The organism is Polyangium sp. 6x1 (assembly GCF_029946515.1).
GTDB lineage: Bacteria > Myxococcota_A > Polyangia > Polyangiales > Polyangiaceae > Polyangium.
The window spans coordinates 56,583-112,142 of sequence record NZ_JARZHH010000029.1 but is presented as its reverse complement, the minus strand read 5'-3'; the positions used below and the strand labels follow the sequence as shown (position 1 = coordinate 112,142).

Annotated in this window: 52 protein-coding genes (2 of these 52 running past the window's edge); 19 read left to right on the top strand and 33 right to left on the bottom strand. The window is 69.2% G+C overall.

The genetic code is table 11. From position 1 onward, the window contains the following. A protein-coding gene (locus QHF85_RS25940) for a hypothetical protein (protein ID WP_281330000.1) crosses the window boundary here: on the top strand, positions 1-167 show its final stretch. It extends 763 nt beyond the left edge of the window; 167 of the gene's 930 nt are visible here — the last part of the coding sequence; its start codon lies off the left edge, out of view; the stop codon is at positions 165-167. 6 nt (positions 168-173) lie between these two features. Here the strand turns inward: QHF85_RS25940 and QHF85_RS25935 are convergent, their stop codons facing one another. Next, positions 174-1,433 (bottom strand): tetratricopeptide repeat protein, encoded by a 1,260-nt coding sequence (locus QHF85_RS25935; RefSeq protein ID WP_281329999.1) that lies wholly within the window; start codon positions 1,431-1,433, stop codon positions 174-176. Between the two features lie 123 nt (positions 1,434-1,556). Here QHF85_RS25935 and QHF85_RS25930 point away from each other — a divergent pair, with 123 nt between their 5' ends. After that, positions 1,557-3,083, top strand: a complete 1,527-nt coding sequence (locus QHF85_RS25930) for a S8 family serine peptidase (protein WP_281329998.1) — start codon at positions 1,557-1,559, stop codon at positions 3,081-3,083. Here the strand turns inward: QHF85_RS25930 and QHF85_RS25925 are convergent. Then, complete coding sequence (locus QHF85_RS25925; protein ID WP_281329997.1) at positions 3,032-4,621, bottom strand: MXAN_6640 family putative metalloprotease; 1,590 nt, start codon at positions 4,619-4,621, stop codon at positions 3,032-3,034. The two genes, QHF85_RS25930 and QHF85_RS25925, sit on opposite strands and share 52 nt — an antisense overlap. Further along, positions 4,618-5,445 (bottom strand): HmuY family protein, encoded by an 828-nt coding sequence (locus tag QHF85_RS25920; RefSeq protein WP_281329996.1) that lies wholly within the window; start codon positions 5,443-5,445, stop codon positions 4,618-4,620. The genes QHF85_RS25925 and QHF85_RS25920 overlap by 4 nt, the downstream gene beginning before the upstream one ends. 60 nt (positions 5,446-5,505) lie before the next feature. On the opposite strand from QHF85_RS25920, the gene QHF85_RS25915 reads away from it, so the two are divergent. Next, positions 5,506-6,360 (top strand): AraC family transcriptional regulator, encoded by an 855-nt coding sequence (locus QHF85_RS25915; RefSeq protein ID WP_281329995.1) that lies wholly within the window; start codon positions 5,506-5,508, stop codon positions 6,358-6,360. Between the two features lie 8 nt (positions 6,361-6,368). Here the strand turns inward: QHF85_RS25915 and QHF85_RS25910 are convergent, their stop codons facing one another. From QHF85_RS25910 to QHF85_RS25895, 4 genes are all read right to left on the bottom strand, one after another. Beyond that, on the bottom strand, positions 6,369-7,340 hold the full coding sequence (locus QHF85_RS25910) for a TIR domain-containing protein (protein WP_281329994.1): 972 nt from the start codon (positions 7,338-7,340) through the stop codon (positions 6,369-6,371). Between the two features lie 81 nt (positions 7,341-7,421). Further along, positions 7,422-8,597, bottom strand: a complete 1,176-nt coding sequence (locus tag QHF85_RS25905) for a PAS domain S-box protein (RefSeq protein ID WP_281329993.1) — start codon at positions 8,595-8,597, stop codon at positions 7,422-7,424. A gap of 76 nt (positions 8,598-8,673) precedes the next feature. Continuing rightward, on the bottom strand, positions 8,674-9,252 hold the full coding sequence (locus QHF85_RS25900; protein WP_281329992.1) for a nuclear transport factor 2 family protein: 579 nt from the start codon (positions 9,250-9,252) through the stop codon (positions 8,674-8,676). Positions 9,253-9,716: 464 nt separating this feature from the next. Continuing rightward, positions 9,717-10,562: a DUF3025 domain-containing protein gene (locus QHF85_RS25895; protein ID WP_281329991.1), complete on the bottom strand. Its 846-nt coding sequence runs from the start codon at positions 10,560-10,562 to the stop codon at positions 9,717-9,719. Between the two features lie 48 nt (positions 10,563-10,610). On the opposite strand from QHF85_RS25895, the gene QHF85_RS25890 reads away from it, so the two are divergent. Beyond that, positions 10,611-11,453 carry an SAM-dependent methyltransferase gene (locus tag QHF85_RS25890; protein ID WP_281329990.1) on the top strand — a complete coding sequence of 281 codons (843 nt, stop codon included), beginning with the start codon at positions 10,611-10,613 and terminating at the stop codon, positions 11,451-11,453. A gap of 310 nt (positions 11,454-11,763) precedes the next feature. Here the strand turns inward: QHF85_RS25890 and QHF85_RS25885 are convergent, their stop codons facing one another. Both QHF85_RS25885 and QHF85_RS25880 read right to left on the bottom strand, forming a co-directional pair. Next, positions 11,764-14,091 carry a glutamine--tRNA ligase/YqeY domain fusion protein gene (locus QHF85_RS25885; protein WP_281329989.1) on the bottom strand — a complete coding sequence of 776 codons (2,328 nt, stop codon included), beginning with the start codon at positions 14,089-14,091 and terminating at the stop codon, positions 11,764-11,766. A gap of 77 nt (positions 14,092-14,168) precedes the next feature. Next, the gene (locus QHF85_RS25880; RefSeq protein WP_281329988.1) at positions 14,169-15,086 is read right to left on the bottom strand and encodes an alpha/beta fold hydrolase; all 918 of its coding nucleotides are present in this window, start codon (positions 15,084-15,086) and stop codon (positions 14,169-14,171) included. Between the two features lie 176 nt (positions 15,087-15,262). Between QHF85_RS25880 and QHF85_RS25875 the strand changes: the two genes are divergently transcribed. Together QHF85_RS25875 and QHF85_RS25870 are read left to right on the top strand one after the other, a co-directional pair. Beyond that, positions 15,263-16,090, top strand: a complete 828-nt coding sequence (locus QHF85_RS25875) for an N-acetylmuramoyl-L-alanine amidase (RefSeq protein WP_281329987.1) — start codon at positions 15,263-15,265, stop codon at positions 16,088-16,090. Positions 16,091-16,199: 109 nt separating this feature from the next. Further along, a complete protein-coding gene (locus QHF85_RS25870) occupies positions 16,200-16,733 on the top strand; it encodes a hypothetical protein (RefSeq protein WP_281329986.1) in 534 nt (177 codons plus the stop codon). 9 nt (positions 16,734-16,742) lie between these two features. On the opposite strand, the gene fabG is transcribed toward QHF85_RS25870, so the two are convergent. Continuing rightward, positions 16,743-17,480, bottom strand: a complete 738-nt coding sequence (gene fabG, locus QHF85_RS25865) for a 3-oxoacyl-ACP reductase FabG (protein WP_281329985.1) — start codon at positions 17,478-17,480, stop codon at positions 16,743-16,745. Between the two features lie 281 nt (positions 17,481-17,761). On the opposite strand from fabG, the gene QHF85_RS25860 reads away from it, so the two are divergent. After that, a complete protein-coding gene (locus tag QHF85_RS25860) occupies positions 17,762-18,736 on the top strand; it encodes a hypothetical protein (RefSeq protein WP_281329984.1) in 975 nt (324 codons plus the stop codon). Between the two features lie 22 nt (positions 18,737-18,758). Here the strand turns inward: QHF85_RS25860 and QHF85_RS25855 are convergent, their stop codons facing one another. Next, a complete protein-coding gene (locus QHF85_RS25855; RefSeq protein WP_281329983.1) occupies positions 18,759-20,699 on the bottom strand; it encodes a long-chain fatty acid--CoA ligase in 1,941 nt (646 codons plus the stop codon). Positions 20,700-20,703: 4 nt separating this feature from the next. After that, the gene (locus QHF85_RS25850) at positions 20,704-21,489 is read right to left on the bottom strand and encodes an alpha/beta fold hydrolase (RefSeq protein ID WP_281329982.1); all 786 of its coding nucleotides are present in this window, start codon (positions 21,487-21,489) and stop codon (positions 20,704-20,706) included. Positions 21,490-21,716: 227 nt separating this feature from the next. On the opposite strand from QHF85_RS25850, the gene QHF85_RS25845 reads away from it, so the two are divergent. Then, positions 21,717-22,193, top strand: coding sequence for a glutathione peroxidase (locus QHF85_RS25845; RefSeq protein WP_348652764.1), 477 nt, complete (start codon positions 21,717-21,719; stop codon positions 22,191-22,193). A 53-nt stretch (positions 22,194-22,246) separates the two neighbouring features. Beyond that, a complete protein-coding gene (locus QHF85_RS25840; RefSeq protein ID WP_281329980.1) occupies positions 22,247-23,122 on the top strand; it encodes an ankyrin repeat domain-containing protein in 876 nt (291 codons plus the stop codon). Here QHF85_RS25840 and QHF85_RS25835 read toward each other — a convergent pair. The 4 genes from QHF85_RS25835 to QHF85_RS25820 all read right to left on the bottom strand — a co-directional run bounded on the left by QHF85_RS25835 (position 23,112) and on the right by QHF85_RS25820 (position 26,654). Next, on the bottom strand, positions 23,112-24,194 hold the full coding sequence (locus tag QHF85_RS25835; protein ID WP_281329979.1) for a medium chain dehydrogenase/reductase family protein: 1,083 nt from the start codon (positions 24,192-24,194) through the stop codon (positions 23,112-23,114). The genes QHF85_RS25840 and QHF85_RS25835 overlap by 11 nt on opposite strands. Positions 24,195-24,273: 79 nt before the next feature. Then, on the bottom strand, positions 24,274-24,762 hold the full coding sequence (locus tag QHF85_RS25830; RefSeq protein WP_281329978.1) for a hypothetical protein: 489 nt from the start codon (positions 24,760-24,762) through the stop codon (positions 24,274-24,276). 18 nt (positions 24,763-24,780) lie between these two features. After that, a complete protein-coding gene (locus QHF85_RS25825) occupies positions 24,781-25,419 on the bottom strand; it encodes a peptide chain release factor-like protein (RefSeq protein ID WP_281329977.1) in 639 nt (212 codons plus the stop codon). Next, positions 25,416-26,654 carry an RtcB family protein gene (locus tag QHF85_RS25820; RefSeq protein ID WP_281329976.1) on the bottom strand — a complete coding sequence of 413 codons (1,239 nt, stop codon included), beginning with the start codon at positions 26,652-26,654 and terminating at the stop codon, positions 25,416-25,418. Before QHF85_RS25820 ends, QHF85_RS25825 begins: the two co-directional genes overlap by 4 nt. Before the next feature lie 164 nt (positions 26,655-26,818). Between QHF85_RS25820 and QHF85_RS25815 the strand changes: the two genes are divergently transcribed. Further along, positions 26,819-28,360 carry a sigma-54 dependent transcriptional regulator gene (locus tag QHF85_RS25815; RefSeq protein WP_281329975.1) on the top strand — a complete coding sequence of 514 codons (1,542 nt, stop codon included), beginning with the start codon at positions 26,819-26,821 and terminating at the stop codon, positions 28,358-28,360. Between the two features lie 7 nt (positions 28,361-28,367). Here the strand turns inward: QHF85_RS25815 and QHF85_RS25810 are convergent, their stop codons facing one another. From QHF85_RS25810 to QHF85_RS25795, 4 genes are all read right to left on the bottom strand, one after another. Continuing rightward, positions 28,368-28,724, bottom strand: coding sequence for a hypothetical protein (locus QHF85_RS25810; RefSeq protein ID WP_281329974.1), 357 nt, complete (start codon positions 28,722-28,724; stop codon positions 28,368-28,370). A gap of 13 nt (positions 28,725-28,737) precedes the next feature. Next, positions 28,738-29,136 (bottom strand): hypothetical protein, encoded by a 399-nt coding sequence (locus tag QHF85_RS25805; RefSeq protein WP_281329973.1) that lies wholly within the window; start codon positions 29,134-29,136, stop codon positions 28,738-28,740. 372 nt (positions 29,137-29,508) lie between these two features. Next, positions 29,509-29,907, bottom strand: coding sequence for a DUF3037 domain-containing protein (locus tag QHF85_RS25800; protein WP_281329972.1), 399 nt, complete (start codon positions 29,905-29,907; stop codon positions 29,509-29,511). Then, on the bottom strand, positions 29,885-30,673 hold the full coding sequence (locus QHF85_RS25795) for a HipA family kinase (RefSeq protein ID WP_281329971.1): 789 nt from the start codon (positions 30,671-30,673) through the stop codon (positions 29,885-29,887). The genes QHF85_RS25800 and QHF85_RS25795 overlap by 23 nt, the downstream gene beginning before the upstream one ends. A gap of 484 nt (positions 30,674-31,157) precedes the next feature. On the opposite strand from QHF85_RS25795, the gene QHF85_RS25790 reads away from it, so the two are divergent. The 4 genes from QHF85_RS25790 (at position 31,158) to QHF85_RS25775 (ending at position 36,163) form a co-directional block, all read left to right on the top strand. Further along, a complete protein-coding gene (locus tag QHF85_RS25790) occupies positions 31,158-31,733 on the top strand; it encodes a hypothetical protein (protein ID WP_281329970.1) in 576 nt (191 codons plus the stop codon). A 77-nt stretch (positions 31,734-31,810) separates the two neighbouring features. Further along, entirely contained in the window at positions 31,811-33,211 is a 1,401-nt protein-coding gene (locus tag QHF85_RS25785) for an RCC1 domain-containing protein (protein WP_281329969.1), read from the top strand. A 48-nt stretch (positions 33,212-33,259) separates the two neighbouring features. Continuing rightward, entirely contained in the window at positions 33,260-34,195 is a 936-nt protein-coding gene (locus QHF85_RS25780) for an Ig-like domain-containing protein (protein WP_281329968.1), read from the top strand. A gap of 42 nt (positions 34,196-34,237) precedes the next feature. Beyond that, complete coding sequence (locus tag QHF85_RS25775) at positions 34,238-36,163, top strand: putative metal-binding motif-containing protein (RefSeq protein WP_281329967.1); 1,926 nt, start codon at positions 34,238-34,240, stop codon at positions 36,161-36,163. A gap of 39 nt (positions 36,164-36,202) precedes the next feature. On the opposite strand, the gene QHF85_RS25770 is transcribed toward QHF85_RS25775, so the two are convergent. The 4 genes from QHF85_RS25770 to QHF85_RS25755 form a co-directional block, all read right to left on the bottom strand. Further along, on the bottom strand, positions 36,203-37,966 hold the full coding sequence (locus QHF85_RS25770; RefSeq protein ID WP_281329966.1) for a monovalent cation:proton antiporter-2 (CPA2) family protein: 1,764 nt from the start codon (positions 37,964-37,966) through the stop codon (positions 36,203-36,205). A 66-nt stretch (positions 37,967-38,032) separates the two neighbouring features. Then, positions 38,033-38,941 carry an alpha/beta hydrolase gene (locus tag QHF85_RS25765; protein ID WP_281329965.1) on the bottom strand — a complete coding sequence of 303 codons (909 nt, stop codon included), beginning with the start codon at positions 38,939-38,941 and terminating at the stop codon, positions 38,033-38,035. Between the two features lie 38 nt (positions 38,942-38,979). Further along, positions 38,980-39,753 carry a hypothetical protein gene (locus tag QHF85_RS25760; RefSeq protein ID WP_281329964.1) on the bottom strand — a complete coding sequence of 258 codons (774 nt, stop codon included), beginning with the start codon at positions 39,751-39,753 and terminating at the stop codon, positions 38,980-38,982. Beyond that, complete coding sequence (locus tag QHF85_RS25755) at positions 39,750-40,262, bottom strand: endonuclease V (protein ID WP_281329963.1); 513 nt, start codon at positions 40,260-40,262, stop codon at positions 39,750-39,752. The genes QHF85_RS25760 and QHF85_RS25755 overlap by 4 nt, the downstream gene beginning before the upstream one ends. A 926-nt stretch (positions 40,263-41,188) precedes the next feature. Here QHF85_RS25755 and QHF85_RS25750 point away from each other — a divergent pair. Continuing rightward, entirely contained in the window at positions 41,189-42,508 is a 1,320-nt protein-coding gene (locus QHF85_RS25750; protein WP_281329962.1) for a cytochrome P450, read from the top strand. 13 nt (positions 42,509-42,521) lie between these two features. Here the strand turns inward: QHF85_RS25750 and QHF85_RS25745 are convergent, their stop codons facing one another. From QHF85_RS25745 to QHF85_RS25735, 3 genes are read right to left on the bottom strand one after another with little or no spacing between them, the layout of a single operon-like run. Next, positions 42,522-42,926, bottom strand: a complete 405-nt coding sequence (locus QHF85_RS25745; protein WP_281329961.1) for a nuclear transport factor 2 family protein — start codon at positions 42,924-42,926, stop codon at positions 42,522-42,524. A 55-nt stretch (positions 42,927-42,981) separates the two neighbouring features. Beyond that, positions 42,982-43,656, bottom strand: coding sequence for a tRNA-uridine aminocarboxypropyltransferase (locus tag QHF85_RS25740; RefSeq protein ID WP_281329960.1), 675 nt, complete (start codon positions 43,654-43,656; stop codon positions 42,982-42,984). 38 nt (positions 43,657-43,694) lie between these two features. After that, positions 43,695-44,891, bottom strand: coding sequence for a hypothetical protein (locus QHF85_RS25735; RefSeq protein WP_281329959.1), 1,197 nt, complete (start codon positions 44,889-44,891; stop codon positions 43,695-43,697). Positions 44,892-45,064: 173 nt separating this feature from the next. Between QHF85_RS25735 and QHF85_RS25730 the strand changes: the two genes are divergently transcribed. After that, on the top strand, positions 45,065-46,099 hold the full coding sequence (locus QHF85_RS25730) for a hypothetical protein (RefSeq protein ID WP_281329958.1): 1,035 nt from the start codon (positions 45,065-45,067) through the stop codon (positions 46,097-46,099). A 32-nt stretch (positions 46,100-46,131) separates the two neighbouring features. Here the strand turns inward: QHF85_RS25730 and QHF85_RS25725 are convergent, their stop codons facing one another. Beyond that, complete coding sequence (locus QHF85_RS25725) at positions 46,132-46,785, bottom strand: TetR/AcrR family transcriptional regulator (protein ID WP_281329957.1); 654 nt, start codon at positions 46,783-46,785, stop codon at positions 46,132-46,134. Positions 46,786-46,899: 114 nt separating this feature from the next. On the opposite strand from QHF85_RS25725, the gene QHF85_RS25720 reads away from it, so the two are divergent. Further along, positions 46,900-48,549 carry a CocE/NonD family hydrolase gene (locus tag QHF85_RS25720; protein WP_281329956.1) on the top strand — a complete coding sequence of 550 codons (1,650 nt, stop codon included), beginning with the start codon at positions 46,900-46,902 and terminating at the stop codon, positions 48,547-48,549. A 12-nt stretch (positions 48,550-48,561) separates the two neighbouring features. Here QHF85_RS25720 and QHF85_RS25715 read toward each other — a convergent pair whose 3' ends face one another. From QHF85_RS25715 to QHF85_RS25705, 3 genes are all read right to left on the bottom strand, one after another. Next, positions 48,562-49,614: a Rieske 2Fe-2S domain-containing protein gene (locus tag QHF85_RS25715; protein ID WP_281329955.1), complete on the bottom strand. Its 1,053-nt coding sequence runs from the start codon at positions 49,612-49,614 to the stop codon at positions 48,562-48,564. 536 nt (positions 49,615-50,150) lie between these two features. Next, the gene (locus QHF85_RS25710; protein WP_281329954.1) at positions 50,151-51,443 is read right to left on the bottom strand and encodes a PAS domain-containing protein; all 1,293 of its coding nucleotides are present in this window, start codon (positions 51,441-51,443) and stop codon (positions 50,151-50,153) included. Positions 51,444-51,628: 185 nt separating this feature from the next. Beyond that, positions 51,629-53,233, bottom strand: a complete 1,605-nt coding sequence (locus QHF85_RS25705; RefSeq protein WP_281329953.1) for a DUF4215 domain-containing protein — start codon at positions 53,231-53,233, stop codon at positions 51,629-51,631. Between the two features lie 143 nt (positions 53,234-53,376). On the opposite strand from QHF85_RS25705, the gene QHF85_RS25700 reads away from it, so the two are divergent. Beyond that, positions 53,377-54,018, top strand: coding sequence for a DUF1801 domain-containing protein (locus tag QHF85_RS25700; RefSeq protein WP_281329952.1), 642 nt, complete (start codon positions 53,377-53,379; stop codon positions 54,016-54,018). Here QHF85_RS25700 and QHF85_RS25695 read toward each other — a convergent pair. Continuing rightward, positions 53,945-54,622, bottom strand: coding sequence for a Coq4 family protein (locus QHF85_RS25695; protein WP_281329951.1), 678 nt, complete (start codon positions 54,620-54,622; stop codon positions 53,945-53,947). The two genes, QHF85_RS25700 and QHF85_RS25695, sit on opposite strands and share 74 nt — an antisense overlap. Positions 54,623-54,725: 103 nt before the next feature. Between QHF85_RS25695 and QHF85_RS25690 the strand changes: the two genes are divergently transcribed. Then, positions 54,726-55,328: a TetR/AcrR family transcriptional regulator gene (locus QHF85_RS25690; RefSeq protein ID WP_281329950.1), complete on the top strand. Its 603-nt coding sequence runs from the start codon at positions 54,726-54,728 to the stop codon at positions 55,326-55,328. Here QHF85_RS25690 and QHF85_RS25685 read toward each other — a convergent pair. Then, positions 55,312-55,560, bottom strand: partial view of a hypothetical protein gene (locus QHF85_RS25685; protein ID WP_281329949.1) — the end only. The gene runs 1,614 nt beyond the window's last position; 249 of the gene's 1,863 nt are visible here — the last part of the coding sequence; the start codon falls outside the window, past its right edge — the gene reads right to left on this strand; it ends in the stop codon at positions 55,312-55,314. The genes QHF85_RS25690 and QHF85_RS25685 overlap by 17 nt on opposite strands.

Genomic DNA, 55,560 nt, shown 5'->3' with positions numbered 1-55,560 from the left:
ACGTCCTCGTGCTCGTGTATCCGGGCCCCTTCGACGAGCTCGGCGCCGAGCGCGCCGTCACGCGGGTGCTGCCGGCCATCGAGCGGCTCGTCGTGGCCTTGCCGCCGGACGACGCGCCGACGCACGGCAGAGGCGCCGTCGTGGCGCTGCGCCGACGCCGCAAATAGGACCGATCACAGCGGGTGTGAGCCAACGAGCGCGGCCACCTGGGCCGGCGGTTTGCCCCCGGTGATGCTCACCTCGGCCTTGCCGTCGCCGAGCTTCACGTCGAGCGCCCAGCCTTCCTTGATCGGCAATCCCTTCGTCATGAGCTTGCGCGTCTCGGCGTCGGGCGTGAACCCTTCGAGCTGCATGCGGTCGCGGATGTACGTGCGCTCCACGGGCACCGTGAGCGGGCATTTCCATTCCGTCGTTTTTCCCTGCGGCGGCACGCACAGGGTCACGGTCCGGATCGTCTCCTCCTCGTATTCGTCGATCCCCATGTCCGAGTCGTGCCGGTCGCGCCGCGCCTCGAACCAGAGCACCGTCGTCTTGCCGGCCGTCTTCTCGGTGACCGTCGGGATCGTGAGCTCCTCGTAGATGCCGAACGCGCCCGGGTTGTGCGTCCACCCGATCCTCCCGACGGGCAAAAAACCCTTTTCGCCCTTGGCGACGAGGATCCAGTCCGTCCGGAAGACGCCCGTCTGCGCTTCGAGCAACGTGAGCTCGGGCCGGGGGAGCTTGGGCTCTTTCACGGGCTCGCACGTCCGCGGCAACGCCGGATCGCCCGGCTCGGGCTTCGTGAGGCAGGCGCAGACGTCGGCGATCTTGACCGCCGCGGTCTGGCAGGGCAGGGGCTCGGCTGCCGGCGCCGCGGGCGCCTTCTCTTTTTTCGAGAGCTCTGCGATGCGCTTGTCCACCGTCTCGTTCGGGCGGAGCGCGACCGATTTTTGGTAATGGTCGAGCGCGGTCTTCGGATCCTTGCGCTCCTCGGCGATGCGGCCGAGGTTGTAATGCGCCATCGCCTGGAGCTTCGGGCTCGTCGTGCGGCGGAGGGCCTCCTCGGTCGATTTCTGGGCGCGCTCGAGCTCGCCGGCCTTGAACGCCGCCCAGCCGAGCTCCGTCAGCGCGGGCGCGTCGCCCGGCACCACGGCGAGCGCCTGTTCGAATTCCTTGATCGCCTCCGGCCATTGCGACTTCGAGCCGAAGAGCCGCCCCTCCGCGAGGTGCTTTCTGTACTCGCGCATCTTCTCGGGGCTCGGCGCCTCGCGGGTCTTCGGGCGCTTCGGCCGCGGGAGGCCCGCGCCGAGGGCCGAGCCCGTCGGGGGCGCCGACGTTGACGGCGTGGGCGCCGCAGCCTGGGGCGCGGCCGAAGCCGCGGGCTGCGGGGAGACGCCACCGTCCTGGCAAGCCACGAGGGAGGCGAGGGCGGCGAGGGGAATCGAAGCGCGCATCGAGAGCATCGACGGCTCAAAAAACACGAGGCCGCGCGTCCCGTCAAGGCTCGGCGTACACTGCGCGGAAGACCCCTCGCCCCGGAGGCCCGCATGTCTCCCCGAATCCCGTACGCTTTTCCGATGCTTTCGCTCCTCGCGACGCTCTTGTCCGCGCCCCTCGCGCACGCCGCGCCTCCGCCCGAGGCGACGACCTTCCTCGACGGAGACCAAGCCGTCACGGCCGAGCGCCTCGGCGCGGCGGCCCGCCATCCCCGCGGCAGGAGCCTCACGCCCGTCCGCCTCCGCTACGGGTCGCGGTCGTTCCTGGCCTCGATCGATCACACGGCCGTCGTCCGCCTCGATCCGGGCGGGGAAGAGGCCCTCGCGCGGCGCGGGTATCGCCTCGTCGAGCCGCTCATGCCCTCGATCGGCCTCTGGCTCGTGGAGGACACGGCCGGCGCGGACGGCCTCTCGATCGCCGCAGCGCTCGCGAGCCCCGACGCGCGAACCGAGGGCGTGCGCGACGCCGTGCCGAACCTCTACGTCCGGATGGAGCGCCGGGGCGCGCCTTTCATCCCCGACGATCCGCGTTTCTCCGGACAATGGTATTTCGACGACGACCGCATGCACATGTCCGAGGCCTGGGGCATCACGCAGGGCGATCCGGGCACCACGGTCGTCGTCATCGACAGCGGCTGCGATTTCACGCACCCCGATCTCCAGGGCAAGTTCGATCCGGGCCTCGACGTCGTCGACAACGACGACGACGCGAGCTACGACCCCACGTTTTCGGGCGCCGAGCATGGCACCGCGTGCGCCGGGATCATCGGCGCGGCCACGAACAACGGCGTCGGCATCGCGGGCGCATGCCCCGCATGCCGCCTGCGGTGCGTCCGCATGCTCGCCGACGAGGCCACGCCGCTCGCCGCGCCCATCAAGGCGTTCGATTTCGCGCTGCAGACGGGCGCCGCCGTCGTCTCGAATAGCTGGGGGTACGTCGAGGCCATGCCCGTCCCGGCGACGCTGCGCGACGCGATCGACAACGTCTTCGACAACGGCCGCGGCGGCAAGGGCGCGGTCGTGGTCTTCGCGGCCGGCAACGACAACCGCGAGCTCGGCGCGGACGAGCTCAACGCCGTGCGCGGTGTGCTCTCGATCGGGGCGATCAACCAGTTCGACGACAAGACGTTCTTCACGAACTTCGGCGCCTCGCTCGATCTCGTCGCGCCCATCGGCACGCTCACGACCGACATCGTGGGGCCGGGCGGGCTCGATCCGAGCGATTACACGCTCAACTTCGGCGGCACGTCCTCCGCGTGCCCCGTGGCCGCGGGCGTGGCCGCGCTGGTCGCGAGCGCCGCGCCGGAGCTGACGTCCGCCGAGATCGTGAAAGGGCTCGTCGAGACGGCGAGGCCCGCGCCGTACGCGACGCCGGACGCGGCGGGACACGACGTGATCTTCGGGTATGGGATCGTGGACCCGGTCGCGGCGCTGACAGCCGCGGTCGGGGAGGTGAAACCGCCGGCAAACACGCCGGATCCGTCCGCTGAAGAGGACGCGGGCTGCGCGTGCCGGGCAGGTCGGGCGGGCGGGGAGGCGTGGATGGCGGGAGCGTTTTACGGGGTGATGCTCGCGGGCCTTGCTTTGCGTCGGCGCGCGCGGCGGTGACCGAGGAGCACGAGGGCCCCGAGCGCGGCGAGGCCGGGGCCCGCGGGGGCGGGGGAGAAGGCGCATCCGCAGTCGCCGCCGGGGTCACCGGGTTCGCCGCCTCCGCTTCCGCTTCCGCTGCCGCCGCCGCTGCCGCCCCCGCCGCCGCTCCCGCTTCCGGGGTTCTGGACGGCGGTCTTGCAGGCGTCGACCTCGTCGGGGGTTCCAACGCAAAGGGTCGGCTTGCGCGAGGTGCCCGAGGGGGCGGTGTTCACGACGACGACGACGAGGTCGTCGGCGCTCGACGTATCGATCGGATCGACGCCCGCGCGCACATCGAGCGCGCGAACGACCGGGCCGATCGTCGTGCCCGCGCGGGTCGTGACGAGCAACGCGAGACCGTCGACCTGATCCGCGGCGTCATCCGGCGTGGCGAGCGCGGCCGTCATTTGCCCCCGCGCGCCGGTCGCGACCCGGTAATATTGTGTGGACGCGTAAAACACCCGCAGCACGTCCGTGTACGGCGCGGCCACGCCCTCCATCTTGACGGGCGCATACTTCGCTCCATTCGCATATCCGCGCGTCGGGTCGGCGCTCTGGGCCGTGAAGAGGTTCCACGTGGCGAAATCGGCGAACGCCTCGGGGAAGGACGCGCCGGCCGCCGCCGTGAGCGTCGGATCGAGCACGTCGAACCAGACCGGATCGGCCACGCCGTCCACGCCGTCCTCGGTCTTTTCGACGAGGGCGCGGACCGTGCCGTCGCCGTATCGCTCCTCCAGGAACTGGAAGAAGATCGCGCTGCCGTAGCTGAAGGGATCCACGGGTCCGGGCAGGGGCACGTCGAGCGAGCGGTCGGTGTTGTCGAGGTAGCCGTCGATGAACGCCTCGAAGTCGGGGAGCGTGGGATCAAACGCCTCCGTAGCCCAGACCGCCGTCCCCTCGTTGAAAATGCTCCCCTGGTCGCGATCGTAGGCGGCCTGGACGGCGTGGAAGAATTCGTGGCTGCCGAGGATGCGGTTCGCGACGAGCGTCGACGGGTAGCCGTAGCCCTTGTAATCGTTCTCCTGCACCATGTAGCCGGTGCATTGACCCGGCTTGTCCAGCCCACACGTGTCGGTCTGGTAGACGCCGTCGCCGATGCCCGCGAAATCGACGAGGTAGACGTCGAACCGGCCGTCTCCCCCGTTGTCGGGCTGCCCCTCGTCACTCTGCGGCGGCCGGAACCCCATCGCCTCGTAATGGCCGAGGACCTCGTCGTAGACCGACGCCACCTGCTCCACGAAATCAGGCGCGCCCGAGCCGTCCGCGTCCGCCGTCGGCACCGCGTTCGTGCCCGCGAGCGTGTAATGGATGAGGAACTTCCCCCCGGGCGAGCCGAACGTCTCCACGACGTCGCCCGGCTCGAAGTTGAACTGCAATCCATTGCCCGGCGTATCCGGCCGGTCGAGGGGCGCAAACGAAGGCGCGTCCCCTCCGAGCGGCCCCGGCGCCGCGCCCTCCGGCCCGCACGCGGCGAGCGCGGAGAGCGCAGCCATCGCGACGAGGCGAGCCGCCCTCACGGCAGGAAGGCCCACCGAATGCGGTAGTTCCCGGAGCCGGTGTTCGACATCGGGATCATGTTCGTCGTGTTGCACTGCTCCTGCACGTCGGGCGCGTAATACGAATCGAAGACGAGCTTCACGTGACGACCGTCGGCGAGGCGCAGGGCGTAGACGAAGCCGTTCATCTTCACGCATCCCTCGTAATCCCAGAAATGGAGCGCGACCGCAGGCGAGCCCGGCAAACCCGAGCCGTCCGGGATCATCTCGCAGCTCTCGGAGAAATACTCGTCGACGCGGTACGGGACGCCGTCGGGCGCGGCCGTGACGTCCTCGTATTTCACGTCGGCGCCGGGCACGCGCGTGGCCGCGACGCAGGAGGGCCCGGAGTTGCCGCTGTTGATACGCACGACCGAGCGCCGGAAGGCGATGTCCCAGTCCATGGAGGTGAGCGACGCCTCGTCGGAAATCTCGACCTTCGTGAGGCCGGTCTCCGTGAATTTGCCATACACGTACGAGTCCGGCTGGGGAGCGCCGAACCCGCCCGCGGTCGCGTCGATTCCGGAGGCAAACCCGGCGCCGTCCGGATCGCTCGTGATGAGCCCGGGGGCCGCCTCGGGCTGGAGGTTCATCTCCTGGAAGACCTGATCTTCACAAGGAATCGCGGTCGGCTCGGTGCACCCGAGCATCGCGCCGCCGCCATCGCCGCCCGCGCCGCCCGCGCCGCCCGCGCCGCCCGCGCCGCCGTTGGCGCCGGCGCCCGAGGTGTCCGCAGGATCCGAGCTGCAGGCGGGAAAGAGCACGAGAAGAGAGCCCAGAAGGGAAAGAGAGAGAAGAGAACGCATCGGGGCGATGCTACCACGAGATCCGTCCGTGCGGCGCGCGGTCTGGTAGGATGCCCTCGCATGAACCGCACGAGCACCGGGATCCCCGGCCACGGCGCCGCGTTCGTCGCCCACCGCGCGGTGGCCTGCTCCAAGCAGGCGCCGTCGCAGCCCGTCACGCACGAGTATGCGGCCCTCTGCTTTTACACGGGCGGCTCGGCGATCGTCGAGCAACGCGGGCGCCACACGCTCGGCGCGGGGGACGTGCTCGTCGTGCCCGCGGGCGAGCCGCATCGCGTGCACACCGCGGAAAACGCGGAGCTCTGGGGCCTCGGCCTCTGCGTGCCCTGCCTCCCTTCGCGGGAGCTCGGTCCGCTGCTCGCGCCGTTCGAGCGCGTGCGGAGCGGCGCGTCCGCCGTCATCACCGTCCCCGCGGACCGGCACGAACACCTCCTCAGCCTCTTCCGCGAGCTCGGGCGCGAGACGAGCGCCCCGCAGAGCCCGGCGGGCAGCCTCGTCGTCCAGAGCCTCGTCGCCCTGGTCCTGGCCGAGGTGGTCCGCGCGCAGCCTTTCCCCGCGGCGGATGCCGCCGCGTCGGGCTCGCCGCTCGTCGCGGAGGCGCTCGATTACATCGAGAAGCATTGCATGCAGCCGATCTCGCTCGCCGACGTCGCGGCGGCCGTGCGGCGCTCGCCGGCTCACGTGACGACGGCGCTCCGGCGCGCGACCGGCAAGACGGCGGTCGAGTGGATCACCGCGGGGCGCGTCGCGGAGGCGGAGCGGCTGCTCGTCACGTCGGACGAGCGGATCGACATCATCGCCGAGCGGGTCGGTTATGCAGACCCGACCCATTTCATCCGCGTCTTCCGCCGCGCGCGCGGCACGACGCCCGCGGCGTTCCGGACAGCACACCGCCGCGGCGCGCCGCGCGGGTGAACGACGCTTCAATGTTTCGCGTTGCTCAAGACCTCGGCGGCGCGGAAGAACTCCTCCGACCAGGCAGGCAGCTCACGCGGGGCGCGCTTTCGGACGAGGTGAATGGGCTGCGCCGCGCGCGCCAGGATCTCCGGCGGAATCTCGCGCTCGACCCAGCCGAGAAACCACACGCCCTCCAGCCGATCCGATCCGACCATCCGGAGCACGATCCGCCCCTCGATGCCCTGCTGGACCCAGCGGAAATGGGCGGAGAACACGCCCGCGTGGAGCTTCCACCCGAAGAACTCGCCGGTGAGCCGGGTCGCGCCGCGAAACGCGTACGGCGCGCGCAGCTCGCCGCCGATCATCCGCATGACGATGGACGTGTCGTCCGTCTCGTCCCGCCAGAGGCCTTCGACGAGGTCGGCGTCGATCGGGTCGCCCGGTTTGTCCTCGACCTCGTTTGCCCGCTCGATCAGCGCCCGCGCGTCGAGGGGCGCCGCCGCGTCGGCCTTCTTCGGGCTCGCGTCGCCCGCGCCCTTCGGACGGGAGAGCCGCGCGAGGCGCGCCGTGCGCCCTTCGAGCCCGCCGCGCAGGAGCGACAGGATCTCGGCCAGCGGTGATTCCAGCTTGCCGGCCCCGAACGTCGCCGTCCGGAGGTGCGCGAGGTCCGGCGGGAGGTCGAGCGGCACGTCGCGGGAATGAACGAGGAGCACGCGACTGCGGCCGAGGAGCCCCGCGAACAGGCCGATCTGGAAGAGGGTGCTGTCGCGCGGACGATTTCGCCCCGCGGCCGCCTCGCTCGAGAGATCAGCGGGGCCGAGGACGAGGACGGCGTATTCGAACTGGGACGCGGCCTGAACGAGCTTCTCCAGGGCGAAGGCGCCCTGCGTCCAGAGGGTGCAATCCGCGTCGTCGGCGAGGCCGAGCTTGAGCTCTCGGGCCACGGGCAGCCCGTCGAGGGAGGCGCCGATGAAGATACGCGAGCGGCGGGTCGGCATGGGATTCCTCGTTCCCGGCCTGGGAGGGAGGCGCGGACGGGTTTGGGGGACCCGCCCATGATGCCCGGCCGCATCCGGCTGTCAACGTGCGGATGACCTGGCGCGCGCCCGAGGGCCGTCCACGCGCCGCATGCATACCTGGATGGCTTCGCGCAGGTTCCGGAGCGTCGTCACGCCGTCGAACCCGCCCCCGAGGCACTGGATGAACGTCTGCGCGAGACCCGGGCGGATCCCCGTGACGAAGCCCTCGGCGCCGAGGAGCCGGATGGCGCGCAGGATGCGCGTGAGCCGCTCCGCCGTGCCCTCGTCCACGGACTCCACGCCGGTCAGGTCCAGGATCACGAACCGCGCCCCGTTCGCGACAACCGCGTCGAGCAGCCGCGCCGTCATGTCGTCCGCGCGCGCCTGCTCGACCTCGCCCATGACCGGGAGCGCGAGCACGTCGTCCCATACCTGGATGATCGGCACCGAGAGCGCGTGGATCTCCGACCGCTGCTTCTCGATGATTTCGAGCTTCTCCTCGAGCTCGATCTCGCGGCGTTTGTAGTCGTCGATGTCCTGGAAGGCCCCGATGACCCGCGTCACCTTGCCGTTCTCCAGGATGGCCGTGCCCGACGTGCGCACCCAGATCCGGTTGCCCTTCGCCGTGATGATCTGCAATTGGAGATCGTAAGGTTTGCCCTCGCGGGCGCATGCCTCGAAGGCCGCCCCGATGATCGGCTGATGCTCGGGCGTGTAAAACGACACGTCGACGTTCGGATCGAACCCGACGGGCAGCTCGTGGATGCGGTACGTCTCCTCGGTCCAGTACTGGGTCGACGTCGCGAGATCGACGTCCCAGCCTCCGACGCGACCCGTCACTTGCATCTTCTGGAGCAGGTCCCGCCGCCGTTGCCATTCGTCCACGGGCCCCTGCGCCTCGACCTCGATCCCGGTGCCGTACACCTTCCCGCCGAGGCGGCGCAGCAAGAACAAGAGCGCCCGGTGGCTCAGGTCCCGGTTCAAGAACCGCGCATTGAGCTTGAGCTCGTCCGCGCTCGAGCGCAGGAACGCGTGCAGCGGCGCGACGTCCTCGGGGACCACGAGCCGCCCGAAGTCCTCGTCCACGAGCGACGCCTCGGAATACCCGAGCGTGGTCCGGAAGGCCTCGTTGGTGCGGAGCAGGCGCCCGTCTTCACGGAACACGCAAAGGAGGTCCCGGGACGTCTGAAAGAAGAATTCGTACTGGCAGCCGTGCTCGTCGTTGGAAAGTGGCATGAAAGGAAAACCTCGTCGATGCGCGCCGTGATCCGGGGTCGCGCAGCGACCCCCCCCAGGTCCTTCTTACACTACGTCAGGGCGACTCGACACGCATGAAGCTCTGGAGATGCAGCGTGCGCTTGGCGATCTTCCAGCCGTGCGGCGTGCGAACGACGATGTCGTCGTACCAGCCGTGCGCGACCTCGGCGGAGCTGTTCGGCACGAGGAAGTGTGTCGCCTGGAGGTAGGTCTTCATCGTCCCCGTGTTGCCTTGCACGTTGATGACGACGTTGCCGTTCAAGTGCTGCGTCGAGACGTAGCCGGAGTTGAGGAACTCGCCCTGCGCGACGTCCGCCCACTCGGACGGGCCGGAGATCAGGCTGGGGGGGCCATTGGGATCATCGCCGGGGTAATACGCCGCGATGACGGCGTTCGGCGTGAAGCATTGTTGGTACAGGCTGCGCCCGCCTTCGAGGTCGCCTCGCCCGATGGTGTCGGTCGCCTCGGCATAACAGTAGGTCAGCTTCTCGATGTCCGCCTGGTCGACGAGGCGCTGGAGTGCAGCAGGGACCCCGCCCGCGGGAAGCCCACCTCCAGGAGGCCCGCCCTCGGCGGGCCTCGCCGCACCGAACGCCGTCGCCGCAATCGCCCCCGCGCACACCGCAGCTCCCATACGCCCCCAAGAAGCCCGCGAACCCGAACGGCTATTTTGCTCCACAGGACACCTCCTCAACACCTACGCTAAAGGTCGTCCGTCCGTACGGTCAAGCTTCAGCAACAGGTCGCGAGCGGATGCAGTGGCACTGCGAAAAGCACAACGGGAACGGCAAGGCGACCACCCCGAGGTCCTGTCGACAGCACGTCGGGGTGATGGCGATGCCTCCGAGGTCCGGTCGACAGCGCGTTGGGGTGATGCCGATGTCTCCGAGGTCCGGTCGACAGCACGTTGGGGTGATGCCGATGCCTCCGAGGCCCGGTCGACGGCACGCGAGGGATGATCCCGATGCCTCTCACGCCCCGTCGACAGCACACGAGGGAGCAAGGCGACCCCGCCCAAACCCCGTCGACAGCGCGTCGGGGTGATGGCGATGCCTCCGATGCCCCGTCGACCACGCGCAGGGGTGATCCCGATGCCTCTCACGCCCCGAAGGCCACGCGCAGGGGTGATCCCGATGCCTCCGAGCTCTCGCCGCCAGGCTGTCCTCGAAGAAGGGGCCCTCCGCAAAGCACGCGCTCGTCGAGCGGCAGGCTCCGGAACGTCTCGGGCCGCGCGAACGTCCCCGGGCTCGTGAGGAGCTCCGTCAGGCGCGCATCCGCGAGCCGAACGCAGCCGCGGCGATCGGTCGGCAAGGGCCCACGGCAGGGAAGCAAGGCGACCATCGCCCATATCGACCGGCGCTCGTCCGGCAAGAGGCTCTCGTAGAGCGCATGGCCGAAGACAAGGGCGACGGCGTCGCCTTCGGCCATCACATCTTGCACGGCCGATACGTCCCGCGCCTCGAGCGCCGCCGCGATCGCGGAGGCGCGCGCCTCGGTGACGAGCAGGAGCAAGCTGCCCTCGTCGAGGATCGCGAGCCCATCCTGCTCACGCGTGCGTCGATCCGGGAGCGCCTTCGGCGCATCGCCGAGCCGCTCCAAGGATATCCGGTGCAGCCGGGCATGCAGCGCGCGCTTGCTCGTCGGAAACGAGGCCCAGACGAGCGCATTCAGAAAGTCGTGCCAGTTCAAAGAACGCGTCGGGACCCACCCCTCGACGCTGATGCGGGTGTCGTAGAGCGAAGACGGGTCGACCGGCCCACGGCGGCGCCCACGGCGAGGGCGCGGCGGCTGCAAGCGAAAGTGGACACCCGCCGTCTCGGAGAGCGTCGCATCCACAGCCTCGACGGACGGCCATTCGAGAACGCGTTCGAAGCACGTCGCAGCGTCCGAGACGGGCCAATAGAGGGGGCTCTTCCGGAAGAACCGCGGATCCCAGGCGATCACGCGCCGCAGGGTAGACCGGCCCGCGCCCTCCGCGCTAGCGTGCGCCGCATGCGTTTGCTCCCTGGATACCTGCTCGTGCCCCTCGCCGCCCTCGTCGTCGCCTGCGGCAGCTCGCAGCCGCCCGCAGAGACGGCCAAGACCGAGGAGACCCCCCCGCAAACCACCACCACGACGCCCACAGCCGAGAAGCCAGCCGCAAGCGGAAACATCCCCGCAGCGATCGCCGCCATCGTCGCCGCGCCCGACCGAGCCGAAGCAGATCGCGCCCTCGACGCAGGTCGAAAGCCAGCAGAGCTGCTCGCCTTCCTGGACATCCGCCCCGGCATGAAGGTCGCCGAGATCGCAGCCGGCGGAGGCTACACAGCCGAGCTTCTCGCCCGGACCGTCGGAGAAGCAGGCAAGGTCTACGGGCAGAACTCGAAGTTCATCCTGGAGCGGTTCGCAGAAAAACCCTGGGCCGAGCGGCTCCAAAAACCCGTGATGAAGAACGTGGTCCGCGTAGACCGCGAGTTCGACGAGCCACTACCGCCCGAAGCAAAGGAGCTCGACGCCGTGGTGATGGTCCTCTTCTATCACGACACGATCTGGATGAAGACCGACCGCGACAAGATGAACAAGACGATCTTCCAAGCCCTACGCCCGGGCGGCGTGTACGGAATCGTCGACCACAGCGCAAAGGCAGGCAGCGGCACCTCCGAAGCGCAAACGACGCACCGAATCGAAGAAAAGACGCTGCGCGAAGAGGTGGAGCGCGCAGGCTTCAAGCTCGCCGGCGAAGCAAGCTTCCTGCGAAACGAGAAGGACACACGCGACTGGAACGCGTCGCCGATGAAGGCAGGCGAGCTGCGCGGGACGAGCGATCGCTTCGTGCTGAAGTTCGTGAAGCCGTAGGGGCGGCGTCTCGCTGGGGCTTTGCCCCAGGCCCCACCAGGAGCTGTCCGCTCCTGGACCTGGACCAGCGCAAGCGCTGGACTCGGGGTCGATGAACTGCGCGATGCGCAGTTCATCGAACGGGCCAGGTCAAGACTAGCGGGCGATCCTGCCAAGCAAGGTACCAGCGGCGGCCTGTGGGACGAACTGCGCATCGCGCAGTTCGTCCCCAAAAGGTCCAGGGCTGGCCCTGGTTCGGGTCGAGGGGCGAATAGCCCCCGCGGGGCCCGGGGCAGCGCCCCGGCGTGGCGCCTCCCCGAGGAGGGGAACGTCAACCGAGCTTCTTCAGCAACAGCTCGTTCACGCGCTCGGCGTTGGCCTTGCCGTTGGATGCTTTCATCACTTTGCCGACGAAGAAGCCGAGGAGCTTGGTGTTGCCCTCCTTGTAGCGCTTCACTTCGTTTGGGCTCTCGGCGAGGACTTTGTCCACGATCGGCTCGAGTGTGGAGGTGTCCGCGACTTGGCGCATGCCTTTGCGCTCGACGATGGCGCGTGGGGCTTCGCCGTTCGTGAGCATCTCGGTGAGGACTTCCTTTGCGATGGTGGGCGTGATGGTGCGGTCGTCGATGAGCGAGGCGAGCTCGCCGAGGGCTGCTCCGCTGAAGGGGAGTGCGCTTGGCTTCTTGCCGTCGAGCTTGCGGGCGAGCTCGTTCACGACGAGACTTGCGACGGTCTTTGGGCCGGGGTGCGCTGCGATGGCTTGCTCGTAGAAGGCGCGGAGGTCTGCGTCTTCGGCGAGGACGATGGCGTCTTCGCGGCTGAGGCCTCGGGACTCGAGCCCCTCGGCGATCGCTCGTGCTTCCGGGGAGAGCTTTCCGAGGCGCTCCTCTGGGCTCGTTTTCACGGCGGGCTTTGCTTCGTCGGCCTTCTTTGCCTTTGGCGCCTCTTGCTTCGGCTCGGCGATCTTTGCCCAGGAATCCTTGAGTGAGACCGTGCGGTTGAAGACGGGGGCGCCGGGCTTCGTGTCGATCGGGTCGACGAAGAAGAAACCTTGGCGCTCGAACTGGAAATGTTTTCCGCCTTCGGCTGAGGCGAGGCTCGGCTCGACGGCGGCGTTTGGGATCGTCACGAGCGACTCGGGGTTGAGCCCTGCTTTCCAGTCCTGGCCTTCCTCCACGAGATCCGGCCGTTCGTCGCGGAAGAGCCGGTCGTAGAGCCGCACTTCGGCTCGCAGTGCGTGCGCTGCGCTCACCCAGTGCAGCGTGCCTTTCACCTTCTTGCCGGCTTGCGCTGCGCCTTCGCGCGTCTCGGGATCGTACGTGCAGCGGATCTCGGTCACCTCGCCGGTCGCGGGGTCGCGCACGACGTCCTTGCACGTGACGATGTACGCGTAGCGCAGCCGCACCTCGCGGCCTGGCGCGAGGCGGAACCACTTGTCCGGCGGATCGAGGGAAAAATCGTCGCGCTCGATGAAGAGCTCCCGTGAGAACGGGATCTTCCGGGTGCCGCCCTTGCTGGGCTCGTCCGGGAAGAGCGGCGCCTCGAACTCCTCCACCTTGCCTTCGGGGTAGTTCTCGAGGACCACCTTGATCGGCCGGAGCACGGCCATCACGCGGCCGGCGCGACGATCGAGGTCGGCGCGGATGCAGGATTCGAACTTCTCGACCTCGACGGTGCTGTTCGTCTTTGCGACGCCGATCTCCTCGCAGAAGGCGCGCAAGGACTCGGGCGTGATGCCGCGGCGGCGCATGCCCGCGAGCGTCGGCATGCGCGGATCGTCCCAGCCGCGCACGAGACCGCCTTTCACGAGCTCGAGCAGCTTGCGCTTGCTCATCACGGTGTACGTGATGTTGAGCCGCGCGAACTCGTATTGCCGCGGCCGCGCGGGCACGTCGACGTTCTCCACGAACCAGTCGTAGAGCGCGCGGTTGTTGTCGAACTCGAGCGTGCAGATCGAGTGCGTGATGCCCTCGATCGCGTCCGAGAGGCTGTGCGCGAAATCGTAGAGCGGGTAGATGCACCAGGCGTCGCCCGTGCGGTAGTGGTGCGCCCGCTTGATGCGGTACATCGGCCAGTCGCGCATCTTCATGTTGGGCGAGGCGAGGTCGCCCTTCATGCGCACGACGTGCGCGCCCTCGGCGAACTCGCCCTTGCGCATGCGCTCGAAGAGGTCGAGGTTCTCCGCGACCGAACGGTCGCGGTAGGGGCTCGGCTTGCCCGGCTCGTTCACCGTGCCGCGGTACTCGCGGATCTCGGCTTCGCTCAGGCTGTCGACGTAGGCCTTGCCCTTCTTGATGAGCTCGACCGCGAACTGGTAGAGGCGCTCGAAGTAGTCGGACGCGTAGAACAGCTTGTCGCCCCAGTCGAAGCCGAGCCAGCGGACGTCGCGCTGGATGTTCTCGACGTACTCGACGTCCTCCGTCGTGGGGTTCGTGTCGTCCATGCGGAGGTGGCAGACGCCGCCGAACTCGCGGGCGAGGCCGAAGTTCGTGCAGATGGCCTTCGCATGGCCGATGTGGAGGTAGCCGTTCGGCTCGGGCGGGAAGCGGGTCACCACCTTCGTGTGGCGCCCCTTCTCGAGGTCCTCGCTGATGATGGCCCGGATGAAGTTCTGGGCCGCGCTCTCTTCGCGCTCTTCCGGGCGCCTTGTCGTCGTCACGGTGGGCTCTCCAAAGAGAAGCGGCGCTCACGGCCGCTTCGCGGACGCGGGAACCTACTCCAGGAGACGCAAACCTGCTAGCGCCGCCGAAGCCGCTCGATGACGTCCTCCACGGACGCGGCGATCTCGTCGGGCACCTCTTCCTGGAGGAAGTGGCCCGCCTGGGTGGCCGTGACCGTCGCGCGCGGGAACGCTCGCTGGTGGCGCGCGAGGGCTTTGCCGAGGATGGGATCCCGCTCGCCCCAGACGAGCGCGACGGGCCCGGAGAAGCCGAGGATCCACGCCTCTGCGCGACGGAGCGCCGGGAGGCTCGGGTGATCGGGCCCGTCCGGGACCATCCGCGCCAGGGCGAGGGGGCCGATGCGGTCGGCGAGGCCGCGGAGCGGGTAGGTGTAGGCGCGGGCTGTGGCGCCGCGGATCGAGCTGCGATCGCCCTGGGCGGCGGCGAGCAGGTTCTGCGGGAAGCCGAGGCCCCGGAAGACGACGTCGCTCAGGACCGGCACACGCGCGAAGCGGTGGAACAAGGTGCCCCGCGGGCGCGCCGGGACGAGGACGGAGGTGTTGGCGAGGACGACGGCGGCGACGCGGTCGGGCACGAGCGAGCCGGCGAGGACGCCGATCGGCCCGCCCCAGTCCTGCCCGACGAGGACGAGGTCCTTCAGGTCGAGGGCGGTGACGAGCTCGGCCACGGCGGCGGCGTGCCGCTCGACCGAGTGGTCTTCGAGGCGGGCGAGTCTGTCGGAGAGTCCGAACCCGAGCAAGTCGGGCGCAATACAGCGTAGCTCGGGCAGACCGGCGATGACCTTGCGCCAGAGGTACGACCAGGTGGGGTTGCCGTGGACGAAGAGCGCCGGGCGGGCCCGCTCCGGGCCGTGGTCGACGAAATGCACGAGCTTGCCGGCGTCCTCGCCGTGTTCGAGCCTGTAGGCGCGGCGGCGCAGGGGCATGTCGGCGGCGAGGAAGCCGGGCAGGGGGGGCGGAGGCGCGAAGGGCATGACGAGGCTCGGGCGCTGGGGCTCCCTCGAAGCGATAGCCCGAGGGATCCGCGAAAGGCAAGGGGTTTGGGCGGAGCGCGGCGCCTCCGAGCGCATGGCCGAGGGTTTCCGAGGTGCGCGCCGGCAGGGGCGGCCACCTTGGCGCGGAGGTGCTCGGTCGGCTACGAACGAGGGGCGTGATCTCGCGTCGCTCCCTGCTCCTCGGCCTCGCCGGCGCGGGCGCCGCCGCCGCCACGACGGCCGTCGCCTTGCAGCGCGGGGGGCGCGCCGCGCGGCTGCCCGATCCGTTCGGGCCGCTCGTGGTGCTGACGCCGCGGTTTCCAGCAGGGTTCGGGGTGCGGCGTGTCTTCGTGGATCCCGGGCATGGCGCGGCGGGAAACCCTGGCAACTCCTCGTGTTTTTGCCGGGAAGAGCAGGATTTCACGATGGCCGCGGGCCGCGCGCTCGCCGCGGAGCTGCGGGCGACGGGGGCGTTCGACGTCCGCCTCGCCCGGGAGGGGCCGGGGCCGGTCGAGTACCGGGCCCGCGTGGAGGACGCCGAGACGTGGGGCGCCGAGGTGTTCTTGAGCCTGCACTCGGACGTTCGAGGTCAAACGGGCGAGCGCTGGAACCCCGAGCCTGGGCGCGAATGCGTCGTGAACCTCGCGGCGCCGGGTTTCTCGGTGCTCTGGTCGGACGAGGGGGAGCCCGGGCTCGCGGGGGCGCGCCACGCGCTCGCGCGAACCGTGGCGCGGCGGATGCGGGAGGCGGGGTTTTCGGCGTACGCGGGCGTGGAGTACGGCGACCTCTACGCGGTCGATCCCGAAGAGCCGGGGGTCTTCGTCGACCGGCACACGCCCGAGCGGCGGATCTTCGTGCTCCGGCGGCCGAAGATGCCCTCGGTGCTGGTGGAGACGCACCACGCGCTCGATCCGCGCGAGGCGCGGCGCTGGGACGAGCCGGCGACGCTCGCATCGTTCGCCTCGGCGGTGGGCGCGGCGCTCGTGGACGTCCTGGCTTCCTAGGAACGCGCGTCAGGGCGCCGAGGAGGCTGGATGCTCGGTATGCCGGTTGCCATGGCCCCCACGGGCGTCCCGGTATGTGCACCGGCACGCCATGTGGAAAGGACGGAGGATGGATCGGCGGACGACCCTCGGGGTGGTGGCGGGGCTTGCAGGCGCGCTCGTGCTCGCGGGGGGAGACGTGCAGGCCGCGAAGCCCGGCGGAGCGTACGGCATGAGCGCGCCGGTCACGGGCTCGCTCGTGGACGCGTTCGGCAATGTGACAGGACAGCTCGCTGGCGCCGTGACGGTCGAGAGCTTCGTGGCGCAGAGCGGCCAGCTCGTCGCGAACGGGAAGATGACGGCGAGGCTCACCGACCTCGCGGGGAACGTGATGGGGACGGTGACGAACGTCGGCGTCGCGCAGCTCGCGTCGATCACGCACGCGACGTGCACGATCCTGGAGCTCGAGCTCGCGCCGCTCTCGCTCTCCGCCAATGGTTTGCAGATCGATCTGAGCCGGGTCGTGCTCGTCCTGACGGCGAACGCCGGGGGCGGGCGGCTGGGTCAGCTCCTCTGCGCGTTCGCCGATACGCTCGGCGACGGCGGGATGCCGCCGTCGCTCGTGAGCATGCTGAACGACGTGCTCGTGCTCTTCGCGCGGTAACGATTCGAATCAGGTCCCGAGGACGAGGCCGCCGTTCACGTCGATGACCGCGCCGGTCACGTACGAGGCGTCGTCGCTCGCGAGGAACGCGTAGACCGAGGCGATCTCGGCGGGGTCGCCGAGGCGCTTCAGGGGCGTCTGTCCCGCGATGGCGTCGAGGTTCTCCTTGGGGACCTTGCGAACCATGTCGGTGAGGACAAAGCCCGGGGCAACGGCATTCACGCGGATGCCGGATCGACCGAGCTCGCGGGCGAGGGTCTTGGTCAAGCCGATGACGCCGGCCTTCGTGGCGACGTAGTTCGCCTGGCCGAAATTGCCGTAATGGGCGACGACGGAGGCGGCGTTCAGGATGACGCCGCTCTTCTGCTCTTTCATGAAGGCGGCGGCCATCTGACAGAGCTTGAAGACGGCGGTGAGGTTGACGGCGATGACCTGATCCCAGTCGTCGGCCGAGAGCTTGGCGAGGCTCTTGTCGCGGGTGATGCCGGCGTTGTTGACGAGGACGTCGATGCCCTTCTTGTCGCGCACGGCCTGCTCCAGGGCGGCGAGGCCTTCGGGGCGCGAGACGTCGGCCTGAACGTACGTCATGCGCTCGGGGAAGGCGGAGGCGAGATCGGCGCGCTCGGCAGGCACGACGTCGTTCAGGAGCAGCTCTGCGCCCTCCTCGTGGAACCGCGTCGCGGTGGCGCGACCAATGCCGCTCGCCGCCCCGGTGATGAGCACCTTCTTGCCGGACAATCCTCGCATCGCTTCCGTCCTCCGTCATGTTGCGGCGCACAACGGCCCGCGCAGATCGAGCCCCTGCCAGGGGCGCGCCCGCAGCAGGGTGGAAAGTGGGGCTGAGCTGATCGATAGAGGATCGAGCAGCCAGTCGCCGGCCAGCGTAGGGCGGCCCAGGGAGAGGCGTCAAGGGTTTTCATGTTGCGGCGCAGCATGCCGGTCGAGGTGGCGGCGCCGGGCGGGCGCCATGGCGGCGCCATCGTCGTTTGATCGTGTTTGGGCATTGTTTCCCGCGGTTCTCGTCGGGCATGGCGCTCGCACAGGACGCGGGCGTGGCGCAGGGCGACGAGGACGAGGAGGAGGGCGGCGACGACGACGTCGACCTGACCTTGCGCCACGTGTCGCAAAGGCTCCCGCTGGCCCTGGCGAAAGCGTTTTCGAGGGCGCGCGCGCCCATCGAGTCGGCGACGTGGTCCGAGACGCAGCTCACGTCGCGCCAGCGGCGGCTCGATCGGGCGCTCCTCATCAAGGCGGGGAGCGAGGAGCGGCTGCTCCACGTGGAATGGTCGCTCGTGATGCCGCGCGATCTTCTGTGGCGGGTGTTCGAGTATCACGTGATGACGGCCATGGCGCTGCGGGACGAGGCGCGCGCCAAGGCGGCGGGCCGGCTTCCGCGTATCGAGAGCGTCGTCGTGCTCCTGTCCGGTCGGGACGAACCCTGGCCCGAGGAAGGGGAGTACCGCACCTCGTCGGAGGAAACGGGGTTTTCCGGGGTACGTTTCCGGATCGAGCCGGTCTATCAGCGGACAGTGGCGGAGCTCGAACGTCGAGCGGCCGAATCCGGGAGCCCGCTGTGGACGCTCTTCACGCCGCTCGCCCGGGACGCGGATCCGGCGGGAATGCGGCGGATCCTCGGCGCGCTCCGCCGGGAAAGCTCGGAGGAGAATTTCGAGGAGATGGGCGTCGCGATGGCCGTACTGGCTCGGCTCAACAGGCGTGACACGACGCTGCGCCGCGTGATACGCTCCTGTTTGCCGAGGGTGCTCGTCATGAAAAACTGGATCTACCGCGAAGGTCGAGAGGAAGGACGAAAGCTCGGACACATCGAGGTCGCCGTCAGCCTGATCGAGCGGCGCCTCGGGCGGACGCTCTCCGCCGAGGAGTGTGATCGCCTGGCCTTGCGAATTGGCAAGCGGGAGGCGAGACTCCGCCTCGTCGACGCGATCCTCGACCTGTCCACGCCGGACCTCGAGGTTTGGCTCGCCGCACCCGTCGACGGGTAAGCCGCGGGCGCGGCGGCGGGCCTCATTCCTCTTCGATCGAAATCCCGAACCCCGGATCCTCGTAAAGCCGGTCGAAGACCTGGGCGAATTTCTTCTCGATGTTCTTGCGCTTCACCTTGAGCGTCGGCGTCACCTCGTCCTCTTCCAGGGAGAAATCCCGTTCGAGCAGGTGAATCCGCTTGATCCCCTCCACGCGCGCGAGCTTCGTATTCGCGCGGCGGACCGCCGACGCGACCCGCTTTTGCACCTCCGGGTCGGTCGTCGCCTTCTCCATCACCGGCGCGAGCTCCGGTGGACGCGACAGCGGGCTCGAAAGGAGGGCGCGACGTAGCTCCTCGGCTTGCGCGTCTCCGAGATGGCCGCGCGCCTTCGCCCATTCCACCGCTTCGAGCGGGTGGATCGTCACGATCGCCGTGCAATAGGCCCGCCGGTCGCCGTGCGCGTGCACCTGGCTGATGAGCGTGTCGCTCGCCTTGATCTCGTTCTCCACGTTCGCTGGGCTGATGTTTTTCCCGCCCGACGTGATGATGAGGTGCTTCTTGCGATCGACGATGAAGACGAAGCCGTCCGCGTCCTTTCGGCCGATGTCGCCCGTGTGCAGCCACCCCTCCTCGTCGATCATCTCCCGCGTCGCCTCGGGGTTCTTGTAATAACCCTTGAACACGTTCGGGCCACGCACGAGGATCTCCCCGTCGTCGGCGATCCTGTCCTCGACGAACGGGAGCGCGCGGCCGACGGAGCCGAGGCGGACCTCCCCGGGGCGATTGCCGTGTGTCACGACCGTCGCCTCGGTCATGCCGTACATCTCGTAAATGGGCAGGCCCGCCGCCCAGAAGAAAACGAGGATCGGCCGCGGGATCGGCGCCGCGCCCGTGATGAAGCGTTTGACGCGGCCACCAAATGCCTCGCGGACGCGCGAAAAGACGAGCTTGTCCGCCACGCGGTGCGCGAGCCGCACCCCGAGCGAGGGCTCTTCCCCGCGCTGCCAGGCCTCCACCGCCGCGAGGCCGGCCGATTCGGCCCACCGAAAGACTCGTTTCCGCGCCGGCGGGGCCTTGTCGACCTCGGTCTGGATGCGCGCGTAGGCCTTTTCGAAGATGCGCGGGACGCTGCCGAAGAGCGTCGGCCGCACCTCCTTGAGCTCCTCCAGCACCGCGGGCACGCTCGTCGCATACGCGGTGGCGATGCCGAAATCGATGCGGCCCCAGAACGCGAGGATGCGCTCGGCCGCGTGCGCCATCGGCAAGAACGAGAGCGAGATGTCCGAGGGGGAGAACGCGTTGAAATGGACGCCCGCGAGCGTCACGAGGATGTTGCGGTGCGAGATCATCGCGCCCTTGGGCGGGCCCGTCGTGCCGCTCGTGTAAATGAAGAGCGCCGTGTCGTCCGGGGAAATCGCATCGATGCGCGCCGCGACGAGGGAGGCGTCGCCCGGCGCTTCGAGGGCCTCGTCCCAGCCGAGGAGCCACGCATGCTGGCGCAACGTCTCTTCGAGGCCGCGCGTGTCCCAGACGACGACGAGCTCGAGCTTGGGCATTTCGTGCTTGATGGCGAGGATCTTCTCGACCTCGTCCTTGCCCTCGACGAACGCGATCCGCACGTCCGCATGATCGAGGACGTACGCGAGCTGTCCCGGGGCGAGCGTGGGATACGCGCCGACCGTGACGAGCGCGGCGAGCTGACCGCCGACGTCGCAGATGCACCATTCGGGGCGGGTGCTGCCGACGATGCCGATCTTGTCGCCGGGCGCGAGGCCACGTTTCGCGAGGAAGGTCGCGAGGGCTGTCGCGCGCGCGTGGAACTCGGCCCAGGTCGTGGACCTCCATTCCCCATTTTTCTTGGCCTTCCAGGCGACGGCCGTCGGCGTGGCGGCGGCGCGGCGCAAGAAGAGGTCGGCCAAGGACCGGGCCTCGTTCGCGAGCGGGACGGCGGGATCGGGCGGCGGGACGACACGGTCGAGCATGAGCTCAGCCTCCGGCAGGTGCCTTCACGAGAGAATCGAGGAGCGCGACGACGGTATCGGGAGCTTCGAGGTTCGGCGAATGGCCCACGCCGGCCGCGATCTCGTGGCGCGCGCCGAGGAGATCCGCGGTCCGTTTGCCCACGTCGCGCGTCGAGAGCATGTCGCGCTCGCCGCTGATGACGAGGGCCGGGATGCCCGCGAGCGCGCGGAGCCGATCGCCGGGCGCCCAATCGCAGAGCGCGTCGAGCGTGGCCATCGTGGCCTCGGGGCGCTGGTGGTGGCTCTCCGCGACGAGCTCCTGGAAAAACGCGTCGTCCGGGGCCGTGGGCGCGATGCCGCGGAACGCCGCGGCGAAGAGGGCGACGTTCTCCTGCGCGAGGCGCTGGCGCTCGGGGAGGTGGTAGGCGCGCGGCATGCCGTCGGGCCACGCAGGGGCGACGAGCGTGAGGGAGCGGGCGCGGGCGCGCTCGACGAGCGCGAGCTCGAGGACCACGGCCGTGCCGAGCGAATGCCCCACGAGGTGCGCCGAGGACAAACCCAGGGCGTCCATCAGGACGACGAGGTCCTGGGCGAGGCGCCCGACGCTGTAATCGTGCGGTTCCGTGCGGCTCTGCCCGCGGCCGCGCAGGTCGGGCGCGACGGCGCGGAAGCGCGCGGGCAAACGGTCGAGGACGGGGCGCCAGAAGAGGCTCGTGGTCCAGTTGCCGTGCACGAACACGACGGGCTCGCCGTGTTCGTTCCCGCGCGTCGACCAATGGATCGTCAGCGATCCGGATTGGAGGGAGGGCATACGGCATCATCTTCGACCCGCGCCCCGTCGTCCAGGATGCCCTTGCGTGCCGAGCGCGGGCCCCCTAAGCAGGCGCCATGAAGAGCCTTCGGATTGGATCGGTCGTCCTCGCCGCGCTCGTGGGGGGCGCTTCGCTCGTCGGTTGCGAGGGCGGCTCGCAGCCTCCGGCGTCCCCCAGGGCCGGGGCGGATTCGAGCGAGGGCGCCGCGGTTCAGGGAGGAACGAAGATGAGCCTGCATGATTTCAAGATGAAGACGATCTTCGGGGAAGAGCGCTCGCTCGGCGACTACCGGGGCAAGGTCGTGCTCGTGGTCAACACGGCCTCGGAGTGCGGCTACACGCCGCAATATGCGGGCCTCGAGAAGCTGCACGAGCGCTTCGAGGCGAAGGGCTTCGCCGTGCTCGGCTTCCCTTCGAACGACTACGGCGCGCAGGAGCCCGGGACCGACGCCGAGATCGCCACGTTCTGCACGAGCAAGTACGGCGTGAAGTTCCCCATGTTCTCGAAGATCGCCGTGAAGGGAAGCGGCAAACATCCGCTCTACGCATTCCTCACGCAGGCCGCGCCGGCCGGCGAGGTGAAGTGGAACTTCGAAAAATTCCTCGTCGGAAAGGACGGCGTGGTGCTCGGTCGGTTCCCGTCGTCCGTCGAGCCCGAGAACGACGAGCTCGTCCAGGCGATCGAAAAAGCCCTCGGAAGCTGAGCCCGCCTCCGGGACGGCTTCCCACCTTCGCTTCGATCCCACACACTCCGGACATGACGCTCGACGAGGAGCTGCTCGATGCGGCCAGCCGCGGTGACGAGGCGCGCGTGACGGACGCGCTCGCGCGCGGGGCGAACGTGGACGCGACGCGGGGGTACAAGACGAGCGTCGATCGCGAGGTGCTCGAAGGGACGATCTCGGCGCTCATGCTCGCGATCCGGAACGGGCACGACAGGGTCGCCGAGGTCTTGATCGATCGCGGCGCGGATCCCGACGCGGCGGACGAGCTCACGCGTCGCACGCCGCTCGTGGAGGCGGCCGCGCGTGGGGAGATCAGCGTCGTGGAGGCGCTGATCGATGCCGGCGCGAGCCTCGATGCGCGGGACGGGATGTCGAACGAGAATGCGGTGACGGCGGCGGTCGTGGGTGGACACGCGGGGATCACGCGGCAGCTCGTCGAGGCGGGCGCGCCGATCGAGCCACGTGCGTTCGAGGAGGCGACGCGGCGCGGGAAGCTCGATCTCGCGGAGCTCTTCGTGGAGCGCGGGCTCGATCCGAACAAGACGCAGGCGCTCGAAGGGGCCGCGAGCGCGGGGCGGCTGGACATGATCCAATGGCTGCTCGCGCAAGGCGTGGACCTCGAAACCCACGGGTCCGAGGCGCTCCTCCGGGCCGCGAACGACGGCAGAGCCGAGGCCGCGGCCGCGCTCGTCGAGGCAGGCGTGCCGATCGACGTGACGACCCCGTACGGCTGGATGCCGCTGCACCTCGCGGCCTACAACGGCAACGCGAAGACGGTGCGCGCGCTGCTCGCGCTCGGCGCCGATCCACGCGCCGACGACGGGACGGGGAAGACGGCGCTCGACTGGGCGCGCGAGGCGGGCAAGGCCGACTGCGCTCGGCTGCTCGAAGACGCGCTCAGAACGTGAGCACGAGCTTGCCGACCGTGCTGCCGCCTTCGATCGCGCGGTGCGCGTCGGCCACACGTTCCACGGGGAACGGGGTCACGGGCGGCGCCGTGATGCGGCCCTCCTCGATCCACCCGATGAGCTTGCCCATGTACTCGGCCAGCAAGTCCTTCCGGTGGAAGAGGTACGAGAGGTTGAACGCGAGCACGCTCTTGTTGTCGTTCGTCAGGTCGAGCGGGTTGTAGCGGGGCGTGCGCAGCCAGTCGCGGGCGAGCTTGATCCAGTTCGGCCGGCCTCCCTTGCGCGGCATCATCGTGTGGAAGCCATACACGACGAGCTTTCCGGCCGACGCGAGGTGGCGGTAGCTCTCGCCGAGCGTCTCCACGCCGTTCGCGTCGAGCACGACGTCGTAGCCCTCGGGCGCGAGGCGCTCGGCCACGGGCCATAACGGCTCGACGCTCTTGTCGATGACCGCGTCGGCGCCGAGCTTGCGCGCGACGGCGACCTTGTGGCTCGCGCCGACGACGCCGACCACGCGGCAACCGGCGATCTTTCCGAGCTCGACGAGCGCGCTGCCCACGCCGCCCGCCGCCGAGTGGACGAGCACGTTCATACCCTGGCGCACGTTCGCGAGCTCGAAGAGCGCGTAATACGCGGTCAGGAACACGGAGGGGAAGCCCGCGGCCTCCGCCACCGAAAAACCCTTCGGCAAGGGAAAAACCTGGTGCGCGGGGATGGCGACGCGGCTCGCGTAGCCGCCGAACCGCGTGACCGCGACGACGGGCGTACCCGGCGCGGGCCCGGGGGTTTGGGGGCGTAGCTCGGCTTGTCCGAGCGTAGCCCCCAAGCGTGTACCGACCCCGGCGCCGAGCGCGGCGACTTTGCCGGCGACCTCGAAGCCGGGCGTGATGGGCCAGCCGACGTACTTCTTCGCCGACTCGTAGAGGCCCATGCGCACGATGCAATCGGCGTAGTTCACGCCCGCGGCCTCGACGTCGACGAGGATCTCGCCCGGCGCGGGGCTCGGATCCGGGTGCTCTTCGAGCTTCAACCGATCGTAGCTGCCGGGCCCATGGATCACGACCTTGCGCATGGGCCCACGCTAGCGTGCGAGCCGGCTCGGCGCGAGATCCGGGCGACGATCGTCGTCACGCGCTCGTCGTTCGGGTCGATCATGCTCCGGGAGTGCGCTTTTTCCGGCGGCGGTGGGCCTCGGCGGCCGAGCGGAGCAGGCCCGTCCGCGGACACACGTAAAAGGTCACCCAGAGGCCGTGGCTGCGGAGCGGGAAGAACTTGTCTCGCTGCGGGCCGTAGCCGCTCGGCGCGTGCGGGACGCCGTTGATGAGGATCGGGTTTCGCTCGACGAACTGGAGCACGTGATCGAAGACGTGCTTCTGCACGGCGCTGTTCGGCGAGAGGGAGGCGCGGATCTCCGACCAGACCGCGTCCCACGGGCGGCCCACGCGGCGCGCGAGGAAGCGCCGGAGCGGGGCGAGGTTCTCGTTGAGCTCGCGGCTCCGACCCCGATACTTCATGCCCTCCTTGAGCGGCGCGGCCTCGGGATCGGCCTTCATCCGCGACGCATAACGCCCTTTGCCAGCCGGCATACTGCGGCCCAACCGCGGGCGCTCGATGATGAGCTCGAACATGTCTTTTCGCATGGTTTCACCCCTGAAGAATCACGTCTCCACGAGCTCGCCCTTCGGCGAGAGCGCGTACGCGCGCACGGGCGCGCCTCGTTCGATCCGCGCGTGGGACGACCAGCGCGCGGCCTCCTTCGCGGCCGCCGCGCTCGCGGCCCTCGTCCGGAGGTGCGCCGCGATCCGAGCGAACGCGCGCCGCAGGTTCGCCCGCTGCGATCGCTCGTCCGCGACCCGCACGACGATCCCCGTCGGCACGTGCCTCACGCGCACCGCCGTCTCCGTCTTGTTGACGTTCTGCCCGCCGGGGCCGCTCGCGCGCATCGTCGTGACCTCCACGTCGCGCGGGTCGATCGCGACGCCACCATCCGCGCAAACGTCGTCGTCCTCGTGCACCACGACGGACGCGTACCAGCGCTTGCGGGCGGCTTTCCCGCGGTCGGGGCTCCGCGCGACGAGCGCGTGCGTGCCGACCTCGGCAAGGAGGAGCGCAGGATCCCCCGAGGCGACGAGCTCGACCGAGCCGGGCGCGTCCTCGTCGCCGTGGATCACCGTCTCCTCGACGACGAGGCCGCGCGCCGCGCACGCGCCTTCGAGCCGCGCCGCGAGGAGCGCGACGAACCTGCGGACCTCGATGGGCCCGTAGCCCGCCGTCACCTGCACGACGAGCTTCTTCATTGCTTCACCGTGACGAGCGGCACGAGCGAGGCGATCGGCGCGGCGAGGCCGTCGTCGACCAGGCTCGCGACGACCGGCTCGATCGGCTTGTAGGCGTCCGGGTGCTCCTCGTAGAGCAGGTCCGTGTCGTCGCAGACGATGCGGCCGCCGTGCGCCGTGCGGCCGAGCTCGGCGCGCTTGTACCGCGTGGCGAGCTTGGCGCGCGCCTCGGTGCGCGTCATGCGGCGGCCCGCGCCGTGCGCGACCGACGCGAGCGCGCCCTCGTGCCCGTTGCCGACGAGCACCCAGGAGGGCGCGCCGCGGCTGCCGAGCACGACCGTGGCCTCGCCGCGGCACGCGGGCGCGGCGCCCTTGCGATGGATCCACACGGCCCTGCCCGCGATGTCCTCGCGCCGGATCGTGTTGTGCACGATGTCGATCGCCGAGCGGACCTTGTCCGGGCGCAAGGCCGCGAGCGCGCGGAGCAGCCGGCAAGCGACGAGGAAGCGGTTTGCCGTGGCGAACCGCACGGCGCCCGCGAGATCCGCGAGGTAGACGTCGATCGCCGCGCCCGTGAGCGTGACGTCGCCGTAGCGCCGCCCGATCTGGGCGCCGAGCCCGCGCGAGCCCGTGTGCGCGAGCGCCACGAGGGCGCCTTTCTCGAGGCCCATCGCGTCCGCCGCGGCCTCGTCGCGCACCTCGGTGACGCGCGTGATCTCGGCGAAGTGGTTGCCGCTGCCGATCGTGCCGAGCGCGCGGCCGTGCGACGGATCGCGGTATTCTGCGGGATCGCCGCTCGGGCCGAGATCGAGCTCGCGCTCGCGCTGGGCCATCGCGGCGATGTCGTCCGGCACGTTCGCGACCTCGGCGAGGCCCTTCGCGCCCTTGTGCCAGCAGGCGTCGAAGACCTCGATCGGGTCGCAGTCAGCGAGCGGATCCTCGTCCATCGCGGCGCGGACGCGTCGCTCCAGTTTGTCCACGGCGCGCGGCGAGGCGGTCGTGGCGAAGAGGAGCACGCCGCACCCGGCGTCGCCGCCGACGAGGTACGGCAGCACGCGCTCCTCGAAGGCGAACGCGGCGCCGATGGGGCCGCGCCCGGAGTGGAGATCGGGCATGCCCGCGGCGCGCACGCAGCCGGGGAGCTCGGCGACGCGGACGAACTGCGTGATGGCCTCGCCCTCCATCCAGACATCGGGGCGGGCGAAGATGCGGGCGTGCGGGGGAAGGGACGGTTGTGGGAGAGAAGAAGTGCCCATGGCTGGTAACTCGAACTGCGTGTTGATTGCGTTCGCGGCCCGGTAATGCGGAAAGCGTGCCAGCTCGATTTCGCGGGAATTTTGATGGCGGCCTCGCGCAGGTGGTGCACGGTGCATCAGAAGGATGGTGCGTCGTGCATCATGCATGGTGTACGATGCACCAGGTGAACCGAGCGCTCATCACGTGGTCGGACGCGGGGGTGACAGGCCCGCAGCCCTCGCATCAGGTGGCGCGGCCCGCGAGTGATCGGGGGCCGGTGCTCCGGCTGCTCGACCAGAACGAGAGCCGCTACGACGCCGCTTGGGTGCTGACGATCCCGCAAGGCGAGGCGCCCGCCCGCTCGCTCTGCCGCTCGATCGAGGCGCGCGTGCGCAAGGTCGAGCTGTGCGTGATCGAAGCCGACGATCCGACCGACTACGGAAAACTCTTTCGCTTGCTCGGCCCGATCGTGGAGCGGGCGAAGGCAGAGCTCTTCGGCAAGGGCCTCGGCATCGACGTCCTGCTCTCGGCCGGCACGCCGCAGACGCAGACGCTCTGGGTGATCCTGGTGCAAGCGGGCCTCTTGCCCGCGCGGATGCTGCAGGTGATCCCGCCCGCGTTCGTGCCCGTGCCGCATCCGAAGGCGGTGCGGGAGGTGCGGCTCGACATCGAGGGGTTCCCCGAGATCCGCGCGATGCGCGACGAGATCGCCCGGCTGCGGGCAGCGGCGCAGAAGGGCGCCTCGTCGCTGCTCGGCGAGAGCGCGCCGATGGTGGAGCTCCGCGCGAAGATCGAGCGGGTCGGGGCGAGCGACGCGCCGGTGCTCGTGCTCGGGGAGACAGGCACGGGCAAGGAGCTCTGCGCGCGGGAGATTCACGCGCTCTCGCCGCGGAAGGACGGGCCGTTCGTCGCGGAGAACTGCTCGGTGTTCGCCGAGGGCGTCTTGTCGAGCGAGCTCTTCGGGCACGAGGCGGGCGCGTTCACGGGCGCGGGGAAGAGGCGCCGCGGCGTGTTCGAGCAGGCGCACGGCGGGACGCTCTTCCTCGACGAGATCGGCGAGATGCAGCCGCGGGTGCAGGCGGCGCTGCTGCGCGTGCTGCAGGAGGGCACGCTCCGGCGCGTGGGCGGCGAGGGGCGGGTCGAGGTCGACGTGCGGATCGTGGCCGCGACGCACCGGGATCTCGGGGCGATGGTGAAGGCGGGGGCGTTCCGGGAGGATCTTTATTATCGGCTGCGCGGGGCGACGCTGCCCATGCCGCCGCTCCGGGCGAGGCCGGGAGACGTGGAGCTGCTCGTGGAATCGTTCCTCGCGGAGATCCGGGCGAAGAAGGGCGGGCGGCGGCTCCGTGTGACGCGCGAGGCCATGCGGGCGCTCGCGAGCCATTCATGGCCCGGGAACGTGCGCGAGCTCCGGGCCGAGGTGATGCGGTGGGCCGTATTCTGCGACGACGTGGTGAACGTGTCGGATCTGGCCCCGGAGATCCGGAGCGGAGGTGGAAGCGGAAGCGGAAGCGGAGGCGGGAGCGGAGGCGGAAGCGGAAGCGGAACCGGCAGCGACATGCGGCCGCTCCGGGACGTGGTCGAGGCGGCCGAACGCGGTGCGCTCGCGGCTGCGCTCGCGGCGGAGGGCGGCAACCTGAGCCGCGCCGCGCGGGCCCTCGGGATCGACAGGAATACGCTGAAGCGGAAGATGCGCGCCTTCGGGATCGCCGGCGACGACCGCTAGCAGGCTCTCAGAATCGAGGGCCGTCGTGCGCCGAGGCCGCGTCGATGCATGAATTGAGGGCGTCCTCTTCGTCCTGGCACGCGTCGTTGTTGTCCTTCACGGTCGAGAAGTTGGCTTCCTTTTCGTCACACGTACCCCTCTCCTCGACGCAGACCGTGTAGGTCGTCCAGGCGTCGCCGCAGTCGTAGGCGTCGGCCACGGTTTCCCGCGTCGCGTACTGCTCGCAGGTCTTGACCTCGTCCTCATCGCTGCAGTGCTGGCACTCGCAGACGAGGTCGCAGACGACCTGCGCCCGGGAACACCCCGAGGAGGCTACGGCCAGGCCCAGAAGGAGGGCGGCATTCACGAGGATCGTTCGAATCATGCTCCTACCTCCTTCAGTTGCAGCGTGAATACGCGTTCCGCTCGGCTTCACAAGCATCCTGGTTTCCGATGGGGATGCCGTACGACTTCGCCTCGCATTCCCCATCGCTGTTGCATACGGCGCCCCCGTTGCAGTCGGCGGTCGTCGTGCACGTGTCCCCAGTGGGCTGGCTCGCGCACGTGAGCAAAGGCTCGGAGCACGCGACGAACGTGTCGAACTCATCGCCGCAGCCGATGCCATGCGCGGTGTCGCGTTGCCCATCATACGACGCGACGCAAGCATCGATGTCGGCCTCGTTGCCGCCGTAACACGCCTCCTGCGCCTCGCATATCCCCGCGATGTCGGGACCGCAGCCCGTCGCAAAGACCGCGACGAGGCCAAGCACCGCGAAAAGAAAATTCTTTTGTCGCATTCCTCGCTCCTCCCGCGAGTATAGACGTTTGGAGGGCAAAGCAACGCAATTTCCGTCGAGGCGGGCACAGTCCCAACGATGGAAACTCGAATGACCACCCCCCGCGCTGACGGTTCCATTGGTGATGCAATACCACCGGCCTGTGGGAAGAACTGCGCATCGCGCAGTTCTTCCCCAAAGGGTCCAGGGCTGGCCCTGCAAAGAGGGGGGCGGACAGCGCAAAAAACTCTCCCCGCATCGACTGCGCTTCGCGCAGTCGATGCCCAGAGGTCCAGGGCTGGCCCTGGTCCGGGTCGAGGGGCGGACAGCCCCCGCGGGGCCCGGGGCAGCGCCCCGGCGCGACGCCTCCTCGATGAGACCCGTGCTCAGCCGCTATCGCGAGCGCGGCACGCGGACGAGCTTGTCGAGCAATCGATCGAGCACCACGTCGGGCGCGTCGCAGAGGCCCACGTGCACGTCCGAGGTCTGGATCATCGTGCTGCGTGTGGCGACGAGCCATGAGAAACGCTCTTTCTGCGAGAGGAGGCCGATTGGGCCGGCGCCGGGGCCGCCTTCGCAGACGCGCGGGATGGCTGCGAGGTGGCGGCGCACGGCTTCGAGGTCCACGTCGGGCGCGAGCGCGAGGAGCCGCGATTCGTCGAGCTCGATCCGCGCAGCGAGCCAATCGTGCGTGGCGCAATGGAGAATGACACCCGCATTGATGAATTCGCCTCGTTCGACGCGCGGGACGACGCGCACGACGGCGTAGTCAAAGGAGCTCTTTGCGGGCACGCTCGGCCTCCGAGAGGATCAAGGGGAGCGCGGCGAGCCGCGCCGAGAGCCACGCGCCGTAGGCGGCGCGGTGGGCGTCGGGAGAGGCGAATCCCATGTCTTCCGCGAGGAATTCGTCGGGGATCGCCTGCGCGATCCGCGAGAACAACGCCTCGGACCACGCGGCCCGGAGGTGCGCCGCGGCCTCGGCGAGCGCGGTCGCCCAGGGCAAGAGGACGTGCTTTCGTACGAACGTGAACGGATCGCGGCTCTCGGTGAGCGGATCCGCGGGGCCCCAGCCGTGGTGGAAATACAGGGATGCGCCGTGATCGATGAGCCAGATCGCGCGGTGCCAGGACAAGAGGTTCGGGTTTTTCGGGGTGCGGTCGACGTTCGTCACGAACGAATCGAAGAGCACGAGGCGCGAGGCGAAGGCGGGATCCGGCGTCGGGCCTGCGACCGGGTCGAAGGTGACGCTGCCTGGCAGGTAATCGAGGGCGAGGTTCAGGCCCACGCTCGCGTCGAGCAGGTCGCTGATCTCGCGGTGCGGCTCGGCGCGGCCGAGCGCGGCGTCGAGCGTGATGAGTACGAGCTCGGGAACGGGGAGCCCCGCGGCGCGCGCGAGCTCGCCTGCCACGAGCTCGGCGATGAGCGCCTTCGACCCCTGGGCCGCGCCGCGGAGCTTGACGACGTAAAGCCCGTCGTCGTCAGCCTCCACGAGCGCGGGCACGGATCCTCCCTCGCGTAGCGGCGTGACGTACCGGGCAGCGTTGACGGTGCGTAGCATGCGGAGCGCAGTCTATATGCACAGGCGCGGCAAAGGGCAAGTCGGAGACGCGCCGTGACGCGGGAGGAGGTCCGTCGAGGAACTTCCTTCCATTGCTGAATATTTGTTTTGCATGGCCGTGGCGGCATGCGTTTTTTCGGCGTGGCGGCATGACAATGACGCAATCGCGTCGCTGCGGTGGCCCCAGGGGCATCGCGGCAACCCGGCAAGAAGCACCCCACCACCGCATCCCGCACCTCCTCCCACCTCCGCCTCCGATGCCGCGGATGCACGGCTTGCGCTGGGACAGCAGCACACCTTGGTACTTTCGAAACAAAATTTCTCTTGCAACAAAGTTGCAGTTAGTTTATCCACTGCGCCGCGGATGTTGGTCTCCAGGGGCACGAAAGAGGCTCCAGGCGGAGGCTCGTCGACATCCGTTACCGGGGATTTCGCCGCGGCGCTTTGCGCAGCGCGCGTGGTCTCCACCAAGCAAGGAGAAGCCATGAAGAACAGCTATCTTTGGGCAGGCGCCGTCGTGTCTTTCGCGCTGACTGGCTGCGTCCTGTCACCCGCGGAGGACGTGGGCACGGACGAGGGGGCAGCGGCCGAGGCCGTGCTCCGCATCGCCGACGCGAACGATATCGAGCATGCCTGCGAGCATGTGCAGAATCCAGCAGGCGGCGCCTACACCAACGTGAACGCCGTCGCCAGCGGCACGCCGCCGACGGTCTCGGAGCACGTTCCGTACAACATCACGCTGCCGGGCTCTGGCACGACATACACGGGCAAGGTCAGGTTCACGGCAGGCGCGACCGAGGAGCACGGGATCTACGTGGACCCGAGCACGACCATCGTCGTCAAGCAGGGCACCACCACCGTCACGGCCGCCTGGTCCACGACGCTGAACAGCACCAATTGTCCGGCGTCGCAGAACCCGAACGTACCGGACTACGGCACGAGCTCGGCGCTCTCGAAGGTCGTCACCTACAACTTCACGAGCGGGGTGACGTACACCGTCGAGTTCACGAACACGGCGAGCACCATGCTCGGCCTCTTCGAGGATCTCAGCGAGCAATGAGCCCAGAAGTCCGCCGCGCGCGCCCTCGTGCGTGCGGCGGCTTCGCCTTTCCTTCTTGCTTGTCCGGAGGAAATGAAATGCGTTCGGCACGATGGTACGCCCTGGCGCTCGGCGCCATGGGCTCGATCGCATTGTGGGCCTGCGCCGGCGAGGCCGGGAACGGGCCAGGGGATACGAATCCCAGCGATGGCGGCGTCGCAGGAGGACCGGGCGGCGACATGGGCGACGCCGGGACCGCCGGCGCGGGCGGAGCCGGCGGTGCGGGGGGCGGCGCGCTCCCGCCCGCGTCTCCGTCGCCCGCGCGGATCGCGGCCGGCGACGGGCATAGCTGCGCCGTCGGCGCCGCGGGGTCGCTCCGGTGCTGGGGATACAACGAGTTCGGCCAGCTCGGATACGGGACCGCGAGCACCCTCGGCGACGAGCCGGGCGAGATGCCGCCCGCGGATGTCCATCCCGGCGGGACCGTGGTCGAGGTGGTCACGGGAGGCGCACACACGTGCGCGCGGCTCGTCGATGGCAAGGTCCACTGCTGGGGCTACAACGAATACGGCCAGCTCGGTCGCGGCGACGTCTCGTCCGTGGGGGACGAACCCGGCGAGCTGCCGCCGGCCGACATCGAGCTGGGGGGCCCCGTCACGCAGCTCGTCGCGGGCGGCCTGCACACCTGCGCGCTCTTCGCGTCAGGCGCCGTGCGCTGCTGGGGCGGCAACGAGTACGGCCAGCTCGGCCAGGGACACACGCTCCCGATCGGTGACGAGCCGGGCGAGATGCCGCCGCCCGAGGTGCCGCTCGACGGACCCGCGGAGTACCTCTTCGCGGGATACACGCATACCTGCGCGCGCATGGCCTCGGGCGCGCTGCGCTGCTGGGGAAACAACGAGCATGGGCAGCTCGGGTATGGCTCGACAAACAGCCTTGGCGACGAGCCAGGCGAGATGCCGCCGGCGGACGTACCCGTGGGCGGGATCGTCGCGCGCGGGGCCGGAGGCGGAGAGCATACCTGCGCGATCCTGACGACGGGCGTGGTCCGCTGCTGGGGCGACAACGCGCGTTTTCAGCTCGGCGACCCGACGATCGAGAGCATCGGGGGCGCCCCCGGGCAGATGCCACCGCCGGATGTCACGCTCGGCGCGGGTACACCCGTCTCGGTCGAGGCGGGGGACCGGTTCACGTGCGCCCTCTTTTCGGAAGGCGTGGTGCGCTGCTGGGGACTCAACAGCGCGGGCCAGTGCGGCGCCGGCATCACCACGTTCGTCGGCGACATGCCGGGTGAGATCCCGCCGGCTGACGTCGCCGTAGGCGGCGTGTCTCCCGTGGTCGAGATGTCCGCAGGGTATTCGCACATCTGCGTGCGCCTCGACGCCGGCGCGATTCGCTGCTGGGGCAGCGGCGGCGCCGGGGCGCTGGGGCTGGGCTCCCTCAACGATGTCGGGAAGGGCGAGACGCCGGCGTCGCAGCCGGACGTGCCCGTGTTTTGACAGGAGGCGCCGATGATCCGCGGGAGAGCAAAACGGAGGATGTGGAGGATGCGATGGTTGCTCGTGCTCGGGTCGCTCTCCATGGCCCTCGGCTGCGGGAGCCCTTCGTCACTTCCGGGTTCGGGCGGGCAGGGCGGCGGCGACGCGCCCGATGCCTCCCCGGGGCAAAAACCCATGGTGGTGGCCTCGGTGCCGCCCCATGGGGCGACGAACGTTTATCCCTTCGAGCTCTACCGCGAGGGTGCGGCGACGCTGCGGCGCAAGCGCGTGCAAGTGACATTCAGCGAGGCGATGGATACGAGCGCCGGGGCCGTGCCCCTCGCCGGTCCGAAAGGAGCGGCACGCTCGATACCCGCGCAATGGTCCGCCGATGCGCGCACGCTCTTGCTGGAGATCGGTCCGCCCGATGCCATGGACGGCGGGTCGCTCCCCCTCGAATACGAGTCGTCGTACACGATCGACCTGCGCGCACTCTCGAGCGTCGCGGGTGTGCCCCTCGACGAAGCGCAGCCGGGCCTCACGGAGGGGCAGATCGGATTCACCACGGCGGCGCAGGACGGCTTGCTCGAGCACGCGTGTGGACACACGTTCGAGGATCCTTTCGCCTACGTGGTCGCCACCACGACCCCCGACAACGCGCCGGCCGTTGGGACGACACACAAGCGCTATACGCTCCAGTTGCCCGCGGTGGACATGGGCGCCGTCCACGCGGGCCACGTCTCCCAGAACATCCCGCTCGCGGGCTCCACCGACATGTTCACGTACACGCTCTTCCTGAGCGCCGACGTGTCCGCCCAGGTCACGGACGCCACGTCGGGCGAGAGCATTGCCGTCGCGTCCCTGGAGACCCCCCCGGTATGCGAGCTCATCCGGCACGCGCGCACGGCCGTGCTGACCGAGGGGCGCGAATACCTGCTGCGCTTCGAAACCTCGGATACCTCGACCTTCGATCTGATTTTCGAGCGGGACCTGGTCGTGCCGTGAGGCCACGCGGGCCCCGCTCTCCTCATCGATGAGGCCATTGCCATGAACGCCCCTGCCCAATGTCTCTCCGCAAAAGCGCCGCGCCGGCGTGCGCGCCATGCTCTCGGCGCGACCCTCGTTTCGTGCGCGCTCCTCGCGCCCCAGGTTTCCCGCGCGGACCTGCCTCCCGATTGCCAGGAGCTCGGCCCTGCCCTGGTGGGCCACTCGTGCTTCCATGCCGAGTTCGGTCCCTACGCGACCGTGCAGGCCACGGCCGGCACCACCGCGACGGCCGAGACGCCGGACGTCGACCCCGTGCACACGCTCTTCGAGGTGATCTTGCCAGCGCCGCTCGGCGAGAACACGATCACGTACCGCGTGGCCTCGAAAGACCGCGTCGGCGCCTGGGCCATCTTCTCGGATCCGTCCGTCCCCATCCGCGTCCTCGATTCCCAAGGCAACGAGCTCACGCCGCTTCTCGCGCAGGACATCGAACCCTGCGGTCCGCTCGAGCGAGCGCAGGTGTACCATTTCGAGGACGTGCGTTATCGGCTCGTGCTCGGGCCAGCGCCGGTGGACCGGGGGCCACTCGTCATCGAAAACGTGCAGGACTTCGTCACCTTCAACGGGCGCGACCTCGACGGCGACGGTCATGGGGATCCGAGCGATACGGTCGTCACCATGTGCGTCCCCCCGGCTGGGTACGTGAGCAACGACGGCGATTGCGACGACATGGATCCCGCGGTCCACCCCGGCGCGCTCGAGATATGCGACGGTTTCGACAGCAATTGCAATGGCGTGCCCGACGACGTCGGGTTGCCGTGCTCGGCCGGCGTGGGCCTCTGCAAGGCGAGCGGGAAACTCGCCTGCGGACCGAGCGGCGCGCCCGCCCTCTGCTCGGCCTCGGCGGGGTCTCCCTCCACGGAGACGTGCGATGGCCTCGACGAGGATTGTGATGGCGTTCCAGACGGGGACGAGGCCGGGCTCTGCAGCGAGCTCGCGGACACGCCGCGCTGCATCTCGGCGCAGGGCGCCCACCTCTGCGGCTGCGCGCGCGACGAGGACTGCGGCGACGCCACGAGCGGCCGCATCTGTGACCCTGGTCCGCGTCGGTGCGTGAACGGCTGCGTCGACCAGCCGGGCCGCAATGGCTGCCCGGTCGGGCTGGTCTGCTCCTCGTCGGATCCGGCCAGCCCCGGTGTGTGCCAGCCCGAGGGGGGAGGCTGCACGAGCGACGACCATTGCCAAGGCGATCAGATCTGCGATGTCGCGGAGGCGGAATGCGTGGACGCCGCGCTGGGCACCCGGGTGGACGCGGGATGTGGTTGCCGCGTGGGGGAGATGTCCCCCGCAGGCGCGCCCGACTGGCTGTTCGTCGGGATCGCGGCGCTGCTGCTCCGCATCCGGCGGCGCGGCGATCGCTCCCGGGGCCGGCGCCCGGCCGCGCTGCTCTCGGCCGCCCTCCTCCTCGGCGGGTGCGGCAGCCGGGTGGAGGTCGTGGGCGGCGGACGGGCTGGAGATGCCTGTGTCCCCCGGCTGGGGGAGCCGCTCCTCGAGCACGCGTGCAGCCACGTCATGTTCAGCGAATTGCAGGAAGTGGTGGCGGGGAAGGTCGCCGACACGGCGCCGCCTGACGTCGACGAGATTCACGCGGCTTTTCGCGTGGTGCTCCAACCGGAAGGCGATCGCCATGGCGGCGTGGTTTCGTATCGCCCGCCGCGTGACGGCGAGCACGCGCTTTTCCTGTCCCCCAAGGTCGCGGTGGGCGTCACGCGTGGCGAGGCAGCTCTCCCGTTGACCGTCACGCAGACCGAGGCGGGGGCCGCGTGCGAAGCGCTGGAGGCGGCCGTCGTCGTGGATCTCGCAGAGGACGAGATCCACGTGCTGCGCTTCGGACCGAGCGAGGCGGCGGACGTGGTCCTTTTCATCGAGCACCTCGGCACGTTCGCGGACGACGCGTGGGCGGAGCGTTGCTCTGCCGCAGATTGACGATCGGCAGCCGGCTCCGTCGCCGAACGGTTCGGCGCTCTAGTTCCGGTGCGCAGCGTCCTCCTCGAAGATGCGCTCGAGCTCCGCGCCGTACTGCTTCGCCGACTCGACGAGCGTCTTCTCGTCGTTGCGGTGGACGTACACCTTGCGGACCTGCGCCTCGTCGTATTCGGCGAATTTGCGCACGGTCTCTCGCGCGTCGTCCGAGGGGAGGCCGAGGTCTTCGAGCGTGATCCGGGCCGCCTCGAGGCTGCCGGCGAAGGTCTCGCGGACGAAGCTCGTGACGCCCGCTTCGAGCAGGGCGTAGGCGTGCTGCCGATTGCGCGCGCGCGCGACGATCCGGAGGTGCGGGAAATGCGCCTGCACGACGCGGAGCGTGCGCATCGACGCGTCGAGATCGTCGATCGCCAGCACGATGAGCTGCGCCCGCTCTGCGCCTGCCGCGCGGAGCAGGTCCACGCGGGAGGCGTCGCCGTAATAGATCTCGTTTCCGTAACGGCGGACGAAATCGACGTGCGTGGGGCTCGCGTCGAGCGCGGTGAACGCGATGCGCTTGAGCCGCAGGACGCGGCCGACGATCTGCCCGAAGCGGCCGAAGCCGGCGATGATCACGCTGCTGCCCTCGTCGCGGATCTCGTCGAAGGAGCGGCGATCCGCGGTGTCGAGGCGCTTCGTGATGCGGTCGCGGGCGAGGAACAGGAGCGGCGTCACGGCCATGGAGAGGGTCACGACGACGATGAGCAGCTCCGTCGTGTCGGGCTTCAAGACCGTCGCGCCGCGGGCCACGCCGAAGATGACGAACGCGAACTCGCCGCCCTGCGAGATGGCCACGCCGAGGCTCGCGGACGAGCGCCGGCTGAGCTTCGCGGCGCGGCCGAGCCCGTAGAGGACGGCCATCTTCACCACGACGAGCCCGAGGACGAGCCCGATCACGAGCAGCGGGCGATCCTTGATGAGGCGCAGGTTCGCCGACATGCCGACGGCCATGAAGAACAGGCCGAGGAGCAGGCCCTTGAAGGGCTCGATGTCGGCTTCGAGCTCGTGCCGGTACTCCGAATCGGCGAGGAGCACGCCGGCGATGAACGCGCCGAGCGCCATCGAGAGCCCGACGCTCGCCATGATGAGCGCCGTGCCGAGGACGACGAGGAGCGCGGTGGCCGTGGAGAGCTCGTGGCTCTGGGCCTCGGCGATGAACCGGAACGCCGGGCGCAGGAGGTAACGGCCGCACACGACGAGCGCCGCGATCACGGCGACGATGACGAGGCCGTGCACGAGCGGGCTCCCGGACGAAGCCTTCGGCGCGGGCCCGAGCAGCGGGACGAGCGCGAGGACGGGGATGGCCGCGACGTCCTGGAAGAGCAGGACGCCGAACGCAGCGCGTCCGTGCGGCGCGCCGAGCTCATTTTTCTCGCCGAGGATCTGCGTGGCGAAGGCCGTCGAGGACATGGAGACGCCCACGCCTGCGACGACCGCCGCGGGCAAGGGCGCGCCGAGCGCCGCGCCGAGGAGCGTGATCACCGCTGTCGTGACCGCGACCTGGGCGCCTCCGTAGCCGAACACGGTGCCTCGCATGTTCCAGAGGCGGCTCGGCTGGAGCTCGAGGCCGATCAGGAAGAGGAGGAAGACGACGCCGAGCTCGGCGATATGAAGGATCTGGTCGACGTCGCGGATGAGGCGGAGGCCCGACGGGCCGATCAGCGCGCCGGCCGCGAGGTAACCGAGCACGGTGCCGAGGCCGATGCGCTTGAAGAGCGTGGCGACGACGGCGGCCGCGGCGAGGACGATGGCGGATTGGGTCAGCATCGAGGAGGAATCGAGGAGGAATCGAGGAGGGGAGGCGAGCGTGAGTGAAAAACCCGGCAAAGACCATCAGGGAAGCGCCGCGATCCCGAGGATCGCTTGCGAGACGTCCGCCCATTTCGTCGACGACGGTTCGATCATGTCGAAATGATCTCCGCCCTCGATCGCCTTCAGCGTGATGTCCTTCTCGCCGGCTGCCTTCGCGGCGTCGAGGTAATGGGAGCTCATCGCGAAGGGGACGATGTCGTCGGCCGCGCCGTGGACGAGGATCTGACGCACGCCAATCGGCAAGAGCGCCCGCGGCGAGGCCTCGGCGTACCGCGTGGGGACCTCGGTCGGGCTGCCCCCGAGGAGCTTTGCCGCGGCGGTGCCGCAGGCGCCAAGGTCGAGGGCTTCGGCGAGATCCAGGATGCCCGCGAGGGAGACGGCGCCGGTGATGGGGAGGGGATTCGCGCCGCGGAGGGGATTGTCAGCGGCGAGCCTCGGGCGCGCGGCGACCCAGACAGCGAGGTGCGCGCCCGCGGAATGGCCCACGGCGAACACCCTCGTCGTATCGAGGTGGTGCGTCGGGGCGAGGTCGCGGAGCGTATCCACGGCGAGGCCCACGTCGGTGAGCGTGGCCGGATACCCGCCGCCGGTATCGCCGACCCGGCGGTATTCGACGTTCCAGGTGGCGAAGCCAGCTTGCGTGAGGGATTCGCTCATGCCGTCCATGAGGTTCTTGCCATAGAGGTCGATCCAGCAGCCGCCGTGGAGGATCACCATCACGGGGTGCGGGCCTTCGCCTTGCGGGACGCGAAGATCCCCGATCTGCACCGGATCGGGGCCGTACGAGACGCGCACGGGCCCGCCCGGCGAGCCGTCGGCCCCGGACGAGGACGAGGACGCGGACGCGGGCTCGGCGGGTCTGCTCGGCTCGGGGCCGGCGCAGCCGACGAGCAGGACGAGGGAAACGAGGCAGGGGCGCAGCGAGCGCATGACGTCTCTTGTATCAGAACGAGCAGGGGACGCGCAGCCTAGGGCAGGGGACAGAGGGTCGTTTCCTCGTCGGGGCGCGCGTCCCGGACCACATTTCCCGCGGCGTCGAGGATCCGCAGCGGCCCCTCGGGGCCCCGCTCCGCGATTCGACGATTTTCGGCGTCGTAAAACAAGGCGCGTTGCCCGCGGATCTCTTTCAGGTTGCCATTCGTGCAATAGAAAAACTCTTTCGCCCCGAGGCCCTGCTCGTCGAAGACCAGCGCCGAGCGGACGGGGCCTTTGCCGTCGACGCGGCGCACCCATCGCCCGACGCCCCGGCCGCGCTCGTACCGGCTGGAGAGCTCGATCCACCGGTCGCCGTCGCGCTCCCACGTGACCGCCGGGCCGTCGAGGTGCAGGTGATCGATGCGGAAGCTGTCGCAATGGGCGGGGTCCTTGCAGATCCGGAACGCGCCGTTCGCCCAGCCGCCCTCGTATTGCCCGGACCAGCGCAAGGCCCCCGTCGCCGCGTCCTTCACCGTCCAATCCCCGACCATGCCCCCGCTCTTGCAGGTGCCCGAGACCCGGTCGCCGCCGGCGAGGCGTTCGCAATGGCCGTCGGACACGCGGTCGCAAAGGTTTTCCTGGCCGATCACGCGCGCAGGCGAGGACGTGGTGTCCACCTGGGGCGGCGAAGGCGCCACGGCCGCGCATTCACCAGGAAAAACCCGGGTGAGGGGGCCGAGGAGCGTGCGCCCCTCGAAAAGGAGGACGGAGGCGATCGCGGCGGCCGCGAGGAGACGCAAGGCGAGGCGGAGGCGGCGATCCTTCATCGGTTCAAGGCATCCCGGCAGAGTCGGTCGACACGCCCGAGCAGGGTGGGGAGACGATGCGGGCCGTGCATCGACCGAACCCACGCCGCCGCCTCATCCGGCGTCGCGCCCGCGGCCGTGACGTGGAGCGGCTTTTCACTCGTGCCGCGCTTGACCAGGGCCGCGGGCGCGTCGCCGTGGAACGCCGTCTTCGCCACGCCGACGACCACGACCCGCCCGCCGAGCGCCTCGAAGAGCCGCGCCCCAAGCCCCGGTCGCCCGTCCGCCGAGAGCCACACGTAGCCGTCCACGACGACGACCTCGGGCAGCGGGTCGACCGTTCGCAGCAAGTCGAGGAGCGGAGGCAACTCGCGCCGGTAAAACGCGCCAGGCTCGTAGGGGGCGACGTCCGAGGCGCGGGCGGTCAACTCGCGCACGGCAACCGCATCGTCCCAGCGATGGAAGAGCAGGCCGGCGGCGACGGCGAACGTGTCGTCGGGCGCGTAGGCGACGTCGACGCAGGCGAGCATGCGGCGAAGGGTAGCGGGTTTTTGTGGAAGCGTCGCGCCGGGGCGCTGCCCCGGGCCCCGCGGGGGCTATCCGCCCCTCGACCCGGACCAGGGCCAGCCCTGGACCTCAGGGGGAAGAACTGCGCTCCGCGCAGTTCTTCCCACAGGCCGTCGCTGGTACCACGTCGCCCGTTGAACCGTCCGCGCGGCTGTCTTGGTTGGCAGGGTCGGCTGCGGTCTTGACCTGGCCCGTTCGATGAACTGCGCATCGCGCAGTTCATCGACCCCGAGTCCAGCGCTTGCGCTGGTCCAGGTCCAGGAGCGGACAGCTCCTGGTGGGGCCTGGGGCAAAGCCCCAGCGAAACGCCTTCTGGATGCTGGCAAATCGCCGCACGAAAGGGGGTTCGAGCTCTCGGACCCGCGCAAATTGTGTCCTGACCCTCCGGCGCGTCGTTCGGACGTCTCCGAACGATGCACAGGACGTGGGACGGAGCCCTTTGAGAACGTCCGAACGATGCACAGGAAGCCCGGCGGGTCGTTCGGATGTGCCCGAAGGCGCGCGCGGTGCCCGGCGCGGGCCTTCGGGCACGTCCGAACGTCAGGGAGGTCGTCCTGCGCGCAGGTTGGAGCTGTCAGAACGCTTGTTCTCGGGCTCCTTTGCATCGTTCGAGCATGCTGGAATGCCGGATCCGGTGCTCGGGGTGGAGTTTGCCTGCCGCGGAGGCGATTTTCCGACGTCCAGCCCTCGTCGCCGGGTCGCGACCTCTTGACCTGGCCCGTTCGATGAACTGCGCATCGCGCAGTTCATCGACCCCGAGTCCAGCGCTTGCGCTGGTCCAGGTCCAGGAGCGGACAGCTCCTGGTGGGGCCTGGGGCAAAGCCCCAGCGAAGCGCTTCCAGATGAAACTTACGTTGTGGTTCCGCTCCGAGCTTGGCATCATCACGCGATGGGGGACCTACCGCCTGGGCCGCGCACCAGCATCACGAGCCTCGTCCGCTACATGCGGGATCCGATCGGTTGCATGCAGCCGCTCGCGGAGAAGTACGGCGAGACGTTCACGTTCCCGGGCAAGCCGCCGCTCGTCATGACTGGCGATCCTGCGGGCATCAAGGCCATCTACACGGCCGATCCGGACACGTTCGAGCCCCTCAATCAGGACCTCGGCGTCTTCGTCGGCCCTCGCTCGCTCATCCTCGCGAGCGGAACCAACCACAAGCGGGCTCGCAAGCTCATGATGCCCCCGTTCCACGGCGCACGCATGCGCGCCTACGGCGAGCAGATGGTGCGGCTCGCCGAGGAGCGCGCTGCGGGCTTCCAGAACGGACAAACCGTCACGATGTCCGAGATCCTGCAGGAGCTCTCCCTCGACGTCATCCTGCAGGTCGTCTTTGGGGTCACCGAGCGCGCTGGCATGCAGTCGCTGGCCAGGCTCCTGCTCGAAATCACGAATGGCATCTCGCCGCTGCTCGCGCTCTTCCCCGCGCTGCGCCGCGAATTCGGGGGCGTCGGCCCCTATGCTCGGTTCCTGGAGCGCCGCCGCCGCTTGCACGCCGCGCTCGACGAGCTCATCGAAAAAGGCCGCGCCACGGGGCCGCGCGAGGACATCCTGAGCCTCTTGCTCGCGGCCCGTACCGAGGACGGGCAGCCGATGGACGACGACGAGATCCGCGATCAGCTCATTCTCCTCGTCTTCGCCGGGCACGAGACGACCGCGATCGCCATTGCCTGGGCTCTTTATGCTTTGCACCGGCCCGAGAACGCCGCCGCGCTCGGGCGCCTGCGCGACGAGCTCGCGTCCCTCGGGCCCGATCCCGAGCCGGAGAAGCTCGGAAAACTGCCGTACCTCGAGGCTGTGTGCAACGAGACGCTCCGACGTTTTCCGCTCGCGCCCGCGCCCGCCCCGCGCAAGCTCCTCAAATCCCTCGATCTGGCGGGGTACAGCGTCCCGGCGGGCACGGGCGTGGTCGCGGCGATCTCGGTCGCCCATTTCCGCGAGGACGTCTACCCGGAGGCGATGCGGTTTTTGCCCGAGCGTTTCCTCGACCGTCAGTATTCGCCGTTCGAGTTTTTGCCGTACGGCGGCGGCGCGCGGCGTTGCCTCGGCGCGGCCATGGCGGGTTATGAGATGAAGCTCGTGCTCGGCACGTGGCTCCGGCGTCATCGATTGCGGCTCGCGTCGCTGAAGCCCGATAAGGGCGCCGTGCGCGCGGCCAATGCAGGGCCGGCGAACGGCGTCGAGATGATCGTCGAGGGTCCGCTCGGCTGAGCGGTTGGTCGGCTCAGAACGGATCGAACGCGTCGTAATGGCGGACGCGGGCGATCTTTCCCTCCCGCACATCGAAGAAAAAGGCGCACTGGGCGCGCATCGTCGCGCCCTTCGCGAGCGAGCCGATCGGGACGGCGAGCACGCCCGTCCACTCGATTTCGAGCGCGGCCTGCGCCGTATCGCCGAGGGCGCGCGTCACCCGATATCGCTGCTCTGCGAAGATCGCCTTTCCCCGCTCGGCCCCCGCTCGCATCGCCGCGAGGTCCCGCCGCGCGCCCGAGGCGAACACCCGGTTCGGTAGCTCCTCCTCCTGCACGTCCTCGGTCACGAGCCCCCCGACGTCGCCGCCGGCCTGCACCCTCTCCACGAACGCGAGGGCGAGCTCGACGGCGGGTGAAACGTTCTGCGCTTCGTTCATGCGCACGACGTAGGGAGGCCGCCCGCGGCCATCAACCGCGGGGCCTCCGCGCCGCTCATTCTTTCGGCGCTTTCGGCGCCGGCGGGGCCTCGGGCCTTCGCGGGGGACGCGTCTTGCGCGGCAACTTTCGTTCTTCCGGCGCGAGGTTCGCGTCACGGACGCGCTGCATCAGCGTGCGGAAGACACGCTCGAGGCCCGCCTCGATCTCCGGCTTCTCGCCGCAGAGCGTGAGCGCCGCCGCGACGGACTCGAGCGTCGAGACGTACTCGCGCCGGGGCTCGGCGCGCAGCCGGCCGTAGATCGAGGGCTTCGTCGGCCGCAGGTTCATGCGGTTCAGCTTGTTCAACCAGGGATTGCGCCACCAGAGCGTCTTCGCCTTCGACCAGGTCCCGTCGATCACGATGATGCCTTCGAGCTCGTGGGGATCGAGGGGCGCGCCGCGCCGCGTGGTGACGTCGCTCTGCGCTTCGCTGTCGGGGAAGAGGACTGCCCACTTGCGCGGGTCGATGTCCTCCTCGCCGAGCGCGTGCCCCAGGTTGCGCCAGCTCAAGCCGACGACGAGCTCGGCTCGCGGCAAGCTCGCGATCAGGATTTGCGCCGAGCCGAGCAGGGCGTCCTGCTCCTGCGGATGCTGGAGGATGAGCACGCGGCGGTCCGTCGGGTACGAGACGATGCGGTCGCACACGCAGGCGACGGTCGGGCGGCGGCAGGTATCACAGGCAGGGAGCACGGCGTCACGTTACCACGCCGAGGGCGAGGGGACCGCGTTCAACGCGCCGCGGCCTCGCACACGGTCACCTCGGGGACGAACACCGAGAGCACCTCCCCGCAGCGGCAGGGCAAGTAGACGCTCCCGACGAACGCGCTCAGGTTGCGCCGGGACTCGAGCTCCTCGCCGTCGGGCAGGTGCACGACGAGCGCGCGCTTGCGGAAGGTGATCCCGAGCCCGTCGGCCTCGTGCTTGCCGGTGAAGGAGCCGTGGTCGAAGGCGCCGAGCAGCGTGAAGAGCCCGTCCTCGCGCAGCTTTTTTCGCGTGGGCGAGCGAAAGCCGCGCGAGACCTGGAGGACCGGATCGAGCTGCGGCACGTCGCCTTCGAGGGGGAGCCTTTCGAGGCGGGTGAGCTCTCGATCGCCGAACCAGTGAATGCCCCGCCGCCCGTAGAGCTGGAAGAAATAGGGGATGTCGCCGCGGGCGAGCTGCTCCTTCTCGGCGTCGAGCAGCGGCGGCCAGAGCGATTCGGGGCGGGCACGCACGTACTCCTCGGTCCCCCGCAGGCACACGCGGATGGGCATGTCCCCGAGCTCCGGGAGGCCCGCGAACACGTCGGCGATCGCGCGCGCGTGCCGCTCGAGGAAGACGAGCGTGCCGAGGTAGGCGCTCGCCATGGCGACCAGATCGGCCGGGTCGACAGGTTTGCCGAGATAGGGCAGGGCGCGACGAACCCCGGCGGCGTGGCGACAAACCGCGGCGTACTCGGGATCGGCGTCCGGCAAGAGCTTCGTCTCGGTCGGGAGCGACAGGTCGGCGAGGATCATCTCGACGTCGAGCGGCGAAAACACCACGCGGCCGCGCCCGTCGACGCCGAGCACGAGGTTTTCCCAGTGCAGATCGGCGACGCCGAGGAAGCTCCACAGCGCGAGCGATCGGCCCAAGATCCGCGCGAGCTCGCGCTTCTCGGCGGCGCTCGAAGGCGCGGGCAGCGGTGAGAGCGAAATGGCCTCCACCTCGCTGCCGTCCCGCGCTCGTGGGGAGGAGAACGTCAGGTCGGGGAGAAAGCCGAACGCGTCCGCGCCGAGCCCGTCACGCTCGGCGGCCTCGGTGAGCAAGCGCCGGAGCGGGCTCTCCGCCGCGAGCAGGAGCCACTCCCAGAAGACCGTGCGGGGCTTGACGATGCGGCCGTCGCGCCGCGTGACGCGGCGCCCGAAGTTGTGGGCGTCGCCGAGGTGGGTGCGTACGTCGGGCATCGGGCGGCCATTTGACACGGAAGTACTCGGGCCGCACGGCGCCGGGCGCGAGCTTTCGCCCTGCGTCAGGGGCTTGACTTCCAGAATCCGGCTGCGTAATTGGACGGCCGCCCAATTCCGGGGAGAGCCCGGTGCAGTCGTCGGGAGGTTTCATGTACGTCGTCAGGACTCTCATGCTGGTAAGCGCGCTCGGCCTCACGGGGTGCGTCTCTTTGTTGGGGCAGCTCGCCGGGGGATCCGGGAGCGAATCGAAGGAAGGGTCGAGCGAGAAGGCGGACGCGCCCGCCGCGCCGGGCAGCAGCGACTACGTCGATCCCGGCGCCTGGGAAGGCCCGCTCCATCAGAAATACGCGGGCCAGGTCGTGTTCTCGTCGAAGCCCGTGCCCAAGGACGGCGCCGACGACAGCAGCGTGTACACCGAGTACACGCTCGGCGATCCGCTCTACGCGCGCTTCTGGTCGAAGGAGTCGCCCCACAACCTCATGCCGAAGTGCGACGACCGGCAGCGCCACATCCTTCGCATCGACGTGAACGGCGAGCACGCCGGCAAGGCGCCGTCGTACATCCCCTCCTTCGACCTCATCCAGTTCAACGATAACAAGACGCGGTCGATGGCCAGCCTCACCGGCGATCTCGAGGTGCCGTTCACGAAAGCGTCGACCGTGACGTTCACGAAGGCGGACGCGGACACCCGCGCCCTGCGCGAGTTCAACGCCATCGTGGTCCCCAAGCTCAAGGAGGGCGACAACACGGTGCGCGTGATCGTCAGCCTGGATTGCGGCGCCTCCAGTGATTCCGACCCGCTGGTCGCCGAAGGGACGCTCAAGGTGAAGGTCAATCCCGGCGCCAAGCAGGAGTATCTCACGAAGTACGGCGCCCAGCTCGCCCCGTCGCCGCACCCGGAGAACGCCCAGCTCGCGCCGCAGATCACGAAGCTCGTCGACGATCTGCCCGACTGGGACAACGAGATCGTGCTCGGCTCGCGCGTGATTTCGGCGCAATGGGAGCCGATCCGGAACCAGATCACGGGCGTGCTCACGCACTACAGGCTCGATGCCGCGGTCGTCGTGCGGCTGAAGAAGGAAAAGGACGAGAACGCGTGCCGCGTCTTCAACATCGGAGTCCAGCGTGACGCGGCCGGCGGATCGATCCGCTGGGGCGGCGTTGGCTCCAATATGCCGTTCCCCTGCCTGAACGCCCCCAAGTGATCCCGCGGGCAAACCCCTCCCGCGGGTTTGCGTCAAAGGGCGGAAGAACGAGCGTCGCGGCCGAGGCCGAGGATGGACGCGACGCTCTCGACGAGGTGATCCTCGACGGCCGCGAGGGTCTCGTGCTCGGGCGCCGCGGTCGTGCCAGCAATCGCGGCGAGCTCGTCGAGCGGCGTGAGGCTATACCGAACGACGAGGTAGATGCTGCTCTGCACGGGCATGCGCAGCGCGCGGGGGGGTTTGCCGGTGAGCGCCGCGAGCACGAGCGAGCTCTGCTCCAGAAACGGGAGCAGGGAGCCGGACCACGTCTCCTCGTCGACGTGGCCTTTCTCCAGGAACGAGCGCTGAATCAGCATCACGGCGTCCCGGTGCTCGCGCGCGAAGCGAAAGCCCGTACGCACGGCGCCATGGACGAGCGCCTCCGGCGTGGCCGGGCGCTCGGCGAGGGCTGCGGTGAGCGCATCGCCGAGCGAGCCGAGCTCGCGGAGCATGCGGTGCACGACGGCGCGGTAGAGCTGCTCTTTCCCGCCGAAGTAATGGCTGACGAGGCTCTGGCTCAGCCCCGCCCGGGCCGCGATGTCGCGGAGGCTCGTGCCATTGATGCCATGGACCGCGAAGAGCCGCCCGGCCGCCTGGAGGATTCGCTGCTTGGTGGTCTCGGGATCAGCCTTGACGGGACGGGCCACGGGGAGAAGGCATCGGGGTACGGGCGCGCGCCGTCAAGTGCTCCCTGCGAAACGGAGTGAAATTCCGGGGCCGGCCGCCTTGCATCCCCGCCGCCCCTGCGTCTTCATGAGGACGTGCAACCCTTCACGACCCTCCCGAGCCACCTCCTCGAATGGCTCCTCGATCTGCCGCCCGCCGAGACGCGCGACATCGTCGTGGAGCAGGATCTGCAGATACCGATGCGCGACGGCGCGGTCCTCCTCGCGGATCTCCATGCTCCGCAGGGCGCCGGCAAGCGCCCGCTCATCCTGCTCCGCTCCCCGTACGGGCGCCGCAATCCTTTCATGTCGCTGCTCAGCCGCCCGTTCGCCGAGCGCGGCTTCTCGGTCCTCATCCAGAGCTGCCGCGGCACCTTCGGCTCCGGCGGCAAGCTCGATCCCTTCCGCAACGAGCGGGACGACGGCCTCGCGACGCTCGCATGGCTCGAGAAACAACCCTGGTTCTCGGGCGATCTCGCCACCTTCGGCCCGAGCTACCTCGGCTTTGTGCAGTGGGCGATCGCCCGCGACGCCGGGCCCATGCTGAAGGCGATGTCCCCCCAGGTCACGCTCTCCGATTTCCGCAGCTTCAAGTACCCCGGCGAGACCTTCTCACTGGACAGCATGCTCCGCTGGTCGCACCTCATGCATGGCCAGGAAAAACCATTCTTTGAGCAGATCCTCGCCCGACGCGCCGATCGCCGCGCACTCGAAAGAGCCTTCGCGCACCTCCCGCTCGCCGAGGTGGATCAGGTGCTCCTCGGTCAGCGGGTCGGCTACTTCCAGGAGTGGCTCGAGCACAACGCCCCGGGCGACCCGTGGTGGGAAGAGGTGAATTACAGCGGCACCGTGGCCGAGGTGACGGCGCCCGCGCTGTTCACCGCCGGCTATTACGATATCTTCCTGCCCTGGCAGCTCAAAGATTATGCCGCGCTCGTCGCGGCGGGCCGGAAACCGTACCTCACCATCGGCCCCTGGTCCCATGCCTCGCTCCCCTCCTTCACGACGAGCCTGCGCGAGTCGATCGCCTGGTTTCGCGCGCACATGCTCGGCGATCGCAGCCTCCTGCGCGAGGCGCCCGTGCGCATTTACGTGATGGGCGCGAACGAATGGCGCGAGTATCCGAGCTGGCCCCCGCCCGGCGTCCGCACCGAGCGCCATTACCTCCAGCCGAACGGCGGCCTCTCCCCCGTGCGCCCCGCCGCCTCGCCGCCCGACCATTACCGCTACGATCCCGCCGATCCCACCCCGTCCGTGGGCGGACCGCTCCTCAGCGAGGGCAGCGGACCCACGGACAACCGGGCCCTCGAAGCGCGGCGCGACGTCTTGACCTACACGACCTTGCCACTCGAACGCAGCGTCGAGGTGATCGGCCCCGTGTCCGCCGAGCTCTTCGTGCATTCGAGCTTGCCGCACACCGATTTCTTCGTCCGCCTCTGCGACGTCGATCCTTCCGGCCGATCCATCAACATCTGCGACGGCATCCTGCGCCTCGCCCCGGGCCGCCCCGCGCCGAGGCCCGACGGCACGTTGGCCATCACCATCGAGCTCTGGCCCACGGCGCACCGCTTCCGCCGCAATCATCGCATTCGCGTGCAGGTCTCGAGCGGCGCGCATCCGCGCTTCGCCAGAAACCCCGGCAGCGGCGAGCCGCTCGCCACAGCCACGCGGCTCATCGCCGCGGACCAGACGGTTCACCACGATCCCGCGCGCCCCTCGGCGATCGTGCTCTCGGTGCTCGGCTGACGCAGCCGCCGCTCAATCACTCCCGGCAGCGGCGGTCGCCAGCTCGTCCGGGACGAGCGGGAGCGAGGAGCTATAAAACTGCTTCGCCCACTGGCGGAACCGCATGATGCCCCAATCCGATTTCGACACGGCGGGGCGCGTCAGATAAACCTTGTTCTCCCACACCCGGATGTCTTCCTCCACCGTCGTATCGAACGTCAGCGCATAGCCGCGCAGGAAGAGCCCGGTCAAGGGGCGGAGCGGCGCCGCGCGGACGCGGTGGAGCATGTCGAGGCGAATGGTGCGCTCGTCGATCGGCGTCGTGTTCGCGAGCGTCTGCACGCGCGTGCTCCTGCCGAACGGCAAATCGACGGTCGCCCGGATCCACCCGATCCCGAGCCCCGTGCGGCGAACCTCGACGTGGGTCCTCATGTCCTCGGGGAGTTTTACGAACGACGGCAGGCCCATCCACGCAATCGAGGGCTTGATCTTGATGTTCCAGGTGAAGACGGGCCCTTCCACGAGCCCAAGCGCGAGATCGGGGATGTCGTCCGTAATGGTGTGCATCGCCGGGGAATGACAAACGTCCGCGTCATTCTCGCTGATGTCCTGGATCGTCGCGTCGAGCGTCCACGTCGTCCGCTTCCACGGCGACCATCCCGCCTCGTCGATGCCCGGCAAAGGCGGCACCTCGTACTCCGGCGCCGCCCCGCGCTCATGATACCACACGAGCACCATGCCAGAGACCTCGCGGACATGGAACGCCCGGAGCTTCGCCGCTTTGGGAATGCGATCGCCAGAGGGAATCTGCACGCACGCGCCCGACTCGCCATCGAATTTCCAGCCGTGGAAGGGGCAACGAATGCAACCTCCCTCGACCTTCCCGCCGTGACCGAGGTGCGCGCCGAGGTGCGGGCAATGCGCCTCCTTGACATGCGCCTTGCCATCCTCGGCGCGGAAAAGCACGAGCTCGTGCCCGCAAACCTTGAGCGGCACGACGGCGCCCACCGGCAAGAGGTGCGAGTACGAGGCCAGATACCAACCATTCGGGAAGGGCGTCAGAGAGCTACGTTGCTGGGCAAGCATGGTGTACGTCTCGTCGGTCCGGGCCGTGTGGGGAGGGATGCGTTCGACCAGACTGTACACGATCGAAGGAGGGAAGGATAGTCATCTTCCCCCCGCTTTGGGTCTCATCTGGGAAGCGTTTCGCTGGGGCGTTGCCCCAGGCCCCACCAGGAGCTGTCCGCTCCTGGACCTGGACCAGCGCCCGCGCTGGACTGAGGATCGATGAACTGCGCGATGCGCAGTTCATCGAACAGCCGGTTCAAGACCACGAACGACCCTGCCAACCAAGACGGCCGCGCGGACGGTTCAACCGGCAACGCGGTACCACCAACGGCCTGTGGGACGAACTGCGCATCGCGCAGTTCTTCCCCAAAGGGTCCAGGGCTGGCCCAGCAAAGAGGGGGCGGACAGCTCAAAAAAATCTCCCCGCATCGACTGCGCTTCGCGCAGTCGATGCCCAGAGGTCCAGGGCTGGCCCTGGTTCGGGTCGAGGGGCGAACAGCCCCCGCGGGGCCCGGGGCAGCGCCCCGGCGCGGCGCCTCAGGCCCCCGCGACGATCACCCGCGGCGCGCGACGGACTTCATTGCGCGATCGATGCCGATCTTGAGACTGCTCGTCGTCATGATGCCTCCGAACTCCGCGCCGAGGCCGACGAGGGTTTGCGCGACCTCTGCGCGAATTCCGCTGAGAATGACCTCGGCGCCGAGGAGCTGCGCGGCTTGGGCGGCGCGGAGCAAGGCGCTCGCGACCTGGGTATCCACCACGGCGACGCCCGTGATGTCGAGGATCGCCACGGATGCGCCCGTGCGGCTCACGCCTTCGAGCAGCGTCGTGAGGACTTGCTCGGCCCGCTCGGGATCGAGCGCTCCGATGAGCGGCATCGTGAGGATCTTGTCGGTGATCGGGATGAGGGGCGTCGACAGATCTGCGAGCCGCTGGCGTTGCGACTCGATGATGTCGTTCTGCGCCATGGTCTCGCGCAGGAGCTGCTCGGATTGCTTGCGGTCGCTGATGTCGGTCAGCGTGCCGATGAAACACTCGACCTTGCCTTCCGCGTTCCTCACGGCCGCGGTCCTCGCGCTCACCCAGCGCACCGTCCCATCGGGCAAGCGGAACCTGAAGTCGACGGTGTTCTTTTGCTCTCCGGACTTCACGACCTCGAGCCACTTCTCGACGACGTCATTCATGTCGTCGGGGTGGAGCCCCCGGATCCATCCGTCGCCCAAGGCCTCACTGGCTGGGATCCCGGAGACGGTCGCCCAGTGCTCGTTGACGAACCTGTTGGACCCTTGGGCGTCGGTCTCGAATACGGCGACGGGCAGGCGCATCGTGATCGAGCGGAAGCGCTCCTCGCTCATGCGCAATGCGCGCTCCATCTCTCGCTGCTCGTTGACGTCGACGCAGCAACCGACCCACTTTCGAATGCTCCCGTCTTCGAGCACGTGCGGGACGCCGACGGACCAGACCTGGTGATAGACGCCGTCGTGGCGCCGAAGGCGAAATTCGACGTCGTAGATGCTGCGCGTGGCGACGGCGTTCTGCCAGGCGGCCGCCGCGTGGGCGCGATCCTCCGGATGCAGGGCATCGGCCCAGCCGACGCCCTGGAGCTCTTCGACGCTTTGTCCGGTGAACGCGCACCATTGCGCGGACGTGAGGCCGCTCGTCCCGTCTGCGTTCGTCGACCAGGAAATCATCGCCACGGCCGCGACCAGCGCGCTGGATTGCGCGGCGCTCATGCGAAGCTCGTCCTGCTCCTGCTCGAGCTCGGCGACCTTTGCCTCGAGAGACGCGATCCGCTCACGCAGCGCGTTCATCTCGTCTGAATGGCTGTCCGTCGTTTCGGAGTCCATCGGACGACCTTACCACGATCGAACCGTCGTTGGGATCAGCGTCCTCGTCGAATCGGGAGCCGTGTGGCCCCGCTCCTGCGGGCATCACCTCCCGCCAAGAAGATGACGATTTTCCCTGCGACGGCCCGATCCTGGACGTTTCGCCGCGATTCGCGCGCGGACGCGAAGACCGGTATCGACGACTGTCAACGAGCTCTGCGCCGCGAAAGGCCGGCGAGGCCGAGCAAGCCGAGGACCCAAACGAACCCGCTCGGAGAGGGGCTCGCGTCGCCTGCCACGCGGCACCCACAGCTGCCCTCCTCGACGACGTCCCCCGGATCGTTGTCTCGCGCAGGCAGGGTACAGTTGGATTCGCACCCGTCACCATCCGTGGTATTGGCATCGTCGCAAGCTTCCTCCGCGGCGGTATCGAGGATGCCATTGCCGCACGATTCGTCCGAGATGCACGTCGCGTTGCATCCGTCGCCGCTCGTGCTGTTGCCGTCGTCGCAGACTTCGCCGGCGTCGAGGATGCCGTCGCCGCACGACGGCAAGGCGCAATGGGCCTGGCATCCGTCACCGTCGACGGTATTGCCGTCGTCGCAGGCTTCGCCGGCGGCCATGTCGATCGTCCCATTGCCGCAGACTTCATTCGAGCCGCACGAAGCGCTGCAACCGTCGCCGCCGATGGTATTGCCATCGTCGCAGATCTCGCCGGCGTCGAGGACGCCGTCCCCACACGAAGGCAGCGCGCAGGTGGCCTGGCAGCCGTCGCCGCTCGTGGTGTTGCCGTCGTCGCACGCTTCGCCGGTCGCAACGTCGACGATTCCATTGCCGCAGACCTCGTTCGAGGTACACGTGGCATTGCAGCCGTCGCCGGCCATCGTGTTCCCGTCATCGCACACCTCCCCGGACGCGGCGTCGACAATTCCATTGCCGCACGACTCGTTGGAGGTGCACGTGGCATTGCAACCGTCCCCGTCCGTCGTGTTCCCGTCGTCGCACGCTTCGCCGGCCGCGGCGTCGACGATTCCATTGCCGCACGATTCGTTGGAGGAGCACGTGGCATTGCAGCCGTCCCCGTCCGTCGTGTTCCCGTCGTCGCATGCTTCACCGGTCGCGGCGTCGACGGTACCATTTCCGCACGACTCGTCGGAGGTGCACGTGGCATTGCAACCGTCGCCGTCCGTCGTGTTCCCGTCGTCGCAGGTCTCCTCTCCCTCGACGACACCATCCCCGCAGACGGGGGGACCTGCGTCGCACTGGGCGAGGCTCGTGGCGACGCAGGCCTCGTCGACCCGCGCGTCGCCCGTGGCGCTCGCCGTCAGGTCTGTACCGATGTACACCGTGGTCATCGCGGCGGAGGCGACGAAGCTCCCCGTGACCAGCGTATACGAGCTCGTGATCGGCGCCGATGCGACGAGCATGCCGTCGTAGCCGTCGAAGCGAATCTCGGCGGTTCCGCCGTTGCCCGCGACGTGAAACGACACCCAGTACGTCTTGCCCGGCGTCGTCGGGACCGTTTGCGTCATTCCTTCGCGATAATAGAGCTGGGTCCGCGGCGAGCGCATGCCCACATAAAGCCCCGGATCGGTCCCCGTCGACCAGAAATCGCAATCCGCGCCGGCCGACATGGACGAGTTGCCCCAGCCGGTGGGCGGCGTGTTGTGGGGCAGCGCGGGGCAATCCTCCATGTCCGCATTGACGAGCAGGTTCACCGCGCCCGCGTCGGATACGTACGAAAGGAGGCCCGGCAAGACGACGAGCGCAGCCAGGAGGTTCTTCATCCATCGATCCCGAGTCGTTCTCATGGGGACGTCGAGGTATCCGAAATCCGCGCGCATGTAAAGGTCGACTCCCGGCCCGCGCAGCCCGCCGACAATCCTTTGACGTAGCAGGACCGCTCCCGCAGGGGGCTTCCCAAGACGAACGTTCCTTCGGTACACTGCCGCGCATGCAGAGCAAAGCGAGCACCGTCGAAGCGTATCTCGAGAGCCTTCCCAGCGATCGTCGTGCCGCCCTCGAGGCCGTGCGCGCGGTCATCCGAAAGAACCTCGACGCGGACTACGAAGAGGGCATGCAGTACGGGATGATCGGCTACTACGTGCCGCACCGCGTGTTTCCCCCTGGCTACCATTGCGACCCGAAGCAACCGCTGCCCTTTGCGAGCCTCGCTTCCCAGAAGAACCACATGGCCATCTACCTCATGGGGGTCTATGGCGACACCGGCGCGCGGCAATGGTTCGAGGACGCCTGGGCGAAGACAGGCAAGAAGCTCGACATGGGCAAGTCCTGCGTGCGATTCAAGAAAATCGAGGACCTGGCGCTCGACGTGATCGGCGGGGTGATCAAGCGAATGCCGGCGAAGAAGTACGTCGAGGGCTATCAGGCCACGCTCGCCGCCATGGGCAAGGGCCGGCCCGCGAAGGCGGAGGCGAAGGCGGAAAAGCCGGCGGCCAAGAAGGCCGCAGCGAAGGCGCCGGCCGCGAAGAAGGCTGCAACGAAAGCGTCTGCGGCGACGATCACGCCGGAGCGCAAAGCAGGTCGGAGAGCGCCGACACCGGCTGGTCCCACAACTTCTCGAAGCTCACGCTGAGCATCTCGCGCGAACGACGGCCGCGCCGGTAGGCCGTGCGCAGCCGGCCGAGGTAGGTTCCGAATCCTTTGACCCCGTCCCGCTGGATCTGTCGCGGGATCGAGTACGCCAGAATCAGGATCGCCTGGCGGACGCCGAGATTGCCGAGCACGAACGCCTGCAGCTCCATCTCGCCGGGCTCGTCGGTGCCATACCCGGTGATCAGATGAAAGATGTCGTGCGTCTCCCGATAACGCTTGCTCAGGTAATCGACGTCGTTCGCGACGGGGAACGTGCTGACGAACGGCTCGATGCCGTTGTCGCGGAAGTAGCCCACGAATGCGTGGCCGAGCGTGCCTTCTGGCATGCGCGCGAGGGCGTCGAGATCGAGCTCGTGCCCTTGCAGCGACGGGCGCTCGTCGAGCATCCGGCGTCCCTCGGGCGTCTCGCGCCACACCTCGGCGAGCTTCGCGTACGTCTCGCTGTCCATGCACGCGTTCACCAGCGGGCCGTAGTACGCATTGCCGGGGTCCTTGGCCAGGATCTGGAGCGCGCGAATGGCCAGGCGGATGCGGGTGAAGGCCGACGCGTTCGCGGGCAGGGTCGGATTCGTGTCGTCATTCATGAAACCCTCCTTCGGCGAGCAGCCCTGGCTTGTGGCGCTCGTGGAGCGAGCATGACCGAAACGGACAGTAGTGTCCACTTGGGCTTCGGGGTAGAGTCGCGCCGTGACGAGCCTGCCTGAAAAAAAACCGGCACGACGGCGCGACGCCGAGGAGAACCGCGCGCGGATCGTGGCCGCTGCGCGCGAGGTGTACGCGTCGGCCGGCTTCGACGCGCCGTTCGACGCGATCGCGCGCCACGCAGGCGTCGGGCGGGCGACGCTCTACCGGAACTTCCCGGACCGGTTCGCGCTCGGCGCGGCGATCATCGAGGACGACCTCGCCGCGCTCGAAGCGATCGCCCGCAAGCACGGCGACCGGCCCGACACCTTCATGACGCTGCTCACGGGCATGGTCGAACGGCACACCGAGGCGCACGCGCTGGTGCCGGTGCTCCTGCGCGAGCCGGGCGCGCCGGCCCTGCAGGCCCTGGTGCCGCGGGTGACGCGGCTGCTCACGGCGCCGCTCGAGCGCGCGCGCGCGGCGGGGCTGGTCCGCGCTGATCTCACGCTGACCGACGTGATCGACGTGCTCGCGATGCTCGCGGCCGTCCTCGCGGACGACGGGTCGGGCCGCTCGCGCCATGGGCGGATGGCGCGGGCGCTGGAGTTATTGGTTCACGGGCTCGTCCCGCGCGCGGCGGGCGCGCGGGTCACTTCCCGCCGGTGAGGTGCACTTCCTGCGACGACTGAGGGAAGAAGACACAATCGGAGCCGCAGGCGCTCCCGCTGATCGTCAGGCTCGCCTTGCCTCCCTTGTACGGCAGGGTGGCCAGGATCGGCGCGCTGCTCCACGACGTCGGCCCGTCGCATTCGAAGCCCACGACGAAGAGCTGTTCAGCCCTGGTGGTCCGGGTCGTCTGCTGGCGCAGCAGCCCGATGAGGTTGACGGAGGCTGGCGT

Bases quoted from the DNA above. Each gene is read 5' to 3' on its own strand.
- QHF85_RS25770 (WP_281329966.1), bottom strand. From the start codon at position 37,966: ATGCTGACCCAATCCGCCATCGTCCTCGCCGCGGCCGCCGTCGTCGCC.
- QHF85_RS25920 (WP_281329996.1), bottom strand. From the start codon at position 5,445: ATGCGTTCTCTTCTCTCTCTTTCCCTTCTGGGCTCTCTTCTCGTGCTC.
- QHF85_RS25870 (WP_281329986.1), top strand. From the start codon at position 16,200: ATGGATCGGCGGACGACCCTCGGGGTGGTGGCGGGGCTTGCAGGCGCG.
- QHF85_RS25860 (WP_281329984.1), top strand. From the start codon at position 17,762: ATGGCGCTCGCACAGGACGCGGGCGTGGCGCAGGGCGACGAGGACGAG.
- QHF85_RS25730 (WP_281329958.1), top strand. From the start codon at position 45,065: ATGCTGGTAAGCGCGCTCGGCCTCACGGGGTGCGTCTCTTTGTTGGGG.
- QHF85_RS25805 (WP_281329973.1), bottom strand. From the start codon at position 29,136: ATGCGACAAAAGAATTTTCTTTTCGCGGTGCTTGGCCTCGTCGCGGTC.
- QHF85_RS25905 (WP_281329993.1), bottom strand. From the start codon at position 8,597: ATGCCACTTTCCAACGACGAGCACGGCTGCCAGTACGAATTCTTCTTT.
- QHF85_RS25845 (WP_348652764.1), top strand. From the start codon at position 21,717: ATGAGCCTGCATGATTTCAAGATGAAGACGATCTTCGGGGAAGAGCGC.
- QHF85_RS25820 (WP_281329976.1), bottom strand. From the start codon at position 26,654: ATGGGCACTTCTTCTCTCCCACAACCGTCCCTTCCCCCGCACGCCCGC.
- QHF85_RS25710 (WP_281329954.1), bottom strand. From the start codon at position 51,443: ATGGACTCCGAAACGACGGACAGCCATTCAGACGAGATGAACGCGCTG.
- QHF85_RS25700 (WP_281329952.1), top strand. From the start codon at position 53,377: ATGCAGAGCAAAGCGAGCACCGTCGAAGCGTATCTCGAGAGCCTTCCC.
- QHF85_RS25880 (WP_281329988.1), bottom strand. From the start codon at position 15,086: ATGCCCTTCGCGCCTCCGCCCCCCCTGCCCGGCTTCCTCGCCGCCGAC.
- QHF85_RS25900 (WP_281329992.1), bottom strand. From the start codon at position 9,252: ATGGGAGCTGCGGTGTGCGCGGGGGCGATTGCGGCGACGGCGTTCGGT.
- QHF85_RS25810 (WP_281329974.1), bottom strand. From the start codon at position 28,724: ATGATTCGAACGATCCTCGTGAATGCCGCCCTCCTTCTGGGCCTGGCC.
- QHF85_RS25795 (WP_281329971.1), bottom strand. From the start codon at position 30,673: ATGCTACGCACCGTCAACGCTGCCCGGTACGTCACGCCGCTACGCGAG.
- QHF85_RS25915 (WP_281329995.1), top strand. From the start codon at position 5,506: ATGAACCGCACGAGCACCGGGATCCCCGGCCACGGCGCCGCGTTCGTC.
- QHF85_RS25765 (WP_281329965.1), bottom strand. From the start codon at position 38,941: ATGCGCTCGCTGCGCCCCTGCCTCGTTTCCCTCGTCCTGCTCGTCGGC.
- QHF85_RS25695 (WP_281329951.1), bottom strand. From the start codon at position 54,622: ATGAATGACGACACGAATCCGACCCTGCCCGCGAACGCGTCGGCCTTC.
- QHF85_RS25735 (WP_281329959.1), bottom strand. From the start codon at position 44,891: ATGCCCGACGTACGCACCCACCTCGGCGACGCCCACAACTTCGGGCGC.
- QHF85_RS25760 (WP_281329964.1), bottom strand. From the start codon at position 39,753: ATGAAGGATCGCCGCCTCCGCCTCGCCTTGCGTCTCCTCGCGGCCGCC.
- QHF85_RS25935 (WP_281329999.1), bottom strand. From the start codon at position 1,433: ATGCGCGCTTCGATTCCCCTCGCCGCCCTCGCCTCCCTCGTGGCTTGC.
- QHF85_RS25855 (WP_281329983.1), bottom strand. From the start codon at position 20,699: ATGCTCGACCGTGTCGTCCCGCCGCCCGATCCCGCCGTCCCGCTCGCG.
- QHF85_RS25825 (WP_281329977.1), bottom strand. From the start codon at position 25,419: ATGAAGAAGCTCGTCGTGCAGGTGACGGCGGGCTACGGGCCCATCGAG.
- QHF85_RS25890 (WP_281329990.1), top strand. From the start codon at position 10,611: ATGCGTTTGCTCCCTGGATACCTGCTCGTGCCCCTCGCCGCCCTCGTC.
- QHF85_RS25830 (WP_281329978.1), bottom strand. From the start codon at position 24,762: ATGCGAAAAGACATGTTCGAGCTCATCATCGAGCGCCCGCGGTTGGGC.
- QHF85_RS25840 (WP_281329980.1), top strand. From the start codon at position 22,247: ATGACGCTCGACGAGGAGCTGCTCGATGCGGCCAGCCGCGGTGACGAG.
- QHF85_RS25790 (WP_281329970.1), top strand. From the start codon at position 31,158: ATGAAGAACAGCTATCTTTGGGCAGGCGCCGTCGTGTCTTTCGCGCTG.
- QHF85_RS25715 (WP_281329955.1), bottom strand. From the start codon at position 49,614: ATGCTTGCCCAGCAACGTAGCTCTCTGACGCCCTTCCCGAATGGTTGG.
- QHF85_RS25930 (WP_281329998.1), top strand. From the start codon at position 1,557: ATGCTTTCGCTCCTCGCGACGCTCTTGTCCGCGCCCCTCGCGCACGCC.
- QHF85_RS25755 (WP_281329963.1), bottom strand. From the start codon at position 40,262: ATGCTCGCCTGCGTCGACGTCGCCTACGCGCCCGACGACACGTTCGCC.
- QHF85_RS25785 (WP_281329969.1), top strand. From the start codon at position 31,811: ATGCGTTCGGCACGATGGTACGCCCTGGCGCTCGGCGCCATGGGCTCG.
- QHF85_RS25835 (WP_281329979.1), bottom strand. From the start codon at position 24,194: ATGCGCAAGGTCGTGATCCATGGGCCCGGCAGCTACGATCGGTTGAAG.
- QHF85_RS25750 (WP_281329962.1), top strand. From the start codon at position 41,189: ATGGGGGACCTACCGCCTGGGCCGCGCACCAGCATCACGAGCCTCGTC.
- QHF85_RS25745 (WP_281329961.1), bottom strand. From the start codon at position 42,926: ATGAACGAAGCGCAGAACGTTTCACCCGCCGTCGAGCTCGCCCTCGCG.
- QHF85_RS25850 (WP_281329982.1), bottom strand. From the start codon at position 21,489: ATGCCCTCCCTCCAATCCGGATCGCTGACGATCCATTGGTCGACGCGC.
- QHF85_RS25780 (WP_281329968.1), top strand. From the start codon at position 33,260: ATGCGATGGTTGCTCGTGCTCGGGTCGCTCTCCATGGCCCTCGGCTGC.
- QHF85_RS25910 (WP_281329994.1), bottom strand. From the start codon at position 7,340: ATGCCGACCCGCCGCTCGCGTATCTTCATCGGCGCCTCCCTCGACGGG.
- QHF85_RS25705 (WP_281329953.1), bottom strand. From the start codon at position 53,233: ATGAGAACGACTCGGGATCGATGGATGAAGAACCTCCTGGCTGCGCTC.
- QHF85_RS25775 (WP_281329967.1), top strand. From the start codon at position 34,238: ATGAACGCCCCTGCCCAATGTCTCTCCGCAAAAGCGCCGCGCCGGCGT.
- fabG (WP_281329985.1), bottom strand. From the start codon at position 17,480: ATGCGAGGATTGTCCGGCAAGAAGGTGCTCATCACCGGGGCGGCGAGC.